This window comes from Pseudomonas sp. FSL R10-1350, from assembly GCF_009600525.1.
In the GTDB taxonomy this organism is placed as follows: Bacteria; Pseudomonadota; Gammaproteobacteria; order Pseudomonadales; family Pseudomonadaceae; genus Aquipseudomonas; species Aquipseudomonas helleri.
In genome coordinates this window covers 1-53,978 of record NZ_WIVR01000035.1, presented here as the reverse complement: position 1 = coordinate 53,978, position 53,978 = coordinate 1, and the positions used below count along the sequence as shown (strand labels likewise).

Annotated in this window: 49 protein-coding genes and 1 pseudogene; 34 read left to right on the top strand and 16 right to left on the bottom strand. The window is 58.3% G+C overall.

Going from position 1 to position 53,978, the window contains the following annotated elements; genetic code table 11:
- Window positions 1-237: 237 nt before the first annotated feature.
- Genes GHO25_RS16075 through GHO25_RS16060 form a run of 4 tightly spaced genes read left to right on the top strand, consistent with a single transcriptional unit; the run spans window position 238 to window position 2,999 of the window.
- A complete protein-coding gene (locus GHO25_RS16075) occupies window positions 238-897 on the top strand; it encodes a FadR/GntR family transcriptional regulator (protein ID WP_153391230.1) in 660 nt (219 codons plus the stop codon).
- Window positions 887-2,206 carry a CynX/NimT family MFS transporter gene (locus GHO25_RS16070; RefSeq protein WP_153391228.1) on the top strand — a complete coding sequence of 440 codons (1,320 nt, stop codon included), beginning with the start codon at window positions 887-889 and terminating at the stop codon, window positions 2,204-2,206. The genes GHO25_RS16075 and GHO25_RS16070 overlap by 11 nt, the downstream gene beginning before the upstream one ends.
- Window positions 2,207-2,262: 56 nt before the next feature.
- Window positions 2,263-2,733 (top strand): nuclear transport factor 2 family protein, encoded by a 471-nt coding sequence (locus tag GHO25_RS16065; RefSeq protein WP_153328803.1) that lies wholly within the window; start codon window positions 2,263-2,265, stop codon window positions 2,731-2,733.
- A gap of 2 nt (window positions 2,734-2,735) precedes the next feature.
- Window positions 2,736-2,999, top strand: a complete 264-nt coding sequence (locus GHO25_RS16060) for a GIY-YIG nuclease family protein (RefSeq protein WP_048368214.1) — start codon at window positions 2,736-2,738, stop codon at window positions 2,997-2,999.
- Window positions 3,000-3,071: 72 nt separating this feature from the next.
- Here the strand turns inward: GHO25_RS16060 and GHO25_RS16055 are convergent, their stop codons facing one another.
- Together GHO25_RS16055 and yejK are read right to left on the bottom strand one after the other, a co-directional pair.
- Window positions 3,072-3,422, bottom strand: a complete 351-nt coding sequence (locus GHO25_RS16055; RefSeq protein ID WP_048389768.1) for a glutaredoxin family protein — start codon at window positions 3,420-3,422, stop codon at window positions 3,072-3,074.
- Complete coding sequence (gene yejK, locus GHO25_RS16050) at window positions 3,422-4,426, bottom strand: nucleoid-associated protein YejK (RefSeq protein ID WP_048368212.1); 1,005 nt, start codon at window positions 4,424-4,426, stop codon at window positions 3,422-3,424. The genes GHO25_RS16055 and yejK overlap by 1 nt, the downstream gene beginning before the upstream one ends.
- Window positions 4,427-4,822: 396 nt before the next feature.
- Here yejK and GHO25_RS16045 point away from each other — a divergent pair, with 396 nt between their 5' ends.
- Window positions 4,823-5,104, top strand: a complete 282-nt coding sequence (locus GHO25_RS16045; RefSeq protein ID WP_019412143.1) for an HU family DNA-binding protein — start codon at window positions 4,823-4,825, stop codon at window positions 5,102-5,104.
- Window positions 5,105-5,281: 177 nt separating this feature from the next.
- On the opposite strand, the gene rlmF is transcribed toward GHO25_RS16045, so the two are convergent.
- The 5 genes from rlmF to GHO25_RS16020 form a co-directional block, all read right to left on the bottom strand.
- Window positions 5,282-6,298, bottom strand: coding sequence for a 23S rRNA (adenine(1618)-N(6))-methyltransferase RlmF (gene rlmF / locus GHO25_RS16040; RefSeq protein ID WP_153328807.1), 1,017 nt, complete (start codon window positions 6,296-6,298; stop codon window positions 5,282-5,284).
- A 98-nt stretch (window positions 6,299-6,396) separates the two neighbouring features.
- Window positions 6,397-9,243, bottom strand: coding sequence for a valine--tRNA ligase (locus tag GHO25_RS16035; RefSeq protein ID WP_048389763.1), 2,847 nt, complete (start codon window positions 9,241-9,243; stop codon window positions 6,397-6,399).
- Between the two features lie 119 nt (window positions 9,244-9,362).
- A complete protein-coding gene (locus tag GHO25_RS16030; RefSeq protein WP_048368206.1) occupies window positions 9,363-9,770 on the bottom strand; it encodes a hypothetical protein in 408 nt (135 codons plus the stop codon).
- A gap of 7 nt (window positions 9,771-9,777) precedes the next feature.
- Entirely contained in the window at window positions 9,778-10,206 is a 429-nt protein-coding gene (locus GHO25_RS16025; protein ID WP_048368468.1) for a DNA polymerase III subunit chi, read from the bottom strand.
- An 83-nt stretch (window positions 10,207-10,289) separates the two neighbouring features.
- The gene (locus tag GHO25_RS16020) at window positions 10,290-11,780 is read right to left on the bottom strand and encodes a leucyl aminopeptidase (RefSeq protein ID WP_048368204.1); all 1,491 of its coding nucleotides are present in this window, start codon (window positions 11,778-11,780) and stop codon (window positions 10,290-10,292) included.
- Window positions 11,781-12,099: 319 nt separating this feature from the next.
- On the opposite strand from GHO25_RS16020, the gene lptF reads away from it, so the two are divergent.
- The 8 genes from lptF to pdxJ all read left to right on the top strand — a co-directional run bounded on the left by lptF (window position 12,100) and on the right by pdxJ (window position 20,553).
- A complete protein-coding gene (lptF, locus tag GHO25_RS16015; RefSeq protein WP_048368203.1) occupies window positions 12,100-13,218 on the top strand; it encodes an LPS export ABC transporter permease LptF in 1,119 nt (372 codons plus the stop codon).
- The gene (gene lptG / locus GHO25_RS16010) at window positions 13,211-14,272 is read left to right on the top strand and encodes an LPS export ABC transporter permease LptG (protein WP_123749679.1); all 1,062 of its coding nucleotides are present in this window, start codon (window positions 13,211-13,213) and stop codon (window positions 14,270-14,272) included. The genes lptF and lptG overlap by 8 nt, the downstream gene beginning before the upstream one ends.
- A 145-nt stretch (window positions 14,273-14,417) precedes the next feature.
- A complete protein-coding gene (lepA, locus tag GHO25_RS16005) occupies window positions 14,418-16,217 on the top strand; it encodes a translation elongation factor 4 (RefSeq protein ID WP_048368201.1) in 1,800 nt (599 codons plus the stop codon).
- Window positions 16,218-16,222: 5 nt separating this feature from the next.
- Window positions 16,223-17,077: a signal peptidase I gene (gene lepB, locus GHO25_RS16000; protein WP_048368199.1), complete on the top strand. Its 855-nt coding sequence runs from the start codon at window positions 16,223-16,225 to the stop codon at window positions 17,075-17,077.
- A 260-nt stretch (window positions 17,078-17,337) separates the two neighbouring features.
- Entirely contained in the window at window positions 17,338-18,027 is a 690-nt protein-coding gene (rnc, locus tag GHO25_RS15995) for a ribonuclease III (RefSeq protein WP_048368198.1), read from the top strand.
- The gene (gene era, locus GHO25_RS15990) at window positions 18,020-18,922 is read left to right on the top strand and encodes a GTPase Era (RefSeq protein ID WP_123749681.1); all 903 of its coding nucleotides are present in this window, start codon (window positions 18,020-18,022) and stop codon (window positions 18,920-18,922) included. The genes rnc and era overlap by 8 nt, the downstream gene beginning before the upstream one ends.
- A 147-nt stretch (window positions 18,923-19,069) precedes the next feature.
- The gene (gene recO / locus GHO25_RS15985) at window positions 19,070-19,759 is read left to right on the top strand and encodes a DNA repair protein RecO (protein WP_153391226.1); all 690 of its coding nucleotides are present in this window, start codon (window positions 19,070-19,072) and stop codon (window positions 19,757-19,759) included.
- A 50-nt stretch (window positions 19,760-19,809) separates the two neighbouring features.
- Window positions 19,810-20,553: a pyridoxine 5'-phosphate synthase gene (pdxJ, locus tag GHO25_RS15980; RefSeq protein ID WP_178110108.1), complete on the top strand. Its 744-nt coding sequence runs from the start codon at window positions 19,810-19,812 to the stop codon at window positions 20,551-20,553.
- 113 nt (window positions 20,554-20,666) lie between these two features.
- On the opposite strand, the gene mltF is transcribed toward pdxJ, so the two are convergent.
- A complete protein-coding gene (mltF, locus tag GHO25_RS15975; RefSeq protein ID WP_048368192.1) occupies window positions 20,667-22,124 on the bottom strand; it encodes a membrane-bound lytic murein transglycosylase MltF in 1,458 nt (485 codons plus the stop codon).
- Between the two features lie 285 nt (window positions 22,125-22,409).
- Here mltF and purL point away from each other — a divergent pair, with 285 nt between their 5' ends.
- Together purL and GHO25_RS15965 are read left to right on the top strand one after the other, a co-directional pair.
- The gene (gene purL / locus GHO25_RS15970) at window positions 22,410-26,306 is read left to right on the top strand and encodes a phosphoribosylformylglycinamidine synthase (RefSeq protein ID WP_048368191.1); all 3,897 of its coding nucleotides are present in this window, start codon (window positions 22,410-22,412) and stop codon (window positions 26,304-26,306) included.
- A gap of 158 nt (window positions 26,307-26,464) precedes the next feature.
- A complete protein-coding gene (locus tag GHO25_RS15965; RefSeq protein WP_153391222.1) occupies window positions 26,465-26,776 on the top strand; it encodes a YqfO family protein in 312 nt (103 codons plus the stop codon).
- A gap of 74 nt (window positions 26,777-26,850) precedes the next feature.
- Here the strand turns inward: GHO25_RS15965 and GHO25_RS15960 are convergent, their stop codons facing one another.
- Both GHO25_RS15960 and GHO25_RS15955 read right to left on the bottom strand, forming a co-directional pair.
- Window positions 26,851-27,417: a murein L,D-transpeptidase family protein gene (locus GHO25_RS15960; protein ID WP_153328816.1), complete on the bottom strand. Its 567-nt coding sequence runs from the start codon at window positions 27,415-27,417 to the stop codon at window positions 26,851-26,853.
- Between the two features lie 35 nt (window positions 27,418-27,452).
- The gene (locus GHO25_RS15955) at window positions 27,453-28,010 is read right to left on the bottom strand and encodes an NUDIX hydrolase (protein WP_048368188.1); all 558 of its coding nucleotides are present in this window, start codon (window positions 28,008-28,010) and stop codon (window positions 27,453-27,455) included.
- A gap of 145 nt (window positions 28,011-28,155) precedes the next feature.
- Here GHO25_RS15955 and GHO25_RS15950 point away from each other — a divergent pair, with 145 nt between their 5' ends.
- From GHO25_RS15950 to purT, 5 genes are all read left to right on the top strand, one after another.
- Complete coding sequence (locus GHO25_RS15950; protein WP_048368187.1) at window positions 28,156-28,758, top strand: CoA pyrophosphatase; 603 nt, start codon at window positions 28,156-28,158, stop codon at window positions 28,756-28,758.
- Between the two features lie 41 nt (window positions 28,759-28,799).
- Entirely contained in the window at window positions 28,800-29,327 is a 528-nt protein-coding gene (locus GHO25_RS15945) for a gamma carbonic anhydrase family protein (RefSeq protein WP_048389723.1), read from the top strand.
- The gene (locus GHO25_RS15940) at window positions 29,320-29,526 is read left to right on the top strand and encodes a DUF1289 domain-containing protein (RefSeq protein ID WP_153391220.1); all 207 of its coding nucleotides are present in this window, start codon (window positions 29,320-29,322) and stop codon (window positions 29,524-29,526) included. Before GHO25_RS15945 ends, GHO25_RS15940 begins: the two co-directional genes overlap by 8 nt.
- Before the next feature lie 157 nt (window positions 29,527-29,683).
- On the top strand, window positions 29,684-30,154 hold the full coding sequence (locus GHO25_RS15935) for a VUT family protein (protein WP_048368183.1): 471 nt from the start codon (window positions 29,684-29,686) through the stop codon (window positions 30,152-30,154).
- 91 nt (window positions 30,155-30,245) lie between these two features.
- Complete coding sequence (gene purT, locus GHO25_RS15930; RefSeq protein WP_153391218.1) at window positions 30,246-31,427, top strand: formate-dependent phosphoribosylglycinamide formyltransferase; 1,182 nt, start codon at window positions 30,246-30,248, stop codon at window positions 31,425-31,427.
- A 78-nt stretch (window positions 31,428-31,505) separates the two neighbouring features.
- Here the strand turns inward: purT and GHO25_RS15925 are convergent, their stop codons facing one another.
- The 3 genes and pseudogenes from GHO25_RS15925 to GHO25_RS15915 form a co-directional block, all read right to left on the bottom strand.
- Window positions 31,506-32,822, bottom strand: a complete 1,317-nt coding sequence (locus tag GHO25_RS15925; RefSeq protein WP_048368467.1) for an MFS transporter — start codon at window positions 32,820-32,822, stop codon at window positions 31,506-31,508.
- A gap of 253 nt (window positions 32,823-33,075) precedes the next feature.
- Window positions 33,076-33,780: pseudogene (locus GHO25_RS15920) on the bottom strand (transporter associated domain-containing protein); the annotation flags it as partial.
- Between the two features lie 185 nt (window positions 33,781-33,965).
- Entirely contained in the window at window positions 33,966-34,778 is an 813-nt protein-coding gene (locus tag GHO25_RS15915) for an inner membrane protein YpjD (protein WP_048368180.1), read from the bottom strand.
- A gap of 207 nt (window positions 34,779-34,985) precedes the next feature.
- On the opposite strand from GHO25_RS15915, the gene ffh reads away from it, so the two are divergent.
- From ffh to GHO25_RS15885, 6 genes are all read left to right on the top strand, one after another.
- Window positions 34,986-36,362 carry a signal recognition particle protein gene (gene ffh / locus GHO25_RS15910; RefSeq protein WP_048368178.1) on the top strand — a complete coding sequence of 459 codons (1,377 nt, stop codon included), beginning with the start codon at window positions 34,986-34,988 and terminating at the stop codon, window positions 36,360-36,362.
- A 249-nt stretch (window positions 36,363-36,611) separates the two neighbouring features.
- On the top strand, window positions 36,612-36,863 hold the full coding sequence (gene rpsP / locus GHO25_RS15905) for a 30S ribosomal protein S16 (protein ID WP_048368177.1): 252 nt from the start codon (window positions 36,612-36,614) through the stop codon (window positions 36,861-36,863).
- Window positions 36,864-36,868: 5 nt separating this feature from the next.
- Window positions 36,869-37,408: a ribosome maturation factor RimM gene (gene rimM / locus GHO25_RS15900; protein ID WP_153391216.1), complete on the top strand. Its 540-nt coding sequence runs from the start codon at window positions 36,869-36,871 to the stop codon at window positions 37,406-37,408.
- A gap of 2 nt (window positions 37,409-37,410) precedes the next feature.
- Window positions 37,411-38,163: a tRNA (guanosine(37)-N1)-methyltransferase TrmD gene (gene trmD / locus GHO25_RS15895; protein ID WP_048368174.1), complete on the top strand. Its 753-nt coding sequence runs from the start codon at window positions 37,411-37,413 to the stop codon at window positions 38,161-38,163.
- Window positions 38,164-38,209: 46 nt separating this feature from the next.
- Window positions 38,210-38,560 (top strand): 50S ribosomal protein L19, encoded by a 351-nt coding sequence (gene rplS, locus GHO25_RS15890; protein ID WP_003175895.1) that lies wholly within the window; start codon window positions 38,210-38,212, stop codon window positions 38,558-38,560.
- Window positions 38,561-38,656: 96 nt separating this feature from the next.
- Entirely contained in the window at window positions 38,657-39,064 is a 408-nt protein-coding gene (locus GHO25_RS15885) for an acyl-CoA thioesterase (protein ID WP_048368173.1), read from the top strand.
- A 258-nt stretch (window positions 39,065-39,322) separates the two neighbouring features.
- Here the strand turns inward: GHO25_RS15885 and GHO25_RS15880 are convergent, their stop codons facing one another.
- Window positions 39,323-41,122 (bottom strand): sodium:proton antiporter, encoded by a 1,800-nt coding sequence (locus GHO25_RS15880; RefSeq protein WP_153391214.1) that lies wholly within the window; start codon window positions 41,120-41,122, stop codon window positions 39,323-39,325.
- Between the two features lie 119 nt (window positions 41,123-41,241).
- Between GHO25_RS15880 and xerD the strand changes: the two genes are divergently transcribed.
- The 6 genes from xerD to GHO25_RS15850 all read left to right on the top strand — a co-directional run bounded on the left by xerD (window position 41,242) and on the right by GHO25_RS15850 (window position 48,918).
- Complete coding sequence (gene xerD, locus GHO25_RS15875; RefSeq protein WP_153391212.1) at window positions 41,242-42,138, top strand: site-specific tyrosine recombinase XerD; 897 nt, start codon at window positions 41,242-41,244, stop codon at window positions 42,136-42,138.
- A gap of 132 nt (window positions 42,139-42,270) precedes the next feature.
- Window positions 42,271-43,002, top strand: a complete 732-nt coding sequence (locus GHO25_RS15870) for a thioredoxin fold domain-containing protein (protein WP_048368169.1) — start codon at window positions 42,271-42,273, stop codon at window positions 43,000-43,002.
- Between the two features lie 136 nt (window positions 43,003-43,138).
- On the top strand, window positions 43,139-44,443 hold the full coding sequence (locus tag GHO25_RS15865) for a homoserine dehydrogenase (protein WP_048390998.1): 1,305 nt from the start codon (window positions 43,139-43,141) through the stop codon (window positions 44,441-44,443).
- Window positions 44,444-44,551: 108 nt separating this feature from the next.
- Entirely contained in the window at window positions 44,552-45,961 is a 1,410-nt protein-coding gene (gene thrC / locus GHO25_RS15860; protein ID WP_153326133.1) for a threonine synthase, read from the top strand.
- A 119-nt stretch (window positions 45,962-46,080) separates the two neighbouring features.
- Entirely contained in the window at window positions 46,081-48,177 is a 2,097-nt protein-coding gene (locus tag GHO25_RS15855) for a transporter substrate-binding domain-containing protein (RefSeq protein WP_153391209.1), read from the top strand.
- Window positions 48,178-48,522: 345 nt separating this feature from the next.
- Window positions 48,523-48,918: a response regulator gene (locus GHO25_RS15850; protein ID WP_048368166.1), complete on the top strand. Its 396-nt coding sequence runs from the start codon at window positions 48,523-48,525 to the stop codon at window positions 48,916-48,918.
- A 176-nt stretch (window positions 48,919-49,094) separates the two neighbouring features.
- Here GHO25_RS15850 and GHO25_RS15845 read toward each other — a convergent pair whose 3' ends face one another.
- Entirely contained in the window at window positions 49,095-49,979 is an 885-nt protein-coding gene (locus tag GHO25_RS15845) for a TIGR02285 family protein (RefSeq protein ID WP_153391208.1), read from the bottom strand.
- 40 nt (window positions 49,980-50,019) lie between these two features.
- Window positions 50,020-51,219: a CaiB/BaiF CoA-transferase family protein gene (locus GHO25_RS15840; RefSeq protein ID WP_153326135.1), complete on the bottom strand. Its 1,200-nt coding sequence runs from the start codon at window positions 51,217-51,219 to the stop codon at window positions 50,020-50,022.
- A gap of 205 nt (window positions 51,220-51,424) precedes the next feature.
- Here GHO25_RS15840 and GHO25_RS15835 point away from each other — a divergent pair, with 205 nt between their 5' ends.
- Together GHO25_RS15835 and recJ are read left to right on the top strand one after the other, a co-directional pair.
- Window positions 51,425-51,967, top strand: coding sequence for a YaeQ family protein (locus GHO25_RS15835; protein ID WP_153326136.1), 543 nt, complete (start codon window positions 51,425-51,427; stop codon window positions 51,965-51,967).
- A gap of 40 nt (window positions 51,968-52,007) precedes the next feature.
- Entirely contained in the window at window positions 52,008-53,717 is a 1,710-nt protein-coding gene (gene recJ / locus GHO25_RS15830; protein ID WP_153391207.1) for a single-stranded-DNA-specific exonuclease RecJ, read from the top strand.
- The last annotated feature ends 261 nt before the right edge of the window (window positions 53,718-53,978 follow it).

Here is a 53,978-nt window from a genome sequence, read left to right as displayed (position 1 = left end):
CAAGATCAAAAGATCGCGAGCAAGCTCGCTCCTACAAAGCCTTTAAAATCAATCACTTATTTTATGTTTGATAGGAGAGTGCCTCGATGCGCTCAAAACTACCCTTTAAGGGTTTTTAGTTCAACGATTAATTTTCAAATTAAGCGGCCCTTTAATCTGTAGTTGATTGCTCTAAGGGAAGGCGCTGACTAGCATGTGGGAATATTCATCCTATGATTGGATGAAAGGACGGATTCCATGACAGACGCTTCTCCATTGATAAAACGCTCCTTGGTCGATCAGGCCCTTGAACAACTGCGCACGCGAATTAACAACGGCGCTTGGGAGGTCGGCCAGCGTTTGCCGACGGAGCCGGAATTGGCGGCGGAGTTGGGCATAAGCCGCAATACGGTGCGCGAAGCCATGCGCGTGCTGGCCTTTGCCGGGCTGATTGAGATCCGTCAGGGCGACGGCAGTTACTTGCGCGGGCGGGTCGATCCCATGGACACCTTGCGCACGTTGTCGACCTGTTCGATGGACCAGGTGCGCGAGATGCGCCACATCCTTGAAGTTGAGGCCGTTGGCCTGGCGGCCTTGCGCCGTACTGATGAGGACTTGCGCCTGATGCAGCAAGCACTCGATCTCAGTGGCCAGCACTATCACGGCGAACTCGACACCTACATTTGCTGTGACTTGCAGTTCCATCAGCATTTGATCGATGCCGCGCATAACCCGGCGCTGACGGAGTTGTACCGCTACACCTCAAGCATTGTTTCCAGTCAGTTGCGCAAGACGCTGGATATTTACCCGCGCCGCCAATCGGTGTTCGACCTGCATGTCGAACTCTTGGAGGCCGTCAAACAACAAGACCCACAACGGGCTATGGCGCTTTGCCGGACGTTGATCAATGAACCCTGAACCGGAGAAGGCCATGAACCATCCCTCGTCAGCCAGCAGCGAAGCCGTTCGTCATCTGGATGAACTGGAAGAATTACTGATCGACGCCGAAGTTGATGACGAACAACTGCAACAGACGCCGCCGGTGGTGCTGCGCCCGTGGTTGTTGCTGATGGGGCTGGTGCTGGTGGCGCTGAATTTGCGTCCGGCGCTGTCGAGCGTGGCGCCCTTGCTGGGTATTGTGTCGGACAGCCTGGGCTTGTCGGCCGCGCAGGCCGGTTTACTGACCACCTTGCCCGTGCTGTGTCTGGGCGTGTTTGCGCCCTTGGCGCCGATTTTGGCGCGGCGTTTCGGCACTGAACGGGTGGTGCTCGGGATTCTTCTGACGTTGGGCGGCGGGATCGTGCTGCGCAGTTGCCTGGGTGAGGTCGGGCTGTTTGCCGGGAGCATTCTGGCAGGCGCCAGTATCGGTGTGATCGGCGTATTGCTGCCGGGGATTATCAAACGCGATTTTGCCGGGCATGCCGGGACCATGACCGGCGTCTACACCATGGCGTTGTGCCTCGGCGCAGCACTGGCGGCCGGGGCGACGGTGCCGCTGAGCCATTACCTGGGCGACAGTTGGGCAATGGGCCTGGGCTTTTGGGCCTTGCCGGCCTTGTTGGCGGCCATTTTCTGGTTGCCGCAGGTGGGTAAGCGTCAAGGCGCGCACAACGTGGCTTACCGCGTGCAGGGGCTTTTACGCGATCCGCTGGCATGGCAAGTGACGCTCTACATGGGCCTGCAATCGTCGTTGTCCTACATCGTGTTTGGTTGGTTGCCATCGATTCTGATCGGCCGTGGGCTGACCCCGACCGATGCCGGCCTGGTGATGTCAGGTTCAGTGATCGTGCAGTTGGCCACGGCACTGACAGCGCCCTGGCTGGCGACGCGGGGCAAGGATCAGCGTCTGGCGATCGTGCTGGTCATGGGCCTGACCCTGGCCGGGCTGTTTGGCTGTCTGTATGCGCCGATGGACAGCTTGTGGAGTTGGGCTGTTGTGCTGGGCCTGGGGCAGGGCGGGACGTTCAGCCTGGCGTTGACCCTGATTGTGCTGCGCTCTCGCGACTCGCACGTCGCCGCCAACCTCTCGGGCATGGCCCAGGGCGTGGGTTACACCCTGGCGTCACTGGGCCCTCTGGCGGTGGGCGTGGTGCACGAAGTCACCGGTGGTTGGGATGCACTGGGCTGGATTTTTGCCGTGATTGGCCTGTGTGCCATCGTCGCGGGGCTGGGGGCCGGGCGCGCGTTGTACGTCAACGTGCAGAGCGAGAAAATTCAAAGCCCGTAGTGTTTCGGCTCATTGCAGATTATCGTGCACAGATTCCTACCCGCACGGACCCTGCCATGAGCCAAGACCATCAAGCGTTAATCACGCGTTTTTACCAAGCGTTTGCACAGCTTGATGCGCAAGCGATGGGCGAGTGCTACACCGACGACGTAGTGTTCAGCGACCCGGTCTTTGGCGAACTGCGCGGTCACAACGCCACCGACATGTGGCGCATGCTGACCACGCGGGCCAAGGATTTCAGCCTGACCTTCGATCAGGTTCAGGCCGATGCGCAACGCGGCAGTGCACATTGGGTGGCGACGTATCTGTTCAGCCAGACCGGCAATACGGTGGTTAACGATATTCAGGCCCGGTTTGTTTTTCGCGACGGCAAAATCTGCGAGCACCATGACCACTTTGACCTGTGGCGCTGGTCGCGGCAGGCGCTGGGGGCCAAGGGCGTTTTGCTGGGCTGGACACCGCTGGTGAAAAACGCCATTCGCGCTCAAGCGCAAAAAGGCCTCAAAGCGTATCAAACCGGACGTTAAATGTGAGTTCCAAACCTTGGTTTGTGTATTTGGTGCGTGCGGCCAATGGTTCGTTGTACTGCGGCATCAGCGATGATCCGGCGCGCCGCTTCGTGCAGCATCAGACCGGTAAAGGCGCGCGCTTTTTTGCCTCAAGCCCTGCGGTGGCCCTGGTCTATGTCGAATCGTGGCCAGACAAAGGCGAAGCCTTGCGTCAGGAGCGGCTGATTAAAAAGCTCAAGAAAAGCGCCAAAGAGTGCCTGGTGCAAAGCCAGTTGGCACTGTAAGAGCGAGCTTGTCTCGCGATCTTTTAAACGATCAAAAGATCGCGAGGCAAGCTCGCTCCTACAGATTTTTGGTTATTTCAACGCCGCGAGGATCGCATCCGGGTTGAAGTCCCTGAGCAAGGTGCCATTGACGTCCAGAATCGGAATCCCGCGCCCGCCCAATGCTTCGTAGGTCTGGCGGGCGGCGGCATCCTTGTCGATATCAAACTCTGTGTACGGGATGCCTTTCTGGTCCAGAAAGCGTCGCGTGGCCTTGCAGTAGCCGCACCACTCGGTGGCGTACAGCACCACCCGGGCGCTGGCCCGGGTGTGTTCCGGGACAACACCGGAGGGGTTTAGCACCCGCTCGATCTTGCCCCAGTTCTGAAAGACCACGACCACCACCAGCACAAACAGGACTTTCTTGAGGATGCCGTTCAACATCACTTGTTGCGCTTGAGCTGGTCGAGCAGTTGGGTCGGCAGGCCCTTGATGACGAGTGTGCCGGCTTCTTCATCGAATTCGACCTTGGAGCCCAGCAGGTGGGCTTCAAAGCTGATAGACAAGCCCTCAGCGCGCCCGGTGAAGCGACGGAACTGGTTCAGGGTGCGTTTGTCTGCCGGAATTTCCGGCGACAGGCCGTAGTCCTTGTTGCGGATGTGGTCGTAAAACGCCTTTGGGCGCTCTTCGTCGATCAACTCCGACAACTCTTCGAGGCCCATCGGTTCACCGATTTTGGCCTGGCTGCTGGCGTAGTCCACCAGGGTCTTGGTTTTTTCACGGGCGGACTCTTCGGGCAGGTCTTCGCTTTCAACGAAATCACTGAACGCCTTGAGCAGCGTGCGGGTTTCGCCGGGGCCGTCGACGCCTTCCTGGCAACCGATAAAGTCGCGGAAATACTCAGAGACCTTTTTGCCGTTTTTGCCTTTGATAAAAGAAATGTACTGCTTGGACTGTTTGTTGTTCTGCCACTCGGAAATATTGATCCGCGCCGCCAGGTGCAACTGGCCCAGGTCCAGGTGACGTGACGGGGTCACGTCCAGTTCCGAGTTCACCGCCACGCCGTCGCTGTGGTGCAACAGGGCAATGGCCAGGTAGTCGGTCATGCCTTGCTGGTAATGGGCAAACAGCACGTGGCCGCCCACCGACAGGTTGGATTCTTCCATCAGCTTTTGCAGGTGCTCGACGGCCACACGGCTGAACGCGGTGAAGTCCTGGCCGCCCTCCATGTACTCCTTTAGCCAGCCGCTGAACGGATGCGCCCCGGATTCAGCATGGAAAAAGCCCCAGGCTTTGCCTTGCTTGGCGTTATAGCTTTCGTTGAGGTCTGCGAGCATGTTCTCGATGGCCTGGGACTCGGCCAATTCAGAGTCGCGGGCGTGGAGAACAGCGGGCGTACCGTCGGGTTTTTTCTCAATCAAATGAACGATGCAATGACGGATCGGCATGGGCTTCTCGGCGAATAATGAGCGGGGAGGGCATGCGCCCGGAAAGGCGCTAAGTGTACCGCACCTGAGCCACTGGGAGCCTTCGTACCGCCTTTTGGGAGGGGATGGACGGTGTAGAGCGGTTTTTTTACGCTTATAAGGCGATAAAGCTGACCAAATGGCGAGGTAGAGGCGGATATTTAACCGTCTCTGTGCTAGTTTTGCCCGGTCTTGCGCTGTGTAACGGCGCAAAGCATGCATTCAGCCTGTGTCAGGTCGAACCAAACTCCGTTTTAGCACTCTACATCCGCGATTCGTCGTGAAAGCAAACGGGCGTGCCAGACCCTCGATTTCTGGCTCGATAGCTGACCTTGCACTTTGCAAACCAAATGAATTTGATAGGGAAGGAACATCTCAATGGCTATTACTAAAGACCAACTGATCGCTGATCTGGCTGAAGCTGTAGACGCACCGAAAACTACCGTGCGTGCTCTGCTGGACCAACTGGGTCAAATCGTTGCTGATCAGCTGGAAAATGGCGGCGAAATCACTCTGCCAGGTATTGGCAAACTGAAAGTGACCGAGCGTCCTGCCCGTACTGGCCGTAACCCTTCGACTGGCGCTGCCATCGAAATCGCTGCCAAGAAAGTTATCAAGCTCGTTGTGGCTAAAGGCCTGACTGACGCTGTTAACAAGTAAGAACGCATTAAAAAACCGCGCTTGGGAGTGATCCGAAGCGCGGTTTTTTTATGGGCGAAAATCTTGTAGTCGCTGTCGAGGCACGAGGCTGCGATGGGCCGCGTAGCGGACCCGACATTTTGAAGGTCCTTCGGCCCTTATCGCAGCCTGCGGCAGCGACTACAGATTTATACAGCGTTACTTCCAGTTTTTCTCGCGCCACACTTGCTGCTGGTCTTTGTCGTGGAAGGTCCAGGCTACAAAGCGGCTTTGCTTGTTGCCTTGAGACATTTCCACCACCTGGCTTTCACGCGCACCGGCTTTTTTCAGCGCGGTTTGAACCGCTGGCAGGTTTGAAGCCTTGGACACCAGCACGCTGAACCACAGCACCTGACGGCCCACGTGCACGCTTTCGCGGATCAGTTGGGTTACAAAGCGTTGCTCGCCACCTTCGCACCACAATTCGGCGGCCTGGCCACCAAAGTTCAGCACTGGCAGTTTGCGCTTGGGGTCTGCCTTGCCCAGTGCTCGCCATTTACGCTCGCTGCCGCGTGTGGCTTCGTCCAGCGAGGCGTGGAACGGCGGGTTGCACATGGTCAGGTCGAAACGCTCGTTGCTGTCCAGGATGTCCAGCAGGATCTTCTGCGGATCTGGCTGCAGGCGCAGGCTGATGGCTTTGTTCAGGCTGTTGGACTGCACAATCGCCTTGGCGGTCTTGACCGCCGTGGCATCAACGTCGGTGCCGAGGAACTGCCAGCGGTATTCGCAGTGGCCGATCAGCGGGTAGACGCAGTTGGCGCCGGTGCCGACGTCCAGCACGCGCACATTGGCGCCCTGCGGGATCTGGCCATCGTTGACGCTGGCCAGCAAGTCCGCGAGAAAGTGCACGTAATCGGCGCGGCCCGGCACCGGAGGGCACAGGTAGTCAGCCGGAATGTCCCAGTGGGCAATGCCGTAGAACGACTTGAGCAGCGCACGGTTGAACACCCGCACTGCGCTCGGGTTGGCGAAGTCGATGCTCTCTTTGCCGTACGGGTTGATGATCACAAACGCGCCCAGCTCCGGGCAGATCTTGATCAGTTGCGCAAAGTCGTAGTGGCCCTGATGGCGGTTACGCGGGTGCAGGCTGGGCTTTACGCGAGGTGCAGCCGGTTTGCTTTCACCCGTAGCCTTGGGCTTGTGGCGTGTGGCTTTGGAGGTGCGTGGGGTGGTCATGTTCAATGGGTTCCACAAAAGCAATCGCGGGCAAGGCCGCCCCGGCAGGGGTTAACCCTGCGGGAGCGTCCTTGCCCGCGATCAGGTGCGCAGCGCTGTTACAGGCTGGAAATCCGCGCGTGCTGGTCCGCCAACTTGCTCAAGGCTTGTTCAGCCTCGGCCAATTTGGCGCGTTCCTTGTCAATGACTTCGGCCGGAGCCTTGTCAACGAAGGCCGCATTCGACAGTTTTCCGCCAACGCGGGCCACTTCGCCGTGCAAGCGCTGGATTTCTTTGTCCAGGCGCGCCAGCTCGGCATCTTTGTCGATCAGGCCGGCCATCGGCACCAGCACTTCCATCTCGCCCACCAACGCGGTGGCAGACAGAGGCGCTTCGGCACCGTCTTGCAGTACGGTGATCGACTCGAGTTTAGCCAGCTTTTTCAGCAAGGCGTCGTTCTCGGTCAGACGGCGCTGGTCTTCACTGCTGACGTTTTTCAGGTACAGCTGCAGCGGTTTGCCCGGGCCGATGTTCATTTCGCCACGGATGTTACGCGTGCCGAGCATCAAGCCCTTGAGCCATTCGATGTCGTCTTCGGCAGCCTGGTCTATGCGAGCTTCGTTGGCCACTGGCCAAGGTTGCAGCATGATGGTTTTGCCTTGCGCGCCTGCCAACGGCGCGATGCGCTGCCAGATTTCTTCGGTGATGAACGGCATGAACGGGTGCGCCAGACGCAAAGCCACTTCCAGAACCCGAACCAGCGTACGGCGAGTGCCGCGCTGACGTTCAACCGGGGCGTTTTCGTCCCACAGCACAGGCTTGGAGAGTTCAAGGTACCAGTCGCAGTACTGGTTCCAGATGAACTCGTACAAGGCTTGTGCGGCCAGGTCGAAACGGAATTGGTCGAGGTGACGGGTCACTTCGGCTTCGGTGCGCTGCAACTGCGAGATTATCCAGCGGTCAGCCAGCGACAGTTCGTAGGCTTCGCCGTTCTGGCCGCAGTCTTCGCCCTTGTCCAGCACGTAACGTGCGGCGTTCCAGATCTTGTTGCAGAAGTTGCGATAGCCTTCAACGCGGCCCATGTCGAACTTGATGTCGCGGCCGGTAGAGGCCAGCGAGCAGAACGTGAAGCGCAGGGCGTCGGTGCCGTAGCTGGCGATGCCGTCAGCGAACTCGTCACGGGTCTGCTTCTCGATCTTCTTCAGCAGTTTTGGCTGCATCAGGCCGGTGGTGCGCTTGGCTACCAGATCTTCGAGAGCGATACCGTCGATGATGTCCAGCGGGTCCAGGACGTTGCCTTTGGACTTGGACATCTTCTGGCCCTGACCGTCACGGACCAGGCCGTGTACATACACGGTCTTGAACGGAACCTGCGGGGTGCCGTCTTCGTTCTTCACCAAATGCATGGTGAGCATTATCATCCGGGCAACCCAGAAGAAAATGATGTCGAAGCCGGTGACCAGCACGTCAGTCGGGTGGAAGGTTTTCAGGAAATCGGTCTGCTCAGGCCAGCCCAGGGTGGAGAACGTCCACAGGCCCGAACTGAACCAGGTGTCGAGTACGTCGTTGTCCTGTTGCAGCGCAACGTCCGGGCCGAGGTTGTGCTTGGCACGCACTTCGGCTTCGTCGCGGCCTACGTAGACTTTGCCCGATTCGTCGTACCAGGCCGGGATCCGGTGGCCCCACCACAGCTGACGGCTGATGCACCAGTCCTGGATGTCACGCATCCACGAGAAGTACATGTTTTCGTACTGTTTAGGCACGAACGCGATGCGCCCGTCTTCAACAGCGGCGATGGCAGGTTCTGCCAATGGCTTGGTCGATACGTACCACTGGTCGGTCAGCCACGGTTCGATCACGGTGCCCGAACGGTCGCCTTTCGGCACTTTCAGGGCGTGGTCGTCGACGCTGACCAGCAGGCCGGCTTCGTCGAAGTCGGCAACGATTTGCTTGCGCGCCTCGAAACGGTCCAGGCCAACGTATTTGGCTGGCAGGGTGCCGTCGATGGAGTCGTTCAGCGTGCCGTCGAGGTTGAACACTTGAACGGCAGGCAGAACGGCTGCGTTTTTGTCGAAGATGTTCAGCAGCGGCAGGTTGTGGCGCTTGCCGACTTCATAGTCGTTGAAGTCGTGGGCCGGGGTGATTTTCACGCAGCCGGTGCCGAACTCTGGATCACAGTAGTCGTCGGCGATGATCGGGATGCGGCGCCCAACCAGGGGCAGCTCAACGAATTTACCGATCAGGGCTTTATAGCGTTCGTCTTCCGGGTTTACCGCAACCGCCGAGTCGCCGAGCATGGTTTCCGGGCGGGTAGTGGCGACGACCAGGTAGTCCAGGCCTTCTGCGGTCTTGGCGCCGTCAGCCAGCGGGTAGCGCAGGTTCCACAGGAAACCCTTCTCGTCGTGGTTTTCCACTTCAAGGTCGGAGATCGCCGTGTGCAGCTTGGTGTCCCAGTTAACCAGGCGCTTGCCGCGATAGATCAGGCCGTCTTCGTGCAGGCGTACAAAGGCTTCTTTCACCGCTTCTGACAGGCCGTCGTCCATGGTGAAACGCTCGCGGCTCCAGTCTACGGACGAGCCCAGGCGACGGATCTGACGGCTGATGTTGCCACCAGACTGATCTTTCCATTCCCAGACTTTTTCCAGGAACTTCTCGCGGCCCAGGTCGTGGCGGTTCAGACCTTGTGCTTCGATCTGACGCTCAACCAGCATCTGGGTTGCGATACCCGCGTGGTCGGTGCCCGGCTGCCACAAGGTGTTGCGACCTTGCATACGGCGGAAACGGATCAGGGCGTCCATGATCGCGTTATTAAAACCGTGACCCATGTGCAGGCTGCCGGTGACGTTCGGCGGCGGGATCATGATGGTGTACGGGTCGCCCGCGCCTTGCGGGGCAAAATAATTTTCTTCTTCCCAGGTTTTGTACCAGGAAGTTTCAATGGCGTGCGGCTGGTAGGTCTTATCCATGCGCGGCGGGACCCTATTGGCATTAATTCAGGAAAGCCGGCAAGTATAGCGGGGCGGGACGCTGAGGGCGAGGTGTGCGCTGCATGAGGGAGAAACTCCTACGGGATTTACGTGTGCCGTCAGTTCTGATGCTGCGCCAGCAAGCGCTCCATGTGCGCATCGAGGCGGCGTTTGATTTCGGTTTCGATGTGCGGGGCGAAGTCGTTGATGACGTCGTGCATGATCGCCTGCGCCGCCGTGCGCAGTTCTTTGTCCAGGTGCACGAGCAATGCGTCCGGGGCTTTTTCGGCCTTGGGGGCCTCAGCGATGCCGACCAACGGTATTTGCGCCGATTCAGGCTCCGGGTCTGGCTCGGGGGCGACCGTGTCGTCGATGACATCCGACAGCAACGGAATTTGCTCGCCGCCATGGCCGACCATTTCCGTCAGCAGCGGCGGTTGCAAACCGTCATCGCCCAGCAACTGGCGAATGGATTCAAGATCGTCGAGCAGGTGTGCAGCTTTTTTCGGCGAATTGGAGGTGTCCATCGTGTGCTCAGAGTCGTTGTAGCTTGTGGTCTTGCAGAGGATAGCCGTGTTCACGGTAGAAGCGAAAACTCTCCCGTGCAGCCAGGCGAACTGCGGGGTCTTCGACCACGACTTCAGCGACGCGGGCGAAACGTTTAAAGAATTCAGGGACTTTGAGGTCCAGGTTAATCAATAAATCCTGATGGCTGGCGGGGGCTTCGCTGAGGCCCATGACAATCGTGCCGTCAGGTTGGTCTTCGGTGGTGCTGTGGGGTACGAAGCTTTCGCCCTTGAAGCGCCACAGACGCTCGTCCAGGTCCTGGCGTTGAGCGCCATCGCTGCAATGCAGGTACACCCGGTGGCCGAGGCGCCAGGCTTTTTCAGTGAGTTTGCAGGCAAAATCCAGCCGCGCTGAAGGTTCGGCGCTGGGCAGGATATAAAAGTCGACCTTGGTCAGCTCTGTATCGGGTTCTGAGGTCATTGCGGTTCCTGAATCGGGATTGCGCCGCCATCAGGCGGCGCAACCGTCGATTGTCAGCTTCAAGCGTTGGCGCGATCCAGCAGGTATTGCGTCAGCAAAGGCACAGGGCGGCCGCTGGCGCCTTTGTCCTTGCCGCCGCTGACCCATGCGGTGCCAGCGATGTCCAGGTGAGCCCAGTGGTAGGCCTTGGCAAAGCGCGACAGGAAGCAGCCCGCGGTGATGGCGCCGCCTTTAGGACCGCCAATGTTGGCCATGTCGGCAAACGGGCTGTCCAGTTGCTCTTGGTATTCGTCGAACAGCGGCAGTTGCCAGGCGCGGTCGTCGGCTTGTTTGCCGGCTTCCAGCAATTGGCCGATCAGTTCGTCGTTGTTGCCCATCAGGCCCGAGGTGTGAGCACCCAAGGCCACCATGCACGCGCCGGTCAGGGTGGCGATATCGATCACCGCTTGCGGCTTGAAGCGTTCGGCGTAGGTCAGGGCGTCGCACAGCACCAGGCGGCCTTCGGCGTCGGTGTTGAGGATTTCAACGGTCTGGCCGCTCATGGTCGTCACGATGTCGCCCGGACGCGCCGCGCCACCGCTTGGCATGTTCTCGGCGCAGGCCAGGATGCACACCAGGTTGATCGGCAGTTTCAGCTCAAGCACGGCCCGCAGGGTGCCGAACACGCTGGCAGCGCCGCCCATGTCGTACTTCATTTCGTCCATGCCCGCACCCGGCTTGAGGCTGATGCCGCCGGTGTCGAACGTGATGCCTTTGCCGACCAGCACAAAAGGCTTCTCGGATTTTTTGCCGCCTGCGTAGTTCATCACGATCAGGCGTGGCGGCTGGTCGCTGCCCTGGCCGACCGCATAGAACGCGCCCATGCCCAGATCCTTGATTTTCTTCTCGTCAAGGATCTCGACTTTCAGGCCCTTGAATTCTTTGCCCAGGTCCTTGGCTTGTTCGGCCAGGAAAACCGGATGGCAAATGTTCGGTGGCAGGTTGCCCAGGTCGCGGGTGAACGACATGCCGCTGGCAATGGCCTGCGCATGGGTCACTGCGCGCTGCACTTCAGCCTGTGCGGCCTTGATGGTCAGCAGGGTGATTTTTTTCAGGGCGCGGGGTTCGGCTTTCTGGCTTTTGAAACGGTCGAAGGTGTATTCGCCGTCGAGCAGGGTTTCGGCCAGCAGGCGGGTTTTGCTGTAGCTATCACGGCCCTTGACCACCAGTTCGTCGAGTGCGAACACCGCGTCGCTGCCGCCCAGGCCTTTAAGGACGCTCAGCGCGCCGCTGATGATTTTGCGAAAAGGGCGGTCGCCCAGTGCTTCGTCTTTACCTGTGCCCAGCAGCAATACGCGCTCGGCCTTGAGGTTTGGCAGGCTGTGAAGCAACAGGCTCTGGCCGGCTTTGCCGGCGATGTCGCCACGCTTTACCACGGCGCTGATGGCGCCACCGGTGAGTTCGTCGATGGCTTTAGCGGTAGGGCCGAGCTTGCGGCCTTCGCTGATGGCGACCACGAGAGTGGCCGTTTTCAACGTTTCTGGGCTGACGCTTTTTACAACCAGTTCCATGTCCGGGTCCCTGAATCAAATGGTCAACGTGCGCACAAACGGTGCGGTTCGCGTGCTTGAAAGATACAGCGCTTCACCTGTGCTTCAGGCGGGCGTCAAGGCAGGCAGTTTGAACCTCGTCGGCCGCGCCTGACAACCCTCGAATGCTGCCAAATCAGCGCTTTAAAGCCTTGGCTGAGCATGCGCAGTGACAGGCGCGGCCATTCACAGGATAATGCGCCATCTTTTTAAACGACTAGGCTCATCTACATGAGCTAGTGTCGATTCGCTATGCCGCTTGTTTGGCCGCCTTAGCCTGACGACCCCTGGAGTGTCTGGTTTGATCGTCTTCCGTTATCTATCCCGCGAAGTCCTGCTTACATTGAGCGCTGTCAGCGCTGTGCTGCTGGTCATCATCATGAGCGGTCGCTTCATTAAATATCTGGCCCAGGCTGCCTCGGGCGCCATGGACCCCAGTTCGCTGTTCTTGATCATGGGCGTTCGCTTGCCCGGCTTCTTGCAACTGATCTTGCCGCTGGGCCTGTTTCTGGGCTTTCTTCTGGCTTACGGGCGCATGTACCTCGAAAGCGAGATGACGGTCCTGTCGGCCACCGGCATGAGCCAGCAGCGCCTGTTGGCCATCAGCATGGTGCCGGCCACTATCGTGGCGCTGATCGTTGCCTGGTTGAGCTTGAGCCTGGCGCCTCAGGGGGCTACGCAGTTTCAATTGCTGCTCAACAAGCAAGATGCCCTGACCGAGTTCGATACCCTGGAACCGGGCCGCTTTCAGACCCTGAACGATGGCTCCCGGGTGACCTACACCGAACAATTGACCAATGACCGGACGAATCTGGGGGGCGTGTTTATCACCCAGAAAAACCTCGGTCAGGACGCCAAGGATCGCAGCATTTCCATTTTGGTCGCGCAAAAGGGCCGCCAGGAAGTGCGCCCGGACGGCAGCCGCTGGTTGATTCTGGATGACGGCTATCGTTATGACGGCAACCCTGGCTTGGCGGATTACCGCGCCATCAAATACGACACCTATGGCGTATTGCTTCCCAAACCTGATGTCAGCAATGAAGTCACCGACCGCGATGCGATGCCTACCAGCAGCCTTATCGGCAACCCTGACGTAAAGGCCATTGCTGAGCTGCAGTGGCGTATTTCCATGCCGCTGCTGGTCTTTATCGTGACCCTGATTGCCGTTCCGCTGTCGCGAGTCAACCCGCGCCAGGGCCGCTTCCTCAAGCTGTTACCAGCCATCCTTCTCTATATGGGCTACGTGACCGCCTTGATTCTGGTCCGTGGCGCCCTCGAAAAAGGCAACATTTCACCCACGCTGGGCTTGTGGTGGGTGCACGGTCTGTTCTTGATCATTGGTCTGTTGTTGTTCTATTGGGAGCCGTTGCGCTTGAAATTGGCGACTCGTCGCAGCGCGAAGGAGCTGGCTCATGGTTAAGCTCGATCGCTACATTGGTAAAAGCGTGTTGCTGGCGATCCTCGCGGTGTCGGGGATCATCGTCGGCCTGGCGTCGCTGTTCGCCTTCATTGATGAGGTCAAGAACCTCTCCAGCTCTTACACCATGGCGGATGTGTTCAGCTTTGTGATGCTGACAGCGCCCCGTCGTCTTTACGACATGCTGCCGGTGGCGGCCCTGATCGGCTGCCTGATTGGTCTGGGTAGCCTGGCGAGCAACAGCGAGCTGACCATCATGCGGGCGGCGGGTGTGTCCACCGGTCGTATTGTCTGGGCGGTCATGAAGCCGATGCTGGTGTTGATGCTGGCCGGTATTCTGATTGGCGAGTACCTGGCACCCGCGACCGAGTCGGTGGCCCAGGCCAACCGAGCTCTGGCCCAGGGCAGCGGTGATGCACAAAGCTCCAAGCATGGTATGTGGCACCGCGAGGGGGATGAGTTCATCCACATCAACGCGGTTCAGCCCGATGGCATGCTGCTGGGGGTGACACGTTATCGTTTCGATAAAGAACACCACCTGCTGTCTGCCAGTTTCGCCAAAAAAGCCAACTTCACGCAGGACCACTGGGAACTGAGTGATGTGGCGACTACGGTCTTCCACGAGCGCAACACTGAAGTCGTTAACACGCCTGAAGAGCGCTGGGACGTTTCGCTGAGCCCCGAGCTGCTTAATACCGTGGTCATGGCCCCGGATGCGCTGTCGATTTCCGGGCTGTGGGGCTATATCCACTATTTGAAAGACCAGGGTCTGAACAACGGCCGTTACTGGCTGGCGTTTTGGGTCAAGGTATTGCAGCCATTTGTCACGGCTGCGCTGGTATTGATGGCCATTTCTTTCATCTTCGGCCCGCTGCGTTCTGTTACTTTGGGGCAGCGCGTGTTCACCGGTGTATTGATCGGCTTTGCGTTCAAGATTGCGCAAGACCTGTTGGGGCCAGCCAGCTTGGTGTTTGGCTTCTCGCCGCTGTTCGCGGTGCTGTTGCCAGCCGGCATCTGTGCGCTGGCCGGTTTCTGGTTGTTGCGCAGGGCCGGTTGATCAATACCCCTTGGGTTGATCAAAAAGCCTCTATCACTTGATAGGGGCTTTTTTGTGAACGTGACGCTTGGCTCAGGGATCAGGTACAATTCCCGGCTATTTTTCGGCGGGCAGTCTGCCTGCGACTTTTTTTGAGTGTTGACCCGTGAGTGATTTGAGTCATATCCGCAATTTCTCCATCATCGCCCACATTGACCATGGCAAGTCGACGCTGGCCGATCGTTTCATTCAGATGTGCGGTGGTCTGACTGCCCGCGAAATGGAAGCCCAGGTACTGGACTCCATGGACCTGGAGCGTGAGCGTGGGATTACCATCAAGGCCCACAGCGTTACCCTGTACTACACGGCCAAAGACGGCATTACCTATCAGCTGAACTTCATTGACACCCCGGGCCACGTTGACTTCACCTACGAAGTCAGCCGGTCTCTGGCGGCCTGTGAAGGTGCGCTGCTGGTTGTCGACGCGGGTCAGGGCGTAGAAGCCCAGTCCGTTGCCAACTGCTACACCGCTATCGAGCAGGGTCTTGAGGTGATGCCGGTCTTGAACAAGATCGACCTGCCGCAGGCCGATCCTGACCGTGTGAAAGAAGAAATCGAAAAAATCATCGGCATCGATGCCACTGACGCCGTGACCTGCAGTGCCAAAACCGGCCTGGGCGTCGACGAAGTGCTTGAGCGCCTGGTGCACACCATTCCTGCGCCTACCGGCAATATCGAAGATCCGCTGCAAGCGTTGATCATCGACTCCTGGTTCGACAACTACCTGGGTGTTGTGTCCCTGGTACGCGTGCGCCACGGCCGCGTGAAGAAGGGTGACAAAATCCTGGTTAAATCCACCGGCAAGGTCCACCTGGTGGACAGCGTCGGTGTGTTCAACCCGAAACACACTGCCACTGCCGACCTCAAGGCCGGTGAAGTGGGCTTCATCATCGCCGGTATCAAGGACATTCACGGTGCGCCGGTAGGTGACACCCTGACCCTGAGCACAACCCCTGATGTTGAAGTGCTGCCAGGTTTCAAACGCATTCAGCCGCAGGTGTACGCGGGCCTGTTCCCGGTCAGCTCCGATGACTTCGAAGACTTCCGTGATGCGTTGCAGAAGCTGACGCTCAACGACTCGTCGCTGCAATACACGCCAGAAAGCTCTGACGCACTGGGCTTCGGCTTCCGTTGCGGCTTCCTGGGCATGCTGCACATGGAAATCATTCAGGAGCGCCTGGAGCGCGAATACGACCTGGACCTGATTACCACGGCGCCGACGGTGATTTTCGAGCTGCTGCTCAAGAACGGTGAAACGATTTACGTCGATAACCCGTCCAAGCTGCCAGACTTGTCTGCCATCGAGGACATGCGCGAGCCGATCGTGCGTGCCAACATTCTTGTGCCTCAAGAGCACCTGGGCAACGTCATAACCCTGTGTATCGAAAAACGTGGCGTTCAACACGACATGTTGTTCCTGGGTACTCAGGTACAAGTGACCTACGATTTGCCGATGAACGAAGTGGTTCTGGACTTCTTCGACCGTCTCAAATCCACCAGTCGCGGCTATGCTTCGCTCGATTACCATTTCGACCGCTACCAGTCGGCTAATCTGGTGAAGCTGGATGTATTGATCAACGGCGAAAAAGTCGATGCCCTGGCATTGATCGTTCACCGTGACAACGCCCACTACAAAGGGCGTGCGCTAACCGAAAAAATGAAAGAACTGATTCCGCGTCAGATGTTCGATGTTGCAATCCAGGCCGCCATTGGCGGGCAGATTGTGGCGCGAACCACTGTCAAGGCTCTCAGAAAGAACGTACTGGCCAAATGCTACGGTGGTGACGTTAGCCGTAAGCGCAAGCTGTTGGAAAAGCAAAAGGCCGGTAAAAAACGCATGAAGCAAGTGGGTAACGTGGAAATTCCACAAGAAGCCTTCCTTGCGGTGCTCAGGTTGGATAGCTAGGTCCTATGTCACTAAATTTCCCGCTGTTGCTGGTTATTGCTGTCGCCGTCTGCGGTTTGCTGGCGCTGCTCGATCTGGTCTTCCTGGCACCTCGCCGGCGCAAGGCCATTGCCAACTATCAGGCCACTGTTCAGCCGGCTGATATGCAGGTCATCGAGAAGCTCAACAAGGAACCGTTGCTGGTCGAGTACGGCAAGTCGTTCTTCCCGGTGTTGTTCATCGTTCTGGTGCTGCGTTCGTTTCTGGTTGAGCCGTTCCAGATTCCGTCGGGCTCGATGAAGCCGACACTGGATGTGGGCGATTTCATTTTGGTGAACAAATTTTCTTACGGGATCCGCTTGCCGGTGATCGACAAGAAAATCATCGAAGTGGGTGATCCGCAGCGCGGGGATGTGATGGTGTTTCGCTACCCAAGCGATCCGTCGGTCAACTACATCAAGCGTGTAGTGGGCCTGCCGGGCGACACCGTTCGCTACACCAGCGACAAGCATTTGTACGTCAACGGCCAACTGGTTGCTGAGCAACTGGTAGGTGTTGAGCCGGGCACATTGGGCAGTGCCGAGTTGTACAAAGAGAAGCTGGGCGAAGTCGAGCACATGATCCGCAAGGAAATGAGCCGCTATCGCGCGCCACCTGATAACGAGTGGACGGTTCCGGCCGGGCACTACTTCATGATGGGCGACAACCGCGACAATTCGAACGACAGCCGTTACTGGGATGATCCGAACATTCCCAAAGATGAGCTGGGCATGGTTCCCGACCAGAACATTGTCGGCAAGGCCTTCGCTGTTTGGATGAGTTGGCCGGAACCCAAGATGAGCCATCTGCCGAACTTCTCGCGGGTGGGGCTGATCAAGTAGCCAAGACGGCGCTGTTAATAACAGCGCCGAATGCTTTTCAGGCGTCCTGATAAATCGGGCGCCTGACGGTTCTTACGACCGTCTGCCGTCTCTGGCAGGGCGGTCAACAGTATTCAGGATGTGGATTTGAACAAAGCGTTAAGTGTGACGGCGGCGAACAGCCAGTTCCCTGTCCATTTGCTATGCGATAAACGAGCATCACTGATCCCTAATATCGGTCCGGTGGTGACATTCGGCCACGAACTCAGCGTGGGTAAATCGTGAGTTTTTCTTTAAATCGTTTAGAGCGTCAGCTCGGCTACACCTTCAAAGACCAGGAGCTGATGATCCTGGCCCTGACACACCGCAGTTTCGCGGGGCGCAATAACGAGCGTCTTGAGTTCCTGGGCGATGCAATCCTCAACTTTGTCGCCGGTGAAGCGTTGTTTGATCGCTTCCCGCTGGCCCGTGAAGGGCAGCTGTCGCGCCTGCGTGCGCGTTTGGTCAAAGGCGAAACCCTGGCCGTACTGGCGCGCGGTTTTGAGTTGGGCGAGTATCTGCGCCTGGGTTCGGGCGAACTGAAAAGCGGCGGTTTTCGTCGCGAGTCGATTTTGGCAGATGCCCTTGAAGCGCTGATTGGCGCCATCTACCTCGACGCGGGCATGGAAACTGCCCGTGATCGCGTATTGGCCTGGCTGGCTGGCGAGTTCGAGACCCTGACCCTGGTCGACACCAATAAAGATCCCAAAACACGCCTGCAAGAGTACTTGCAGTCGCGCGCCTGTGAACTGCCACGCTACGAAGTGGTGGATATTCAAGGTGAACCGCATTGCCGCACTTTCTTTGTTGAGTGCGAAATTGCCCTATTGAATGAAAAAAGCCGAGGTCAGGGTGTGAGCCGTCGCATTGCCGAACAGGTAGCGGCCGCAGCAGCACTGATTGCCCTTGGCGTGGAGAATGGCCATGACTGATTCAACTGCAACTCGCTGTGGCTATGTCGCCATCGTTGGTCGACCAAACGTGGGTAAATCCACACTGCTGAACCACATCCTCGGTCAAAAGCTGGCGATCACCTCGCGCAAGCCACAGACCACCCGTCACAACATGCTGGGCATCAAGACCGAAGGCGATATTCAAGCCATCTACGTTGACACGCCGGGCATGCACAAGGGCGGCGAAAAGGCCCTGAACCGCTACATGAACAAAACTGCGTCGGCTGCGTTGAAAGACGTCGACGTGGTGATCTTCGTGGTGGATCGCACCAAGTGGACTGAAGAAGACCAAATGGTTCTTGAGCGCGTCCAGTACGTGACCGGCCCGTTGATTGTGGCGTTGAACAAGACTGACCGCATCGAAGACAAAACGGAATTGATGCCGCACCTGACCTGGCTTCAGGAGCAATTGCCGAATGCCCAGATCGTGCCGATTTCGGCTCAAAACGGCCACAACCTCGATGCCCTTGAACGTGTGATTGCTGATCATCTGCCGGAAAACGACCACTTCTTCCCGGAAGACCAGATCACCGACCGCAGCAGCCGCTTCCTTGCCGCTGAACTGGTCCGTGAAAAGATCATGCGCCAGCTGGGTGCGGAGCTGCCGTACCAGATCACCGTTGAGATCGAAGAATTCAAGCAGCAAGGCAAGACCCTGCACATTCATGCCTTGATTCTGGTTGAGCGTGACGGGCAGAAAAAAATCATCATTGGCGACAAGGGCGAGCGCATCAAGCGCATCGGCACTGAAGCGCGTAAAGACATGGAGCTGCTGTTCGACTCCAAAGTCATGCTCAACTTGTGGGTCAAGGTTAAAGGCGGCTGGTCCGACGACGAACGCGCCCTGCGTTCGCTGGGCTATGGTGACCAGTAACAGGTTGTAATACCTCGCTGCCTTGCAAGATCCTGTGGGAGCGGGCTTGCTCGCGATAGCATCAAACCGGTCTGCCTGCCTTGCCGAGTTGATGCTATCGCGAGCAAGCCCGCTCCCACATTAGACTTCTGATAAAGCTGATCGCCCATGTCCAGCAAATCCATCGTCCCTCAACTCGCTTACGTCCTGCACAGTCGTCCTTACCGTGAAACCAGTGCGCTGGTGGATTTCATCACGCCGCAAGGTCGTCTGCGTGCCGTGCTGCGTAATGCGCGGGGCAAGGCGGGCACGCTGGCCCGGCCGTTTGTGCCGCTGGAGATCGAGTTCCATGGTCGCGGCGAGCTGAAGAATGTCGGACGTATGGAAAGCGCTGGCGTTTCGACCTGGCTCAATGGCGAAGCCCTGTTCAGCGGGCTCTATCTCAATGAACTGCTGGTGCGTCTGCTCCCTGCCGAAGACCCGCACCCCGCAGTGTTCGATCACTACGCTGCTACCTTGCTGGCCTTGGCCGAAGGGCGGCCGTTGGAGCCTTTGCTGCGGGCGTTCGAATGGCGGCTGCTGGATGACCTGGGTTACAGCTTTTCGTTGACCGAAGACATCCACGGCGGTGCAATCGAGGCCGATGGCCTGTATCGCCTGCAAGTGGACGCCGGGCTTGAGCGTGTCTGGTTGTTGCAGCCGGGGTTGTTCAACGGCGTTGAGTTGCTGGCCATTGCGCAAGCCGACTGGACTGCAACGGGCGCCTTGTCGGCGGCCAAGCGCCTGATGCGTCAGGCGTTGGCCGTTCATTTGGCCGGTAAGCCCCTGGCCAGTCGCGAGTTGTTTCGCAAGCCCTGAATAGACCGGTATGCTGTGCGCCGAATCTTCAACTCTTCAGGAGAGCCCTCGTGACCACAAGCAATCGCATTCTTCTTGGCGTGAACATCGACCACGTAGCTACGCTGCGTCAGGCGCGAGGCACGCGTTACCCGGACCCGGTCAAAGCGGCTCTGGACGCGGAAGAGGCGGGTGCCGACGGCATCACCGTGCATCTGCGTGAAGACCGTCGCCACATTCAAGAGCGCGATGTCTTGCTGCTCAAGGATGTGCTGCAAACGCGCATGAACTTCGAAATGGGCGTGACCGAAGAGATGATGGCGTTTGCCGAGCGCATTCGTCCGGCGCATATCTGCCTCGTCCCTGAAACCCGTCAAGAACTGACCACCGAAGGCGGTCTGGACGTTGCCGGGCAAGAAGCGCGGATCAAGGCTGCGGTTGAGCGCCTGAGCAAAATTGGCAGTGAAGTTTCGCTGTTCATTGATGCAGACGAGCGCCAGATCGAAGCGTCGCGCCGTGTGGGCGCTCCTGCCATTGAGCTGCATACCGGTCGTTATGCAGATGCCCTGACGCCGACTGACGTGGCTGAAGAACTGCAGCGCGTGGCTGATGGTGTGGCCTTTGGCCTGGGGCAGGGGCTGATCGTCAACGCCGGCCATGGTCTGCACTACCACAACGTTGAAGCCGTGGCCGCGATCAAGGGCATCAACGAACTGAACATTGGCCATGCATTGGTTGCCCATGCACTGTTTGTCGGCTTCAAATCGGCCGTTTCCGAGATGAAAGCCTTGATTCTCGCGGCCTCAAAAGCCTAAGACATATTCAAAACCTGTAGGAGCGAGCTTGTCTCGCGATCTTTTCAAAGATCAAAAGATCGCGAGACAAGCTCGCTCCTACAGTGTGATCTGCCCCTAAGCGGTAGTGTGCGTTACAGCTGCGGTTCTTCTTTGGGCTTGGTCTTGTCGATGCCGGGGATGTGCAGTTTGCCGTCGGCCACTTGGTCGCCTTCAAGCTGTGGCTGTGTGGCCCAGGTGAGGATGTCGTAGTAACGACGGATGTTGGCCACGAAGTGCACAGGCTCGCCGCCACGGGCGTAGCCATATTTGGTTTTGCTGTACCACTGCTTCTGCGCAAGGCGAGGCAGGATTTTCTTCACGTCCAGCCACTTGTTCGGGTTCAGGCCTTCTTTGGCCGCCAGTTTGCGTGCGTCATCCAGATGCCCGGTGCCCACGTTGTAGGCGGCCAGTGCAAACCAGGTGCGGTCTGGCTCGGCGATATCACTGTCCAGTTGGTCCTTGATGTAAGCCAGGTACTTGGCGCCCCCCATAATGCTTTGCTTGGGGTCCAGCCGGTTGGATACGCCCATGGCCTGCGCAGTGTTCTGGGTCAGCATCATCAGCCCGCGAACCCCGGTTTTAGAGGTTACGGCGGCTTGCCACAAGGATTCCTGATAGCCCATGGCTGCCAGCAGGCGCCAGTCAATCTGCTCTTTTTTCGCGGCATCCTTGAAGAACACTTCGTACTTGGGCAAGCGCTGTTGCAAGTGCTGGGCAAAGGTGTAGGCGCCCACATAGCCCAATACATCAACGTGGCCGTAGTAGCGGTCTTTAAGGCGCTGCAGGGTGCCGTTTTTCTCGACCTTGTCCAGGTAGGTGTTGATCTCGTTGAGCAGGCTGTTGTCTTCGCCTGCGACCACGGCCCAGCGCTGACTGCGGGCATCACCCAAATCAAAGGCCACGCGCACGTTGGGGAAGTACACCTGGTTCATGGCCATTTCGTTGGAATCGACCAGGGTCAGGTCGATCTGCCCTTCATCGACCATGCGCAGCAAGTCGACGACTTCAACGGCGTCGGACTCGTCATATTCGATACCGGGATATTGCTTTTTAAGTTCGGCGAGCTGTTCGGCGTGGGAACTGCCCTTGAGTACGGTAATGCGCTTGCCGACCAGATCGGCCGCCGTGGTAGGGCGTGATTGCCCGTTGCGGTAAATGATCTGCGGCGTGACTTCGAGGTACGGGTGAGAAAACTTGGCTTGTGCGAGGCGGTTATCGCTGCTGACCAGACCGGCAGCAGCTAAAACCGGGCCGTCAGGTTGGCCCAGCTTGTTGAAAAGGTCGTCGAGGTTGTCAGCCGTTTCGATTTCCAGCTTGACGCCCAGGTCGTCGGCAAAGCGTTTGACCAACTCGTATTCAAAGCCGGTTTCGCCGTTGCGATCTTCAAAATAGGTGGCCGGGCTGTTACGGGTGATCACCCGCAGTACCCCATCCTCCTTTACGCGCTCAAGGGTGCTGGGTTTTTCAACGCAGGCACCGAGCATCAGGAAGAGTCCGGTTACGAGCAGCCACTTGGCCCCACGCTGGCGGAATGCAGTTAGAGAAAACATGCGCGCAGTATACGCAAAGCAGCACGGGTGCCATATCTCGACAATCTGTGGGCATTCTGATAACAGCCGCCCAAAACGCTGTAACCCCTGTGGAATGGGGGTTGGAACGAGGTCTAAAGATCATTACCGACCATCTGTTTACGCGCTGATAGCCATAAAGAATAAGGATTTGGTCGATTAACGACGTTTGGCGTACGTCTAGTGTGCCGTTTCGGGTGCCGTGACCGAAGGTTTAGGCTAGAATGCCGGGCCTCAAAGCACACCCCTCCCGAGGCTGTCCCGAAGATGTTGATCCTGCGCGGCGCTCCTGCCCTTTCTGCCTTTCGCCACAGCAAACTCCTTGCACAACTGAGCCTCAAGGTTCCGGCTGTCAGTGGTTTGTATGCTGAGTTCGCCCACTTTGCCGATGTCACCGGTGATCTGACCAGCGATGAACAGCAGGTACTGGCTCGTCTCCTGAAGTACGGCCCAAGCGTGCCGGTCCAAGAGCCAAATGGCCGACTGTTTTTGGTGTTGCCGCGGTTTGGCACCATTTCTCCCTGGTCGAGCAAGGCCAGCGATATTGCCCGTAACTGTGGCCTGGCGAAAATCCAGCGCCTGGAACGCGGCATTGCTTTTTATGTGGCTGGCCAGTTCAGCGACGCCGATGCCGAACTGATTGCATCGGTTCTGCATGACCGCATGACCCAAATCGTACTGGGCGACCTGGAGCAGGCTGCCGGTCTGTTCAGCCATGCCGAGCCAAAGCCGCTGACCGCCATTGATGTGCTGGGTGGCGGTCGCGCCGCGCTGGAAAAAGCCAACGTTGAGTTGGGCCTGGCGCTGGCTGAAGACGAAATCGACTACCTGGTCAATGCGTTCAATGGTCTGGGCCGCAACCCGCACGACATCGAATTGATGATGTTTGCCCAGGCGAACTCCGAGCATTGCCGCCACAAGATCTTCAACGCCAGTTGGGACATCGACGGCCAAAGCCAGGAAAAAAGCCTGTTTGGCATGATCAAAAACACCTACGTGATGCACAGCGAAGGCGTTCTGTCGGCTTATAAAGACAACGCATCGGTGATCGTCGGTAGCGTTGGCGGGCGTTTCTTTCCGAACCCTGAAACCCGCCAGTACGGCGCGGTGCAGGAGCCTGTGCACATCCTGATGAAGGTTGAAACGCACAACCACCCAACCGCCATTGCCCCGTTCCCGGGTGCAGCGACCGGTTCCGGTGGCGAAATTCGTGACGAAGGTGCAACCGGCCGTGGCGCCAAGCCAAAGGCAGGCCTGACCGGCTTTACCGTTTCCAACCTGCAAATCCCGGGCTTTACCCAGCCGTGGGAAGTGCCGTACGGCAAGCCAGAGCGCATCGTGACGGCGCTGGACATCATGATTGAAGGCCCGCTGGGTGGCGCGGCGTTCAACAACGAATTCGGTCGTCCGGCCCTGACCGGTTACTTCCGTACCTTCGAGCAGTCCATCACCACCCCGCACGGTGATGAAGTGCGCGGTTACCACAAGCCCATCATGTTGGCGGGCGGCATGGGCAACATCCGCGCCGAACACGTACAAAAAGCCGAAATTACCGTTGGCGCCAAGCTGATCGTGCTGGGTGGCCCGGCCATGTTGATCGGCCTGGGCGGCGGTGCTGCCTCGTCCATGGCCACTGGCGCAAGCTCGGCCGATCTGGACTTCGCTTCGGTACAGCGCGAAAACCCGGAAATGGAACGCCGCTGCCAGGAAGTAATCGACCGTTGCTGGCAACTGGGTGACAAAAACCCGATCAGCTTCATCCACGACGTGGGTGCGGGCGGTCTGTCCAACGCCTTCCCTGAGCTGGTCAACGACGGCGACCGTGGTGGCCGTTTCGAACTGCGCAACATTCCAAACGACGAGCCGGGCATGGCCCCGCACGAGATCTGGAGTAACGAATCCCAAGAACGTTACGTTCTGGCAGTCAGCGCTGAAGACTTCGAGCGCTTCCAGGCGATCTGCGAGCGTGAGCGTTGCCCGTTTGCCGTGGTGGGCGAGGCTACTGCCGAGCCACAACTGACCGTCACCGACAGCCATTTCGGCAACAGCCCGGTGGACATGCCACTGGAAGTGTTGCTGGGCAAGGCGCCACGCATGCACCGTTCGGTGGTGCGTGAGGCCGAGCTGGGCGATGACTTCGATCCGGCAGCGCTTAACGTGGGCGAGTGTATCGAGCGCGTTCTGCACCACCCGGCAGTCGCCAGCAAGAGCTTCCTGATCACCATCGGCGACCGTACCATCACCGGCCTGGTTGCCCGTGATCAAATGGTCGGCCCGTGGCAGGTGCCGGTGGCAGACGTTGCCGTTACCGCGACCAGCTTTGACGTGTACACCGGTGAAGCCATGGCCATGGGCGAGCGGACGCCGCTGGCACTGCTGGATGCTCCGGCATCGGGCCGCATGGCCATCGGTGAAACCCTGACCAACATCGCGGCCTCGCGAATTGGCAAAATCTCTGACATCAAACTGTCGGCCAACTGGATGTCGGCGGCTGGCCACCCAGGTGAAGACGCGCGTCTGTACGACACCGTAAAAGCGGTCGGCATGGAGCTGTGCCCTGAGCTGGGCATCACCATTCCGGTGGGCAAAGACTCGATGTCGATGCAAACCCGCTGGAACGATGAAGGCACCGACAAGAGCGTGACCTCGCCGCTGTCGCTGATCGTCACCGGTTTCGCACCGGTGCTCGATGTTCGCCGCACCCTGACCCCAGAACTGCGCATGGACAAAGGCCTGACCGATCTGATCCTGATCGACCTGGGCCGTGGCCAAAACCGTATGGGCGCCTCGATCCTGGCCCAGACCTACGGCAAGCTTGGTAAACAAGCCCCGGACGTTGACGACGCAGAAGACCTCAAGGCCTTCTTCGCGGTCATTCAAGGTCTGAACGCTGATGGCCACCTGCTGGCTTACCACGACCGTTCCGACGGTGGTTTGCTGACCACCGTGATGGAAATGGCCTTTGCCGGTCACTGCGGTCTGAACCTGATCCTAGATTGCCTGGCCGACAGCGTTGGTCAATTGCCGGCCGTGCTGTTCAACGAAGAGCTGGGTGCCGTGATCCAGGTTCGCCAGGACGCTACCGCTGACGTGCTCGCACAGTTCAGCGCGGCGGGTCTGGGTGAATGCGTGGACGTGATTGGTCAGCCGCTGAACAACAGCGAAGTCACCATCAGCTTCCACGGTGACAAAGTGTTTGTTGGTCAGCGCGGTGAGTTGCAGCGCCAGTGGGCTGAAACCAGCTTCCAGATCCAGCGTATGCGTGACAACGCAGACTGCGCACAGCAAGAATTCGACGTGCTGCTGGAAGAAGACAATCCGGGCCTGACCGCTCAGTTGAGCTTTGACGTCAACGCCAACATCAGCGCGCCGTACATCAAAAAAGGCATTCGCCCACAAGTTGCCGTTCTGCGTGAGCAGGGCGTTAACGGTCAGGTTGAAATGGCAGCGGCATTTGACCGTGCCGGTTTCAACGCGATCGACGTGCACATGAGCGACATTCTGGCCGGCCGTGTCGACCTGAACGAGTTCAAGGGGCTGGTAGCGTGCGGTGGTTTCTCTTACGGCGACGTACTGGGTGCCGGTGAAGGCTGGGCCAAGTCGGCCTTGTTCAACGCCCGCGCACGTGATGCGTTCCAGGGCTTCTTCGAGCGTACCGACAGCTTCAGCCTGGGTGTGTGCAACGGTTGCCAGATGATGTCCAACCTCAGCGAGCTGATTCCGGGCAGCGAGTTGTGGCCGCACTTTGTGCGTAACCGCTCTGAGCAGTTCGAAGCCCGTGTTGCCATGGTTCAAGTGCAAGAGTCGAACTCGATCTTCCTGCAGGGCATGGCCGGTTCGCGCATGCCAATCGCCATCGCTCACGGTGAAGGCCACGCAGAGTTCGCCAGCCCTGAAGCGCTGCTGCAAGCCGATCTGTCGGGCACCGTTGCCCTGCGTTTCGTCGACAACCACGGCAAGGTCACCGAGAACTACCCGGCCAACCCGAACGGCTCGCCGCGCGGCATTACCGGCCTCACCAGCCGTGATGGCCGTGTGACGATCATGATGCCGCACCCTGAGCGTGTGTTCCGCGCCGTGCAGAACTCGTGGCGTCCTGAAGAGTGGAACGAAGATGCGCCATGGTTGCGCATGTTCCGTAACGCTCGCGTCTGGGTCGACTAAGGCATTTTGAAGTTCAATGCCCGTTAGACGCATATCCCTTGTGGGAGCGGGCTTGCTCGCGATGGCATCGACGCGGTTTAACAGAAATTGTGTTGACTGCATCGCTGGCAAGCCAGGCTCCCACAGGTTTCCAGGCATGTTCAACAGAGTGTTCGCTTATGTACAAGCTCAGCTTTTTTGTTCCGCCAAGCCATGTTGATGGGGTCAAGGATGCCGTATTCGCCGCTGGTGGCGGTCGCATCGGCAGCTATGACCACTGCGCCTGGCAGACCATGGGGCAGGGCCAGTTTCGTGCGCTGGACGGCAGTCAGCCGTTTATCGGGCAAACCGGTCAGGTCGAGTATGTCGGCGAATGGAAAGTTGAGCTGGTCGTGGCAGATGAGTTGATTCATTCCGTGGTGGCTGCGCTCAAACACAGCCACCCGTATGAAACGCCTGCATACGAGGTGTGGCGTCTGGCTGATATCTAATCCGGCGCTGCATAAAAAAGCCCGCTGGCCCTTATGGGGGCAGCGGGCTTTTTAGTGCGCGGCGTTTTTGCAGGTTAAGGGCGTATCTCAACCATCGTGCCGTCTTTGACCATGCTCCAGACTTCACGCATTTCGTAGTTTTTCATGGCGATGCAGCCATCGGTCCAGTCCAGCGTGTGAAACAGCTCTTCGGGGTTTTCTTCAGAGTCTGGCGTGCCATGAATCATGATCATCGATCCCGGATTCACCCCTTCACGCCGAGCCTTGGCGGCATCGCTGATGTTGGGGTAATTGATGTGCATGGCCAGGTTGAATTTGTCGCTGCGCTTGCGCCAATCCACCCAGTACAGCCCTTCGGGGGTGCGCTTGTCGCCTTCCTGTAATTTTGGCCCTTTAGGCTGTTTGCCCAATGAGATGCGATAGCTTCTGATCACTTTTCCATCGCTGATCAGCTCGAGCCTGCGCGCTGACTTGATCACCAGGATCTTGTCGACCGATTTGCTGGCACTGGCCCGTTGTGACGCTTGGGGTGGTTTAAGCACCTGTTCTTTGTCGACGGGCTTACCGTTGATAGTCATGACTACAGCGGCTTGGCAAGTAACGGCAAACGACAGGCAAAGTGCAGCAAGCAACCAGCGCATTAGGGAGGTATTCCTGAGGTACAAGGCGAACATCATTATTGTGGGGGTGTTATCAACTCTGGCAGCGGCGGTACCGCCTCGCTGCGCACAGGGTAAGCCTGTGTCGGGCGATCAGAAAAAAAGCATTCTAGGGTACGGCTCACAGTGCGAAAAGCTAACTCGGACCAAGGGATATCGGCCTCATCAAACAACCGAACTTCGAGGCTTTCTTCACCGGCGGCAAAGTCGGGGCTTTGCAATTGGGCGCGGTAGAAAATATGCACCTGATTAATGTGGGGTACATCAATCAGCGTGTAGATCGCCAACTGCTGAACCTGGGCGCACGCTTCTTCTAGGGTTTCCCGGCGGGCCGCCTGTTCGACTGTTTCACCGTTTTCCATAAAGCCTGCGGGCAGTGTCCAGAAGCCTTTGCGCGGTTCGATGGCGCGACGGCACAGCAGCACTTGCGTGCCCCAGGTGGGCAGGCAGCCGGCGACAATATTCGGGTTCTGGTAGTGAATCGTGTGGCAGTGGTCGCAGACATAACGCAGGCGCGAATCGCCCTGCGGGATATGTTGGCTGACAGAGTTGCCGCACTGACTGCAAAATTTCATGCTGTGCTCTCGCGCTGTGGCGCCTATCTTGGGGCTGAGACGAATTTACGGCAAGCCCCACTTTGTGCCCTGCGACAGTCTGGGGCTTGGGTGCCTTGGGCAATTTGGTGCATGATGCCCGATAAGTGACGGATCGAGATGACCTATGCTGGATGAGCTACTTAGCCGTATGAGTCGCTACACCCCACGGACGCTGGAAACAGACCGCAGCTTTCCGGAGGCCGCGGTACTGTTGCCGGTGACGCGCAGTGACAAGCCTGAACTGATTTTGACCCTGCGTGCCAGCGGGTTGTCGACTCACGGCGGTGAAGTGGCTTTTCCGGGTGGGCGCCGCGACCCCGAAGACCCGGACCTGGTGTTTACTGCCCTGCGTGAAGCCGAAGAAGAAATCGGTTTGCCGCCGGGGCTGGTCGAGGTCGTCGGGCCTCTCAGCCCTTTGGTCTCACTGCACGGTATCCGTGTCACGCCTTATGTGGGGCTGGTCCCGGACTACGTCGAGTATCTGGCCAACGATGCCGAGATTGCGGCGGTGTTCAGCGTGCCGCTGGATTTTTTCCGCCAGGACCCGCGCGAGCACACCCACCGTATCGATTACCAGGGGCGCAGCTGGTATGTGCCCAGTTACCGTTTTGGTGTTTACAAGATCTGGGGCCTGTCGGCGATCATGATCGTTGAGCTGATGAACCTGCTGTACGACGACGTCAACATCAGCCTGCACACCCCGCCTGAACGTTTTATCAATGTATAGAGCTGTCTGCAGACAGCCACGCCTGCCTTGAGGACATCAGTATGAAATATCGCTTGGGCGATTCCTGCGTCGACACACATCCCGACAGTTGGGCGGCCCCCAATGCCACCCTGATCGGCAAGGTCCGTCTGGAAGAGGGCGCCAGTGTCTGGTTTAACGCTGTGTTGCGCGGCGATAACGAATTGATCCTGATCGGCAAGCACAGCAACGTGCAGGACGGCGCGGTGATGCACACTGACATGGGCTACCCGCTGACCTTGGGTACTGGCGTGACCATTGGCCATAACGCCATGTTGCACGGCTGCACCGTGGGCGATTACAGCCTGATCGGCATTAATGCGGTCATCCTCAACGGCGCCAAAATCGGCAAACATTGCATCATCGGCGCCAACTCGCTGATCGGCGAGGGCAAGGAGATCCCGGACGGTTCGCTGGTCATGGGCTCGCCGGGCAAAGTGGTGCGTGAGCTGACCGAAGAACAGAAAAAAATGCTCGAAGCCAGCGCGGCCAGCTATGTGAAAAACGGCCAGCGCTATGCCCGCGACCTGGCGGTGCAAGACGATGAGTGATGCCGAGCGCCCGGTCGCCTCGCCGTGCGTGAGCATTTGCGCACTGGACGACGATGACATCTGCACCGGCTGCCAGCGCACCGTGGCCGAAATCACCCGTTGGAGCCGCATGACCAACCCCGAGCGCCGCGAAGTGCTGGCCTTGTGTCATGAACGGGCCAAATCCAGCGGCGTGATGTGGGTGTTGGGCGGTCAGTAATTGCTTTGTAGTCGCTGCCGCAGGCTGCGATAAGGCCCGAAGGGGCTTCAAAATCCTGGGGCTGCTGCGCAACCCATCGCAGCCTGCGGCAGCGGCTACAAAAAAGGGCATGACTCAAGTACCCTGTGCGCCTTAATTTGAGGTGCCACCCGCAACCATGCTGTTTCTAATCGCTTACATCGCCAGCGTTGTGCTGATCAACTACGCGTTCTCTTCGGCGCCGCACCTGGACATCATCTGGTCAGCCTGGGGTGGGCTGGTCTTTGTGCTGCGCGACATGGTGCAGACCCGCTTCGGTCATGGCGCGTTGATAGCCATGCTGGTCGCGCTGGTGTTGTCCTATATCACCTCCGATCCCTCGATTGCCCTGGCCAGTGCTACCGCCTTTGCGGTGTCCGAATGCATTGACTGGCTGGTGTTCAGCATCACCAAGCGCCCGTTGCATGACCGTCTGTGGATCAGCTCGGCGCTGAGCATCCCGATTGATACCTTTATCTTCTTCGGCATGATCGACGCCTTTACCCCCGGCGTGATCATCACCGCGATGGCTTCAAAATTTGCCGGTGTGACCTGTGTCTGGCTGGCCATGGCCTGGCGGTTGCGCAAAGCCAACCAAGCTAAAGCCTGACACGCTGGATCATGTAAAATGCTGGCCTTTCTTCCCGGCAGGCGCGAGCGTTGCACGCGCCTTCGATGATTTGCTTCCTTGAGGACCTGAAATGACCCGTATCGGAACTCCACTGTCGCCGACCGCGACCCGCGTATTGCTGTGTGGCTGCGGCGAGCTGGGTAAAGAAGTCGTCATCGAATTGCAGCGCCTGGGCGTTGAAGTGATCGCCGTTGATCGCTATGCCAATGCCCCGGCCATGCAGGTTGCGCACCGCAGCCACGTGATCAACATGCTGGACGGCGCCGCGCTGCGTGCCGTCATCGAGCTGGAAAAGCCGCACTTCATCGTTCCGGAAATCGAAGCCATCGCCACCGCGACGCTGGTCGAGCTGGAAGCCGAAGGCTTCACCGTGATCCCGACCGCGCGTGCCACCTCGCTGACCATGAACCGCGAAGGCATTCGTCGCCTGGCCGCTGAAGAGCTGGACTTGCCGACCTCGCCCTACCACTTCGCTGATACCTTCGAGGACTACAGCAAAGCGGTCGAGGACCTGGGCTTCCCGTGCGTGGTCAAGCCGGTGATGAGTTCGTCGGGCAAGGGCCAAAGCCTGCTGCGTAGCGCTGACGACGTGCAAAAGGCCTGGGACTACGCGCAAGAAGGCGGTCGTGCGGGCAAAGGCCGGGTCATCATCGAAGGCTTCATCGACTTCGATTACGAAATCACCTTGCTCACCGTGCGCCACGTAGGTGGCACAACTTTCTGTGCGCCGGTCGGCCATCGTCAAGAGAAGGGCGATTATCAGGAATCCTGGCAGCCACAGGCCATGAGCCCGATTGCTCTGGCTGAGTCCGAGCGTGTTGCCAAGGCGGTGACTGAAGCGTTGGGCGGTCGTGGCCTGTTTGGCGTTGAGCTGTTTATCAAAGGCGATCAGGTGTGGTTCAGCGAAGTGTCGCCGCGCCCCCATGACACCGGTCTGGTGACCTTGATCTCGCAAGACTTGTCGCAGTTTGCACTGCACGCCCGTGCCATTCTGGGCTTGCCGATCCCGTTGATCCGTCAGTTCGGCCCATCGGCTTCGGCCGTGATTCTGGTAGAAGGCCAGTCGACCCAGACCGCATTCGCCAACCTCGGCGCAGCCCTGAGCGAGCCGGACACCGCGCTGCGCTTGTTTGGCAAGCCAGAAGTCAATGGTCAGCGCCGCATGGGTGTTGCCTTGGCCCGTGACGAGTCGATTGAAGCCGCCCGCGCCAAAGCCACCCGCGCCGCTCAAACGGTAGTCGTAGAGCTGTAACCCGACCTGTAGGAGCGAGCTCGTCTCGCGATCTTTTGAGCTTTAAAAGATCGCGAGGCAAGCTCGCTCCTACAGTCGTTATGCGACCTTGTTCAGGTCCGCTTCTCTGGTTTCCTTCAGGCACAGCACAGCGATCAAGCTGAGCACCGCTGCGCCCGAGACATACCCGCCCACCCAGCTTAAACCGCCCATCGCCACCAGCTTCTGGGCGAAGAAGGGTGCGGCCGATGCGCCGACTATCCCGCCCAAGTTATAGGCCGCAGACGCGCCGGTGTAACGCACACGGGTCGGAAACAATTCCGGCAGCAGAGCGCCCATGGGGGCGAAGGTCACGCCCATCAAAAACAGCTCAATGCACAAGAACAGCGCCACGCCCCAGGTGGTGCCGTGGGTGAGCAGCGGTTCCATCAAAAAGCCGGACAGAATCGCCAGCACGCCACCGACCACCAGCACCGGCTTGCGCCCGTAACGATCGCTGGCCCAGGCCGACAGCGGTGTTGCGGCGGCCATAAACAGCACGGCAAAGCACAGCAGACCCAGGAAGGTTTCGCGGGTGTAGCCCAGGGTTGCCACGCCATAACTCAGCGAAAACACCGTGGAGATGTAAAACAGCGCATAACACACCACCATCGAGGCGGCGCCCAGCAGCATCGGTGCCCAATATTGCGCAAAGAGTTCGACGATCGGCATTTTCACCCGTTCGTGTTGCGCCACGGCTTTGGCGAACACCGGGGTTTCTTCCAGCTTCAGGCGCACATACAGGCCGACCATCACCAGTGCGGCGCTCAACAGGAACGGAATGCGCCAGCCCCACGAGCGGAACTGTTCATCGCTGAGGGACATGGCCAGTATCAGGAACAGGCCGTTGGCAGCCAGAAAGCCAATCGACGGACCTAATTGCGGGAACATGCCGAACCAGGCGCGCTTGCCTTTCGGCGCGTTTTCGGTGGCCAGCAAGGCCGCGCCGCCCCATTCACCGCCTAGCCCCAGGCCTTGGCCGAAGCGCAGCACGCACAGCAGGATCGGGGCCCAGGCGCCAATGGTGGCGTAGCCCGGCAGCACGCCGATCAAAGTGGTACACACGCCCATTAGCAGCAGGGACGCCACCAGCGTGGATTTACGCCCGACCCGGTCACCAAAGTGGCCAAACAGGAATGAACCCAGCGGGCGTGCGAGAAAGGCGATACCAAAGGTCAGAAAGGCCGACAGCATTTGTGCGGTGCCGGATGTTTGCGGGAAAAATACCGGGCCAATGACCAATGCTGCCGCGGTGGCATAGACATAAAAGTCATAGAACTCGATGGCCGTGCCAATAAAGCTGGCCGTCGCGACGCGGGTCGCGGAATTGGCCGGTTTATCAGGCGAGGCTTCGCTGTAAGTGGTGCTGGAAGTCATGCGCATATCCCTGACAGTTATGAGCTCGTGGTCGTTATCCGCCTTGGTGGCTGGATGTGCCGGAGCAATTGTTATGGTCGTTGAGCCCTGAGGCTGGGTGTAAACGCGGTTCGGGATGGGAACAAGCGCTGATTGTACGTGCAGCCACCCGCTGACAGCGCTGGGTGCGGGTAGCACGCGTGTCGGCGGGGCTTGGATAAGCGCATTGATTATAGGGAGGCCAAATCGAATGTAACAAGGCCTTACATGGTGATCAGGCCGCGAGCTTGACGCTGTCGTGCCAGATCAGCACACGGCTGACGCGGTTGTCTTCGGTGGCGAGGATTTCGAGGCGGTAGTGGCCGATCTTCAGGCACACAGTGCTTTCGGGGATGGTCTCTAGCGCTTCGGTAACCAGCCCGTTGAGGGTTTTCGGGCCGTCGCTGGGCAGGTGCCAGCCCAGGCTTTTGTTCAGTTCGCGCAGGCTGGCGGCGCCATCGACCACATAGCGGCCATCGGGGAGCGGCTCAATATGCGGGTTGTCGAGGTCTTGCTCGTTTTCGAATTCGCCGACGATCTCTTCGAGAATATCTTCCAGCGTGACAATGCCGAGCACTTCGCCGTATTCATCGACCACCACGCCGATGCGGCGTTGCTGTTTATGAAAATTGAGCAGTTGCAGTTGTAGCGGGGTGCTTTCGGGAACGAAGTAGGGTTCGTGGCAGACCGCCAGCAAGGCTTCTTTGGTCAGGCTGGCATCGGGCAGCATGTGCTGGATGTGCCGGGTATTGAGGATGGCTTCGACCTGATTGATGTCGTTATGAAACACCGGCAGGCGCGTGCGTTTGGTCAGGCGAAGTTGCTCGATCAGGTCTTCGATCGGGTCATCGAGGTTCAGGCCTTCGACTTCGCTGCGCGGGATCAGGATGTCGTTGACGGTGATGTTGTCCAGCGCCTGAATGCCCGACAGCAGGCCGGGGCGGCTGCTGGAGGGCTCGGCATCACGGGTCGGGACTTCGCTGGGCGACTGCTGCGGCGCGTCGCGGTGCGCCTTGGCGCCAACCTTGCGCGACGTTTTGCCAATAAAGAAGCCTAAGCCGAGAAACAGCAGGGCCAACACTGCAAGCACTGGACCGTGGGGCAAGCTATCCATATTCATCGCCGTCAGATATGCAGAATGTATTCACGGACCAGTTTGCTGCCAAAGTAGGCCAGCATTAACAGGCAGAAACCGGCAAGCGTCCAGCGGATGGCTTTGTGCCCGCGCCAGCCGAGGCGGTTACGCCCCCACAGCAGCACGCTAAAGACAATCCAGGCCAGGCAAGCGAGCAGGGTCTTGTGCACCAGATGCTGGGCAAACAGGTTGCCCAGGAACACCCAGCCAGAAATCAGCGACAGTGACAGCAGCGACCAGCCCGCCCACAGGAAGCCAAACAGCAGGCTTTCCATGGTTTGCAGCGGCGGGAAGTTTTTGATCAGGCCCTTGGGGTGCTTGTGCTTGAGCTGGTAGTTCTGCAAGGACAGCAGCAAGGCCTGGAACACGGCAATCGTGAACATGCCGTACGCCAGAATCGACAGCAGGATGTGCAGCAGGATCCCCGGCTCTTCATCGACCACCTGAACGGTGCCGGCGGGGGCGAATTGCGACATCAGTACGGTGAATATCCCCAGCGGGTACAGCAATAGCAGCAGATTCTCGACCGGGATGCGGGCGCAGGCCACCAGCGTCACGATGATCACCGCCACGGCAATCAGGCTCGCGGCGCTGAAAAAGTCCAGCTCAAGGCCTGCCGGTGTCAGCAAATGGGTAAACAGGCTCGCGGCGTGGGCGATAACGGCAAGAATGCCGAGCGTTACCAACAGGCGTTTGTTGGCCTTGGCGCCCTGACGCAGGCATTTGCCTTGATAAAAGGTCGCAGCGGCATATAAGCAGGCGGCGGCGAGGCTGGGTAGCAAGCTGGGTGACAAGGGGAGCATAAATCCTGTTAGGCAAGCCCGAAAGGGCTGAGTTTGGCATACAACCGGCCGTACACGAAAGACCACATACGCGACGCCAAGGTGTGCGCGGCGGCCAGTCTTCGCTATAATCCGCGACCTGCCCACGCCGCAGGCTCGCCGAGCATCAGTTTTACACGGGCTGGGCCGCAATTACCCCGGTCTACTTTGGGCCTGAAAGGATCGCGCATGTTTGAAAATTTAACCGATCGTCTCTCGCAGACGCTGCGCCATGTCACCGGCAAGGCCAAGCTGACCGAAGACAATATTAAAGACACCCTGCGTGAAGTGCGCATGGCGTTGCTGGAAGCCGACGTGGCTTTGCCGGTGGTCAAAGACTTCGTCAACTCGGTCAAAGAGCGCGCGGTCGGCACCGAAGTGTCGCGCAGCCTGACGCCGGGTCAGGCGTTTGTAAAAATCGTCCAGGCCGAACTCGAAAGCCTGATGGGCGCTGCCAACGAGGACCTGCTCCTCAATGTTGCGCCGCCTGCCGTGGTTCTGATGGCCGGTTTGCAGGGTGCGGGTAAAACCACCACCGCCGGCAAGCTGGCGCGCTTCCTTAAAGAGCGCAAAAAGAAAACCGTGATGGTGGTGTCGGCCGACGTGTACCGTCCGGCGGCCATTAAACAGCTGGAAACCCTGGCGGGCGAAGTGGGCGTTACGTTCTTCCCGTCCGATATCAGCCAGAAGCCAGTGGCCATCGCGCAAGCGGCTATTAATGAAGCCAAGCTCAAATTCATCGATGTCGTGATCGTCGACACCGCCGGTCGTCTGCACATCGACGCCGAGATGATGGCCGAGATCCAGGAGTTGCACGCGGCGGTCAAGCCGGTCGAGACCCTGTTCGTGGTCGACGCCATGACCGGCCAGGATGCGGCCAACACCGCCAAGGCCTTTGGTGATGCGCTGCCGCTGACCGGTGTGATCCTGACCAAGGTCGACGGTGATGCCCGAGGCGGTGCGGCATTGTCCGTGCGCTCGATCACCGGCAAGCCGATCAAGTTCATCGGTATGGGCGAGAAGAGCGACGCGCTCGAGCCGTTCCACCCGGACCGTATTGCCTCGCGCATTCTGGGCATGGGCGACGTGCTCAGCCTGATCGAGCAAGCTGAACAGACGCTCGATAAAGACAAAGCCGACAAACTGGCTAAAAAGCTTAAAAAAGGTAAAGGCTTCGACCTCGAAGACTTCCGCGACCAACTGCAACAGATGAAGAACATGGGCGGCCTTGGCGGCCTCATGGACAAACTGCCGAACATGGGCGGTGTCAATCTGGCGCAAATGGGCAATGCCCAGGGCGCTGCTGAAAAGCAGTTCAAGCAAATGGAAGCCATCATCAACTCCATGACTCCGGCCGAGCGCCGTGACCCTGACCTGATCAGCGGTTCGCGCAAACGTCGTATTGCCATGGGCTCCGGCACTCAGGTGCAGGACATCGGGCGCTTGATCAAGCAGCACAAGCAGATGCAAAAGATGATGAAAAAATTCTCCGCCAAAGGCGGAATGGCCAAAATGATGCGCGGCATGGGCTCGATGTTGCCCGGCGGCGGCATGCCAAAAATGTAAATTACCCGCCCGCACGCGTGCGTGCGGGTAACTCGCAACCTTGCGAGACACCCGGCAAACCCGCGTTGTGCGGGAGCTGACCTGTCGCCATTCGTGGCGGCCTTATGGCAAATCTACATCGCAGGCCCATAGGCGCCTGAAAAAGACATTTGCAAAAGTCCGGATATTCCTTAGAATATGCGGCCTTTCGGGCACCTATGCCCGCTGTGCATTTAGATTTGCAGCACCGACTACAGGAACGATGTTCACATGCTAACAATCCGTCTTGCCCTTGGCGGCTCCAAAAAGCGCCCGTTTTACCACTTGACCGTTACCGACAGCCGTAACCCACGTGACGGTTCCCACAAGGAACAAATTGGCTTCTTCAACCCGGTTGCCCGTGGTCAGGAAGTTCGTTTCTCCGTTAAAGAAGACCGTCTCGCTTACTGGTTGGGCGTTGGTGCACAAATGTCTGAGCGCGTAGCTCAGCTTGTGAAGGTCAATGCTAAGGCTGCGGCCTGAGCAATATGAGCGTGACGCCTGAAACTGCTGATGATTTGATCGTTATCGGCAAGATTTTTTCGATTCATGGCGTACGCGGCGAAGTGAAGGTGTATTCCTTTACGGATCCAATTGACAACCTGCTCGATTACAAAAAAGTCACGCTTCGGCGTGGTGCTGATGTGCGGCAGGTAGAGCTGGTCAGTGGTCGTTCCCAGAACGGCAAGTTTCTGGTTGTGAAGATCAAAGGTCTCGATGACCGTGATGAAGCAGGTCTTCTTCGCGAATTCGAAATCTGCGTACCACGCAGCCTGTTCCCTGAACTGACCGACGGCGAGTACTACTGGTACGAGCTTGAAGGCCTCAAGGTCATCGATACAGAAGGGCAATTGCTCGGGAAAATCGATCACCTGCTAGAGACTGGCTCTAACGATGTGATGTACGTCAAACCTTGCCCAGGTAGCCTGGATGACCGTGATCGCTTGTTGCCCTACACAGAGCAATGCGTGCTGAGCGTCGACCTGGTAGCCGGCGAGATGAAGGTGGATTGGGATGCGGACTTCTAAGCGTGGCTAAATTACGCGTAGAAGTGATCAGTTTGTTTCCCGAAATGTTTTCCGCCATCAGCGACTATGGCATCACCAGTCGCGCGGTGAAACAAGGGCTCTTGCAGCTCACCTGTTGGAATCCGCGGGACTACACAACGGACCGGCATCACACTGTGGACGATCGCCCATTTGGCGGTGGTCCGGGCATGGTGATGAAGATCAAGCCTCTGGAAGATGCGCTGGTTCAGGCCAGAGAAGCAGCCGGAGAGGCGGCGAAGGTAATTTACCTGTCGCCCCAAGGCCGCCAGCTTAATCAGTCGGCGGTACGCGAACTGGCGAATGAGGAAGCATTAATCCTCATTGCAGGTCGTTATGAAGGCATTGACGAGCGTTTTATAGACGCTTATGTCGATGAAGAGTGGTCGATTGGTGACTATGTACTTTCCGGTGGCGAGCTGCCGGCGATGGTTCTGATTGATGCGGTTACACGACTGCTGCCCGGAGCTTTAGGGCATGTGGACTCCGCGGAGGAAGATTCCTTCACGGACGGTCTGCTGGATTGCCCGCACTACACCCGACCGGAGGTGTATGCGGATCAGCGTGTTCCCGACGTATTGCTAAGTGGCAATCATGCACACATCCGGCGTTGGCGTTTACAGCAGTCCCTTGGGCGGACCTTTGAACGACGCGCCGATCTTCTGGAAAGCCGCTCGCTTTCTGGAGAAGAGAAGAAGCTGCTTGAGGAATATATCCGCGAGCGGGACGATAGTTAACAACGTATCGATGGTAGATCCAGACGATCTACCTTAGGAGCACAGCATGACTAACAAAATCATCCTTGCACTCGAAGCAGAGCAGATGACCAAAGAGATCCCTACCTTTGCCCCGGGCGACACCATTGTCGTTCAGGTGAAAGTGAAGGAAGGCGACCGTTCGCGTCTGCAAGCTTTCGAAGGTGTAGTGATTGCCAAGCGTAACCGTGGCGTGAACAGTGCTTTCACTGTTCGTAAAATCTCCAACGGTGTTGGCGTAGAGCGTACTTTCCAGACCTACAGCCCGCAAATCGACAGCATGGCTGTGAAGCGTCGCGGTGACGTTCGTAAAGCCAAGCTGTACTACCTGCGTGACCTGTCCGGTAAAGCAGCTCGCATCAAGGAAAAACTGGCTTAAGTCCAGCTTCCCGATGCAGAAAAAAGCAGCCTTCGGGCTGCTTTTTTGTTGCCTGAAATTTGTCAGACCTTTGTCCAGTTGTGGGTAGTAAAAAGCATGACTTCGCGCGAGCAAGAGATCCAACGTCGTACAGATTTATCCGTCACCAGCATTACCAAAGCGGTATTCCCTTCGACCACCAATCACCACAACACCTTGTTTGGCGGCACAGCGCTGGCCTGGATGGACGAAGTCTCGTTCATCGCCGCGACTCGTTTCTGCCGTTTACCGTTGGTGACCGTTTCGACTGACCGTATCGACTTCAACCACCCGATCGCGGCGGGTTCGATTGTTGAATTGATTGGTCGTGTCGTGAAAGTGGGCAACACCAGCCTCAAGGTTGAAGTTGAAGTGTATGTCGAGAGCATGAGCAGTGATGGTCGTGAACTGGCGATCCAGGGCTTGTTCAGTTTTGTCGCCATCGACGATGCCAAACGCCCGGTGCCGGTGTTGCCGGGGTATTAGGTCCGCGACGTCAAAGCCAGATCAAAAGATCGCGAGACAAGCTCGCTCCTACAGATGTGTCCACGGGTGTACTCCGTCCGTAGCAGTTGACGAGCCTTGCGAGGCTACGTCCGGCTGCGTAGCAGCCGTAAAACCATTTGCAGATCAAAAGATCGCGAGCAAGCTCGCTCCTACAGATGTGTCCACGGGTGTACTCCGTCCGTAGCAGTTGTCGAGCTTTGCGAGGCGACGTCCGGCTGCGCAGCAGCCGTAATCCATTCAGGCGTCCTGCCTGATCAACGCCAGCAACGTCCACCCTGCGCCCGGTTTCAATTCGCTTTCGGGCGTCACCACATGCACCCAGCCCGTGCTGTCACGGGCGAACAGCAGGGTGGCGCGTTTGCCGTGCAACGTCTGGTAATCCTCCCAGGTGAAGTTGTCGGTCAGGGTGGTGCTGTACATCTCGGCGCCCTGGCTCAGTTCGCTGGCCAATTGCCCGTAGGTCAACGCCGGATTGCCCAGCGCAAGCCCACGGTATTCATGGCTGGCGCGATGCTTGTCAGAGCGGCGGTGTTCCTGGCCGTTGGCCAGTGCAAACACCCGGCGCGGGCCAAACTCATGGGCGAAGCGCACCGCGGCCAAGGTGTTCAGTTCGCCAGACGCCGACAAGGCAAGTAAATGCCCAAGCCCGACCAGATCCAGATGTGTCTCGGCATGCTGTGAGGCCGGATTACCAAAGTAAGTGGGCAAGTTGTCCATGCGCGCAGCGCGGATGTTCTCCCAGTTGGAGTCGGTGAGTACCACGCGGCTGCCTTGCTGTTGCAGGGCCTTGCCAATGACCCGGGCCGGACCGTTGGCGCCGACGATCAAAAAACCGCTGGGGGGCGGTTCTGCAACTTTGAGCAGGCGCGCCAGCGGCCGTGCTGTTGCACTTTGCAGCACCACAGTGCCGATGATCACCGCGAAGGTCAGCGGCACCAGTAACAGCGCGCCTTCATGGCCCGCCTCGTTGAGCCGGATCGCGAAAATCGCCGACACGGCCGCCGCGACAATCCCGCGCGGCGCGATCCAGGCCAGCAAGGCGCGCTCGCGCCAACTGAGCTTTGACCCTGCCGTGGACAGCAGCACATTCAAAGGGCGGGCAACCAGCTGAATGATCAACAGCAAAACCAGCACCACAGGCCCGAGGCCGATCATGGCGTGCAAGTCCAGACGTGCCGCCAGCAGAATAAACAGGCCTGAAATCAGAAACACACTGAGGTTTTCTTTGAAGTGCAGGATGTTGCGCACATCGACGCCCTTCATGTTGGCCATCCACATGCCCATGAGCGTGACCGCCAGCAGCCCGGACTCGTGCATCACTTGGTTGGCCGCAATAAATACCCCCAGCACCCCGGCCAGCGTCGCCAGGCTTTGCAGGTATTCCGGCAGCCATTGCTTGCGCACGATCTGGCCCATGATCCAGCCGCCGATAATGCCAAACAGGCTGCCGCAGACGATGACCCCGGCAAACGTCAACAAGCTTTGGCTCAGGCCGTTGTCGCTGGCGCGGGCGATGATAAAGCTATAAACCACCACGGCGAGCAGGGCGCCAATCGGGTCAATAACGATGCCTTCCCAGCGCAGGATGTTGGCAATCGACGCTTTGGGCCGTACCACCCGCAGCATCGGTACAATCACGGTCGGCCCGGTGACCAGGGTCAGGGTGCCGAACAACAGGGCCAGCAGCCAGTCAAAGCCCAGCAGCCAATGGGTAGCCAGGGTGATCACAGCCCAGGTGGAGAGGGCGCCGATGGTCACCAAACGGTGCACCACGCTGCCGATCTCACGCCATTCGGACAGGTGCAAGGTCAGGCTGCCCTCAAACAGAATCAACGCCACTGCCAGCGAAACCAGCGGCATCAGCAGCGGGCCGAACAGCGCTTGCGGGTCGAGCCAGCCCAGCACGGGGCCTACCAAAATACCGGTCAGCAGCAAAAACAGGATGGCCGGCAGCTTGAGCCGCCAGGCCAGCCACTGGGACGCCAGTGCGGCAAGGCCGATACCGCCGAAAGACAGCAAAATCTGTTGTTCGGTCATACGTAGTCCCGTAAAAACTGATGGTTTATCGCGCAGGCTGCCTATGAAAGACTAGCGGCCGCTTTTTCAATTCACATTTTATTTGTGCGCGGCTCTCTGGCCGTGCTGTACGAGTGCCAATGCCTGCCATCGACAACCCGCTTATCGACCGCTTTCTGGATGCCTTATGGCTGGAAAAAGGCCTGTCGGACAACACCCGCGATGCATATCGCAGCGACCTGGCGCTGTTCAATGGCTGGTTGCAGGAACGCGGTATCGAGTTGATCGATGCCGGGCGCGAGTTGATCCTTGATCATCTGGCCTGGCGCCTCGACCAAGCGTACAAGCCGCGCTCGACTGCACGCTTTTTGTCCGGTGCACGGGGTTTTTATCGCTATCTCTTGCGTGAAAAGCTTATAACCGTTGACCCGACCTTGCAGGTCGATATGCCGCAGTTAGGCCGGCCTTTGCCCAAGTCACTGTCAGAAGCAGACGTAGAAGCCTTGCTCGCCGCGCCAGACCTGAGTGAAGCCATCGGCCAGCGTGACCGCGCCATGCTTGAAGTCCTGTATGCCTGCGGGTTGCGGGTGACCGAGCTGGTCAGCCTGACTCTGGAGCAAGTGAATCTGCGTCAGGGCGTGCTGCGGGTGATGGGCAAGGGCAGCAAGGAGCGGCTGGTGCCGATGGGCGAGGAGGCGATTGTCTGGGTTGAGCGCTACCTGCGCGACGGCCGTGCCGAGTTGCTGAATGGTCGTCCCAGCGATGTGCTGTTCCCCAGCCTGCGCGGTGAGCAAATGACCCGCCAGACCTTCTGGCACCGCATCAAGCATCAGGCCATGGTGGCCGGGATCGAAAAATCGCTGTCTCCGCACACGTTGCGGCACGCGTTTGCCACCCATTTGCTCAACCATGGCGCCGATTTGCGCGTGGTGCAGATGCTGTTGGGGCACAGCGACCTGTCCACCACGCAGATTTACACCCACGTAGCTCGCGCCCGCTTGCAAGATCTGCACGCTCAGCACCATCCGCGAGGCTAGCTGGACGTCAGTTGATCGTCGGCCCGGCAAGCCATCTGTGGTAGGCTTTGCCGGTTTCGAAAGCGAGCCGCCAAAACCCGTTTATACACCGTGGTATCAGGCTTGGCCGTTTGTCCGCCTTCAGGAGTTCCCATGCGCGTGACCCAGATTTTTGCCGCCGCAGCCATTGCGTTGGTCAGTACGTTTTCTTTCGCCGATACCGGCGCCGAACAAGCCATTCGCAAAAGCCTTGATACGCTGCAACTGGATGTTCCGATCGAGAGCATCAGCGCAAGCCCGATGGCGGGCCTGTATGAAGTCAAACTCAAGGGCAGCCGCGTGCTGTATGCCAGCGCTGATGGCCAGTTCATCGTGCAGGGCTACATGTTCCAGCTCAAGGACGGCAAGCCGGTCAACCTCACCGAAAAGGCTGAGCGTGATGGCGTTGCCAAACTGATCAATGGTATTCCGGTGGCCGAAACCGTCGTTTACCCTGCGGTCGGTGAAACCAAGTCGCATATCACCGTCTTCACCGACACCACCTGCCCGTATTGCCATAAATTGCACGCCGAAATCCCCGAACTGAACAAAATGGGGATCGAAGTGCGCTATGTTGCGTTCCCGCGCCAGGGCTTGGGCTCGCCGGGTGATCAACAGCTGCAGGCGGTCTGGTGTTCCACGGACAAGAAAAGCGCCATGGACAAGATGACCGACGGCAAAACCGTCAACGCGCCGAAATGCGCCAACCCGGTTGCCAAGCAATTTGCCTTGGGGCAGTCCATCGGGGTCAACGGCACACCGGCCATCGTACTTGCCGATGGCCAGGTAATTCCGGGTTATCAGCCTGCTGCGCAGGTTGGCAAGCTGGCACTCAGTGTTAAATAATCCTGCGTCGTTACGCTAAGCCGGTAACGATCATGGCCGGGCACTTCAACTGCCCGGCTATTAATAGAGAACCGTGGCAGTCCACGGTTGTTTTCCACGGCCGACCTTGAGTCGGCCGTTTTATGGGGAGTTCAGCGTGAATCCGGTCAAAGTAGGTATCTGTGGGCTCGGGACCGTCGGTGGCGGTACCTTTAACGTACTAAAGCGTAACGCCGAGGAGATTGCCCGCCGTGCCGGGCGTGGCATCCAGGTTGCGCAAATTGCTCTGCGTACGCCAAACCCTCAGTGCGACATTACCGGTACCCCCATTACCAACGATGTTTTCGCTGTTGCCACCAACCCTGAAATTGACATCGTTATCGAGCTGATTGGTGGTTACACCATCGCCCGTGAACTGGTGCTCAAAGCCATCGAAAACGGCAAGCACGTGGTCACCGCCAACAAGGCGCTGATTGCCGTGCACGGTAACGAGATCTTCGCCAAGGCTCAGGAAAAGGGCGTGATCGTCGCGTTCGAAGCAGCGGTTGCCGGTGGTATTCCGGTGATCAAGGCGATTCGTGAAGGCTTGTCGGCCAACCGCATCAACTGGGTGGCGGGCATCATCAACGGTACCGGTAACTTCATCCTCACCGAAATGCGCGAAAAGGGCCGTACGTTTGAAGACGTACTGGCCGAAGCGCAAGCGTTGGGCTATGCCGAAGCAGACCCGACGTTCGACGTTGAAGGCATTGATGCGGCGCACAAACTGACGATTCTGGCGTCGATTGCCTTCGGCATTCCGCTGCAATTCGACAAAGCCTACACCGAGGGCATCACCAAGCTGACCACGGCTGACGTGAACTACGCAGAAGCCCTGGGCTATCGCATCAAGCACCTGGGCGTTGCGCGCAGCACGGCCAGCGGCATCGAGCTGCGGGTTCACCCGACCCTGATCCCGGCTGATCGCCTGATCGCCAACGTCAATGGCGTGATGAACGCGGTAATGGTCAATGGTGACGCGGCAGGTTCGACCCTGTTCTACGGCGCTGGCGCCGGCATGGAACCGACCGCCTCCTCGGTGGTGGCTGACCTGGTTGACGTGGTGCGCGCCATGACCTCCGACCCGGAGAACCGCGTGCCGCACCTGGCCTTCCAGCCGGACGCGCTGTCTGCTCACCCGATCCTGCCGATCGAAGCGTGCGAAAGTGCTTACTACCTGCGCATCCAGGCCAAAGACCATCCGGGCGTCCTGGCTCAAGTGGCCAGCATCTTGTCGGAGCGCGGTATCAACATCGAATCGATCATGCAGAAAGAAGCCGAAGAGCATGACGGTCTGGTGCCAATGATTTTGCTGACTCACCGTGTTATCGAGCAGCACATCAATGACGCCATCACTGCGCTTGAAGCGTTGCAAGGTGTTGTAGGTCCGGTCGTTCGCATCCGCGTAGAAAGTCTCAATTAATGAAGCAGCGGTAAGCGGTAAGCTGCAAGCCGCAAGTTAAAGGCCACGCTGGCTTTACTTGTCGCTTGCTGCTGAACTGCTTGCCGCTCAAACCGAAGGTTTGAACCAATGCGCTATATCAGCACCCGTGGCCAGGCACCGGCCCTGAATTTTGAAGATGTTCTGTTGGCCGGTCTGGCCAGCGATGGCGGTCTGTACGTGCCGGAAAACCTGCCGCGCTTTACTCAGGAAGAAATCGCTTCCTGGGCAGGCCTGCCGTATCACGAGTTGGCATTCCGGGTGATGCGCCCGTTTGTCACCGGCAGCATTCCTGATGCCGATTTCAAAAAAATCCTCCAAGAAACCTACGGCGCCTTTGCTCACAGCGCGGTTGCACCGCTGCGTCAGCTCAATGGCAACGAGTGGGTACTTGAGCTGTTCCACGGCCCTACGCTGGCGTTCAAGGACTTTGCCCTGCAATTGCTGGGGCGTTTGCTGGATTACGTGTTGGCCAAGCGTGGCGAGCGCGTGGTCATTGTTGGCGCAACGTCGGGCGATACCGGCTCGGCGGCCATCGAGGGCTGCAAGCACTGCGAGAACGTGGATATTTTCATCCTGCACCCGAACAACCGGGTGTCGGAAGTACAGCGTCGTCAAATGACCACTCTGTTTGGCGACAACATCCACAACCTCGCCATCGAAGGCAACTTCGATGACTGCCAGGAAATGGTCAAGGCCAGCTTTGCTGATCAGGGCTTCCTCAAGGGCACGCGCCTGGTCGCCGTGAACTCGATCAACTGGGCACGCATCATGGCCCAGATCGTTTACTACTTCCACGCAGCCCTGCAACTGGGCGGCCCGCACCGTTCAGTGTCGTTCTCGGTGCCGACCGGTAACTTTGGCGATATTTTCGCCGGCTACCTGGCGCGCAATATGGGCTTGCCGATCAATCAGTTGATCGTTGCCACCAACCGCAACGACATCCTGCACCGCTTCATGAGCGGCAACCAGTACGCCAAAGAGACCCTGCACGCGACCCTGTCGCCGTCCATGGACATCATGGTGTCGTCGAACTTCGAACGCCTGCTGTTCGACCTGCATGGCCGCAATGGCGCCGCGGTTGCGGGCCTGATGGACGCGTTCAAGCAAACCGGCACCTTCAGCGTGGAAGACGATCGCTGGACTGAAGCTCGCCGTCTGTTCGACTCGTTGGCGGTCAACGACGAGCAAACCTGCGACACCATCGCCCAGGTGTTCGCTGAAACCGGCGAAGTACTCGATCCGCACACTGCCATCGGCGTGAAGGCGGCCCGTGAGTGCCGTCGCAGCCTGGATATCCCGATGGTTATTCTGGGGACAGCGCATCCGGTCAAGTTCCCCGAGGCTGTTGAGAAAGCGGGTGTAGGAAAAGCACTGGAGCTTCCTGCTCACCTTTCCGACTTGTTTGAGCGAGAAGAGCGTTACACCGTTTTGGCCAATGACCTTAAAGCCGTTCAGGCCTTTGTCAGCCAGCATGGCAACCGTGGGAAAGCCCTCTAAGGGTCTTTTTCTTACGTACTTTTAAGCCCGTCATCTGACGGGCTTTTTTGTGGGTGCGTGGCAAACTTGCTCGGTTTTCGCCTCCGTATGCTGGCGAGTAGCCGGTCAAGGAGGCTGTCATGTCACGTTTTGCCCACGTGCTGAAATCATGGATGTTGCGGGTACTCTGCATCGCGCTGGTGAGCGTCACTACCAGCACCCAGGCAGCCCAAGGCTTGCCGTTCCGGCTGCCGAAAAGCTTTATCGACCTCAAGCCGCTGGTGCTTGATTACGAGCAACAGCACTGGCTGGAGGAGCGCGGTCGGCTACGCGTGGGCATATCCATTGGCGATTACGCCCCCATGGACATCGCCAACGAGCGCAACCGTTATCAGGGCATCAGTGCCGATTACCTCAGCCTGGTGCGGGACAAGCTGGGGGTCACGGTTGAAGTGTTGGGGTTCAGCAAGCGTGACCAGGCAGTGGCAGCGCTGCTCTCGGGCAAAATCGACATTCTGACCAGCGCCACCGGCTACGAGCGCGGTATTGAAGGCCTGCTGTTCTCAAATGAATACATGACCGATCGCTCAGTGATGGTGGGCAAAGAAGCAGCAGCGCCCGACGGGAACTGGGCAGGCAAAAAAATCGGCTTTCTCGACGGCGAGGTCGATGCACACGTTGCCGATGCGTTCTACCCCGACAGCGAGATCATCCTCACCCCCACCTTGCACAGTGCGCTAGAAGCGCTCAATGAAGGCGACATTGATGCGCTGGTTGCACATGAAATCATTGTCCGGGGCTTCAAGACGCTGCGGTCTTACTCCAGCTTGCGTGTTTTGGGGCAGAGCGCTTTGCCTGAGTCAGGTTTTGCCTTTGCCGTGCGCCGCGGTGATTCGCAGTTGCAGGCCTTGATTGATCGCGCATTGAACAGCCTGGATGACGAAATGGGCCATGTGATCCTTTCGCGCTGGCACGCAGGGCATCTGGGCGCTATTGGCCAGCAGCACATACAGCTGCTGCCTCGCGAGCACGCCTGGATCAAGCAAAATCCGGTGGTCATGGTTGCCTCTCAGCAATACCCGCCGTATGTCTTTAAAAACGGTGAGCAGCGCTGGGAGGGCTTGAACGCAGATATTCTGGCGCGTATTTCCCATATGACCGGGTTGCAGTTTGTCCATCAAGAAAGCGCCTCAACAGCGCAAACCCTGGAAATGCTCAAAAGCGGCAAGGCGCAGATGAATACCACCCTGGCCAAGAATGCCGAGCGTCAGGCGTATCTTAATTTCACCTATTCTTATGGCGGCGCTCCTTGGGTCTTCGTCGTGCGTAACAATGACTTTCGCCTGAGTTCTCTGGATCAACTCGCGGGCAAGGTCTTGGCGCTGCCGGCCCGGCACGCGCTGGAATCAATGATTCGGCGCAACTACCCAGACATCATCCTGCGCAGTGTCGAGAACTATGCGCAGGCACGTGATCTGGTTGAGCAAGGCGAAGCGCTGGCCACGATCCAGAATGAAACACAGGCGTATCTGCACCCGGCCAGACACTTGAAAGTAGGCCGAAGTGTCGATGGTCGCTGGGCCTCCGATAACTTTTCGGTTGCGGATCAGTTCCCGGAACTGCTCGACATACTGAACAAGGGTTTAGAGGCCATCCCCATGACTGATATGCAGGCACTGCGGCACAAGTGGTTGCATGACCTCAAGAAAATGCCGGTCGAACCGCAGGTGTCGATTTTGCCGTTGTTGTACGGGGGGCTGGCGGGCGCTATTGGCCTGGGGGGCGTTCTGGTGATGTGGAATCGACGCCTGGTAAACCAGTTGCGCATTGCACGCTTGGCCGAGAGCGCTTTAAGCGCCCGCCTGGAGTTTGGGCAACGCTTCTTTGATGCGATCCCCTGTCCGATTTTTGTGAAGGGGCTTGAAGGACAAGTCATCACCTGTAACCGCACTTACGAAGAGTTTTTTTCGACCCGGCTAGAACTGATTCACGGGCGGCGCATGACGGAAGTGCCTTTTTTATCCGTTGAAATCGCAGAGCAGTTTCATGCTGAGTTGATGTCGGTGCTTCGTAACCGCAAGCCTTTTTATCAAAAGCGCAGCCAGGCCTTCAAAACGGCCGGTGGTGAGGTGTGTTGCTGGGTTGTGCCTTTTTACTCGGGCTCAGGTCATTTGGAAGGGGTTGTGGGAGGCTGGTTTGACCTGTCCAAGACGCCAAAAATGGGGATGAACGGTTAGCCACCGCAGAAGCGATCTTGTCTAGCGGTCTTTTGGCCTGTGTTGCACCGCTGGTCAATAATTCGCTGTTCTCATGCCTTCGCAGCACCCTTACGGTGCATTTCGCTTATTAAGTCGGGGTTTCAATAAGGCTCAAACAGTTGCTCGCGCAGGGTATGCAGCTGATTGTTAGCGCGCGTTGTTGGCCCTTGATGACTAGGTTTCAGGGTTAAAGGCGGTATCAATTAGTTTTGTTTTTATGAATTTGCCTACATCGATTTAGGATTTGTCTTATGTCGATTCTTAGGCAATCGCACTAAAGTCGGTCCCCTTGCCAATAGTGCGTGAACTCTTCCAAGGCCCTTTATGCGCTCAATGAAAGTTCTGATTCTTGAAGACAATCCATTTCAACTCATGGTGCTACACCAAATGTTGAACGCCTTTCGCATTTTTGACGTGCTGGCTGCCGAGAGTGTCGAGTCTGCCCGTTGCTCATTGGCCAAATGCGAGGGCATTGACCTGGCTATTTGTGATTTGCATCTGGAAGGGTTGTCCGGGATTGAGTTGATTCGTGAGTTGGCGACCAAGCGCGAAGCCCAGGCGCTGATTATTCTCAGTTGCGCCGCGCCACACGTAGTTGAAAGCGCAGTACGTACGGCCCGCGAGGAAGGTTTGGAGGTGTTGGGGTATTTGCCCAAACCCGTGACCGTTAACGGCCTCGGACGCTTGCTGGATGCTTATGGCGCACGGGCTGGCGCATGAAGTGAAAATTGATCCTGCGTATCGGGAACCTTTGTAGCGTTAGCTGTGTCAGATTTTTCATCAGCAAGATCAAGTCTTTTGCTCCGAGACTTGTAGCTTGCTGAGCAGGTCATCATGACCTTGTTAAACCCCGAGTTGTCTCCCCACTGCTCGGGGTTTTTTTTGTGCTTTTTTTGTCAGGGCACCGTCGGTTCTTGCACCGGGAGCGGGGCAGAGGCACGGCCATCATCGGCTTGGTCGGCCTGTATCCAAAAGGTCTGCGCAGACGCAATTGAATCCCGGGGCAGATGTCCCAGTACCGTATTGATGTCGGCAATGGCTTTTTGCCCTTGCGGAGTTTTTGTGCACCCTGCGTAGATGGTTTGGTAGGCCGGGGCACCCTGGATCGGGTAAAAAGCCAGCGCCTTGGATGAAAGGCCATATTGCTTGGCCTTTGACTGAATCTCTGGCCAATAGCCCAGCAGCGTCGGCAGGCGTCCGACGTGTTGCATTTGCAACAGGCTGCCTATCGCATCGTTGCCGTAATGGATAAAAAGTGGATCCCTCGGGCTTTTTGACAATTGATCGTCAATCCAGACCCCGTAACTGCGTTTGGCCACCAGACCGAGCTTGACAGACTGAGCGCTCAGCAGGGCAGGCAAGTCGACGGCCTGGTCATGCACAAACGGCGCGATAAGTTGTTCATCCGTACGGCGAATGGCCAGCCCGTTACTGCGTAAACCGAAGATCGGGCTTGAATAGACAATGTGCAGGGCACGGCTCTGATTCCACACCAGCATTGGATCGCAGGCCAGCTCTTGCCCTTCTAGCATTTGCAGGGAACGGGCCCGATTGACCCGCTGGATGACATGCTCATACTGCGGCATGTTGGCGATTAGCACCGGCAGCAAGCGATCGATGATGCCTTGGTCCTTGTTCGGGCCATCGTGCACTGCCATTGGTGGGAGGTCGCGCACCAGCCAAATGAGTTTTTCGGCCGCCAGCGCGCCGGGCGTGCAAAAAAACATCGCTGAGGTTATCAACCCCGCGCAGATGCCTCGCCATTTCCAGCGCTTGGTCATTGGGCCTGTCTCCTTGGCGGTCCTTAAAACGGCTTAACGGTTAAATCGCGCCTGCCTGTTTCAATTTAACGATGGCGCTGGCGTCGTAGCCCAAATCAGCCAAGACCTCCTGATTATGAGCGCCCAGCTCCGGTCCTACCCACTCGGCTGACCCTGGCGTGTCTGAAAGCCGAGGCACGATGCCTGGCATTTTGAACGCTTTGCCGTCAGGAAGTTTGGCCTGCAAGAACATTTCGCGGGCCAAAAATTGCGGGTCAGTGAACATGTCTTCGGCCGAGAAAATGCGGCTGGCGGGGACTTCTGCCGTGTTCAGGTGATCAAGCACGGTTTGCAGCGGCAGCGAGGCAACCCAGCGGTCAATCACGCCGTACAGCTCGTCACGGCGGGCATCCCGGCCATCGTTGCTGGCCAGTTGCGGATCGTTCGCCAGGTCTTCGCGGCCAATAATCAGCATGAAGCGTTTGAAAATGGCGTCGCCATTGGCGCCAATCTGTACGTGCTTGCCGTCCTTGCTGGTGTGAATCGAGGAGGGCGTGATGCCCGGCATGATATTGCCGGTGCGCTCGCGAATAAAGCCGAACACATCGAACTCCGGCACCATGCTTTCCATCATGGCGAAAATGGCTTCGTACAGCGCCACATCCACCACTTGGCCCAGGCCGCCATTCACTTCGCGATGACGCAATGCCATCAAGGCGCCAATGACGCCCCACAGCGCGGCAATCGAGTCGCCAATCGAAATGCCGGTGCGCACGGGCGGGCGATCTTCAAAACCGGTGATGTAGCGCAACCCGCCCATGGACTCACCCACCGCGCCAAAACCGGGCTGGTCTTTCATCGGCCCGGTCTGGCCAAAGCCCGACAAACGCACCATCACCAGTTTGGGGTTCAAGGCGTGCAGCACGTCCCAGCCCAAACCCAGTTTTTCCAGGACGCCGGGGCGGAAGTTCTCGATCAGGATGTCGGCCTCGGCCAACAGCTCCTTGAGGATGTTCAGGCCATCGGGGTGCTTGAGGTTCAGCGTCAGGGATTTTTTGTTGCGCGCCTGGACGAACCACCACAGCGACGTACCTTCATACAGCTTGCGCCATTTACGCAGGGGATCGCCGCCATCGGGTGATTCCACCTTGATCACATCGGCGCCAAATTCGGCACAAATTCGCGAGGCAAAAGGACCGGCGATCAGGGTACCCAGTTCGATAACCTTGAGGCCCGAAAGGGGTTTGGTGGCGAGCGACATGCGGAGTCCTTATGCAGAGCGAACGAGAACAGCGTTTTAACATAGGTCGTGGCACCACGTCCTGTGGGAGCGGGCTTGCCCGCGATAACATCACCGCGCTGATTCTGATAGACGGCGTTGTTTGCATCGCGAGCAAGCCCGCTCCCACAGAACATGGGCGGATCGGTTAGACTTGCCGTCTTTCTCCGTATCAAGAAGCCCGTTCATGGCCCAGCCGTCCACGACCTACAAGTTCGAACTCAACCTCACCGATCTCGATCGTGGGGTCTATGAAACCGTCAAGCAGACCATTGCCCGCCACCCTTCGGAAACCGAAGAGCGCATGGCTGTGCGCCTTCTGGCTTACGCCCTTTGGTACAACGAGCATCTGTCGTTTGGCCGAGGCCTTTCAGATGTAGACGAGCCAGCGCTGTGGGAAAAAAGCCTGGATGACCGTGTTCTGCACTGGATCGAAGTCGGCCAGCCCGATGCCGATCGTCTGACCTGGTGCTCGCGCCGCACCGAGCGCACCAGTTTGCTGGCCTATGGCAGCTTGCGCGTCTGGGAAGGCAAGGTTATCCCGGCGATCAAAAACCTGAAAAACGTCAACATCGCTGCCGTTCCGCAAGAGGTTCTGGAAGTGCTGGCCAAAGACATGCCACGCGTTATCAAGTGGGACGTGATGATCAGTGAAGGCACCGTGTTCGTGACCGACGACCGTGGCCAGCACGAAGTTCAGTTGCAGTGGCTGCAAGGCGAACGCGGTTAATTCACTCGGTTCAACACTTTAAGAGAACGTCCCCCCGGTTATGCGCATCGAACCCCGTCCACTGCCCGAAACCCTGCCTTTTTTGGGCGAAATGCCGACCCTGCTCACGCGTTTGTACGCTGCGCGGGGGGTGCAATCACAAGCTGAACTGGACAAGAGCCTGGCGCGGTTGATCCCGTACCAGCAGCTCAAGGGCATCGACGCGGCGGTGGACTTGTTGGTGGTGGCGCTTGAACAGCGTCAGCGCATCTTGATCGTCGGTGACTTTGACGCCGACGGTGCCACGGCCAGTACCGTGGGCATGCTCGGTTTGCGCCTGCTGGGCGCCGCCCATGTCGACTACCTGGTGCCCAACCGGTTTGAGTACGGCTACGGTCTGACCCCCGAAATCGTTGAAGTGGCATTGACCCGTTCGCCGCAATTGCTGATCACCGTGGACAACGGGATCTCCAGCGTCGAAGGCGTGGCCGCGGCGAAAAAAGCCGGGCTGAGCGTGCTGGTCACCGACCACCACTTGCCGGGCAACGAACTGCCGGCGGCCGATGCCATCGTCAACCCTAACCAGCCGGGTTGCGAGTTCCCTAGCAAGGCGCTGGCCGGGGTAGGGGTGATCTTCTACGTACTGATTGCCTTGCGTGCACGCTTGAACAGCTTGGGTTGGTATCAAACGGTCAAAGCGCCCAACATTGCCGAATTGCTCGATTTGGTGGCATTGGGCAGCGTGGCCGACGTGGTGCCGCTGGATGCCAACAACCGCATTCTGGTGCATCAGGGGCTTGAGCGAATCCGCGCCGGGCGGGCGCGGCCAGGGCTTAAAGCAATCCTGGAAGTGGCCAAGCGCGATCATTCGAAGATTACCTCTACCGACTTGGGCTTTATTCTCGGTCCACGGCTGAACGCGGCCGGGCGGCTGGACGACATGAGCCTGGGCATCGAATGCCTGCTCACCGACGACCCCAACGCGGCGCGAGACATGGCCGCCCAGCTCGACGAGATGAACCAGGACCGTAAATCCATTGAGCAAGGCATGCAGCGTGAAGCGCTGGCCCAGCTCAAGGAATTGACGCTGGACAGCATGCCGTTTGGCTTGTGCCTGTTCGACCCGGAGTGGCACCAAGGGGTGATCGGGATTCTGGCCTCGCGCCTCAAAGAGCGCTATTTCCGCCCGACCTTTGCCTTTGCCGATGCCGGAGACGGCATGCTCAAGGGCTCGGGGCGTTCGGTACCGGGCTTTCATATTCGTGATGCGCTCAGCGTGGTCGCGGCGCAGCATCCGGAGTTGATCAGTAAATACGGCGGCCACGCCATGGCAGCGGGTCTGACATTGCCTGAAGCCAACTTCCCACTGTTTGCTCAAGCATTTGACGACGAAGTCCGACGTCAACTGCGTGAGGAAGACCTGACCGGTCGGCTGTTGTCTGACGGCAGTTTGGCGATTGAAGAATTCCACCTTGAACTGGCGCGCGCGTTGCGCCATGCCGGGCCGTGGGGGCAGCACTTCCCTGAACCACTGTTTCACGGGGTGTTTCAGTTGGTCGAGCAGCGTATTGTTGGCGAGCGGCACTTGAAAGTCGTGCTCAAGACCGAGTGCGGCAGCGTCAAACTGGACGGCATTGCCTTTGGAGTAGACCGCGAAGTGTGGCCCAACCCGACCATTCGCTGGGTCGAGCTGGCCTACAAACTCGACCTCAACGAGTTTCGCGGTAACGAAACCGTGCAACTGATGATCGCCCACATCGAACCGCGCTAACGCCTGCCCCCTTTTGGCTGACCAATAACGCTGTAGGAGCTGCCGCAGGCTGCGATCTTTTGCTTTTGAAGATCAAAAGATCGCAGCCTGCGGCAGCTCTAATCAAACACAAAATAAGTAATTGATTCTAAAGGCCTTGTAGGAGCGAGCTTGCTCGCGATCTTTTGATCTTGATCTAAGAGCTCCCCTCACCCTAGCCCTCTCCCTGTATGGACCGGGGACATAGCGAACACAATGTTCGGAGACATCGCGAACACTTTT

Coding starts and splice junctions, on each gene's coding strand:
- GHO25_RS15950 (WP_048368187.1), top strand. CDS start 28,156: ATGCTGGATGAGCTACTTAGCCGTATGAGTCGCTACACCCCACGGACG.
- GHO25_RS16075 (WP_153391230.1), top strand. CDS start 238: ATGACAGACGCTTCTCCATTGATAAAACGCTCCTTGGTCGATCAGGCC.
- GHO25_RS15925 (WP_048368467.1), bottom strand. CDS start 32,822: ATGACTTCCAGCACCACTTACAGCGAAGCCTCGCCTGATAAACCGGCC.
- era (WP_123749681.1), top strand. CDS start 18,020: ATGACTGATTCAACTGCAACTCGCTGTGGCTATGTCGCCATCGTTGGT.
- GHO25_RS16035 (WP_048389763.1), bottom strand. CDS start 9,243: ATGGATAAGACCTACCAGCCGCACGCCATTGAAACTTCCTGGTACAAA.
- GHO25_RS15935 (WP_048368183.1), top strand. CDS start 29,684: ATGCTGTTTCTAATCGCTTACATCGCCAGCGTTGTGCTGATCAACTAC.
- GHO25_RS15835 (WP_153326136.1), top strand. CDS start 51,425: ATGGCCCAGCCGTCCACGACCTACAAGTTCGAACTCAACCTCACCGAT.
- GHO25_RS15845 (WP_153391208.1), bottom strand. CDS start 49,979: ATGACCAAGCGCTGGAAATGGCGAGGCATCTGCGCGGGGTTGATAACC.
- GHO25_RS16070 (WP_153391228.1), top strand. CDS start 887: ATGAACCCTGAACCGGAGAAGGCCATGAACCATCCCTCGTCAGCCAGC.
- ffh (WP_048368178.1), top strand. CDS start 34,986: ATGTTTGAAAATTTAACCGATCGTCTCTCGCAGACGCTGCGCCATGTC.
- recJ (WP_153391207.1), top strand. CDS start 52,008: ATGCGCATCGAACCCCGTCCACTGCCCGAAACCCTGCCTTTTTTGGGC.
- thrC (WP_153326133.1), top strand. CDS start 44,552: ATGCGCTATATCAGCACCCGTGGCCAGGCACCGGCCCTGAATTTTGAA.
- GHO25_RS16045 (WP_019412143.1), top strand. CDS start 4,823: ATGGCTATTACTAAAGACCAACTGATCGCTGATCTGGCTGAAGCTGTA.
- mltF (WP_048368192.1), bottom strand. CDS start 22,124: ATGTTTTCTCTAACTGCATTCCGCCAGCGTGGGGCCAAGTGGCTGCTC.
- purT (WP_153391218.1), top strand. CDS start 30,246: ATGACCCGTATCGGAACTCCACTGTCGCCGACCGCGACCCGCGTATTG.
- rplS (WP_003175895.1), top strand. CDS start 38,210: ATGACTAACAAAATCATCCTTGCACTCGAAGCAGAGCAGATGACCAAA.
- xerD (WP_153391212.1), top strand. CDS start 41,242: ATGCCTGCCATCGACAACCCGCTTATCGACCGCTTTCTGGATGCCTTA.
- GHO25_RS15940 (WP_153391220.1), top strand. CDS start 29,320: ATGAGTGATGCCGAGCGCCCGGTCGCCTCGCCGTGCGTGAGCATTTGC.
- GHO25_RS16055 (WP_048389768.1), bottom strand. CDS start 3,422: ATGTTGAACGGCATCCTCAAGAAAGTCCTGTTTGTGCTGGTGGTGGTC.
- GHO25_RS15955 (WP_048368188.1), bottom strand. CDS start 28,010: ATGAAATTTTGCAGTCAGTGCGGCAACTCTGTCAGCCAACATATCCCG.
- GHO25_RS16020 (WP_048368204.1), bottom strand. CDS start 11,780: ATGGAACTGGTTGTAAAAAGCGTCAGCCCAGAAACGTTGAAAACGGCC.
- rimM (WP_153391216.1), top strand. CDS start 36,869: ATGAGCGTGACGCCTGAAACTGCTGATGATTTGATCGTTATCGGCAAG.
- GHO25_RS15880 (WP_153391214.1), bottom strand. CDS start 41,122: ATGACCGAACAACAGATTTTGCTGTCTTTCGGCGGTATCGGCCTTGCC.
- yejK (WP_048368212.1), bottom strand. CDS start 4,426: ATGCCGATCCGTCATTGCATCGTTCATTTGATTGAGAAAAAACCCGAC.
- GHO25_RS15945 (WP_048389723.1), top strand. CDS start 28,800: ATGAAATATCGCTTGGGCGATTCCTGCGTCGACACACATCCCGACAGT.
- GHO25_RS15850 (WP_048368166.1), top strand. CDS start 48,523: ATGCGCTCAATGAAAGTTCTGATTCTTGAAGACAATCCATTTCAACTC.
- lptG (WP_123749679.1), top strand. CDS start 13,211: ATGGTTAAGCTCGATCGCTACATTGGTAAAAGCGTGTTGCTGGCGATC.
- GHO25_RS15855 (WP_153391209.1), top strand. CDS start 46,081: ATGTCACGTTTTGCCCACGTGCTGAAATCATGGATGTTGCGGGTACTC.
- GHO25_RS15960 (WP_153328816.1), bottom strand. CDS start 27,417: ATGCGCTGGTTGCTTGCTGCACTTTGCCTGTCGTTTGCCGTTACTTGC.
- GHO25_RS16065 (WP_153328803.1), top strand. CDS start 2,263: ATGAGCCAAGACCATCAAGCGTTAATCACGCGTTTTTACCAAGCGTTT.
- lepB (WP_048368199.1), top strand. CDS start 16,223: ATGTCACTAAATTTCCCGCTGTTGCTGGTTATTGCTGTCGCCGTCTGC.
- recO (WP_153391226.1), top strand. CDS start 19,070: ATGTCCAGCAAATCCATCGTCCCTCAACTCGCTTACGTCCTGCACAGT.
- GHO25_RS15870 (WP_048368169.1), top strand. CDS start 42,271: ATGCGCGTGACCCAGATTTTTGCCGCCGCAGCCATTGCGTTGGTCAGT.
- GHO25_RS15965 (WP_153391222.1), top strand. CDS start 26,465: ATGTACAAGCTCAGCTTTTTTGTTCCGCCAAGCCATGTTGATGGGGTC.
- GHO25_RS15915 (WP_048368180.1), bottom strand. CDS start 34,778: ATGCTCCCCTTGTCACCCAGCTTGCTACCCAGCCTCGCCGCCGCCTGC.
- GHO25_RS16030 (WP_048368206.1), bottom strand. CDS start 9,770: ATGGACACCTCCAATTCGCCGAAAAAAGCTGCACACCTGCTCGACGAT.
- rlmF (WP_153328807.1), bottom strand. CDS start 6,298: ATGACCACCCCACGCACCTCCAAAGCCACACGCCACAAGCCCAAGGCT.
- GHO25_RS15885 (WP_048368173.1), top strand. CDS start 38,657: ATGACTTCGCGCGAGCAAGAGATCCAACGTCGTACAGATTTATCCGTC.
- GHO25_RS15840 (WP_153326135.1), bottom strand. CDS start 51,219: ATGTCGCTCGCCACCAAACCCCTTTCGGGCCTCAAGGTTATCGAACTG.
- rpsP (WP_048368177.1), top strand. CDS start 36,612: ATGCTAACAATCCGTCTTGCCCTTGGCGGCTCCAAAAAGCGCCCGTTT.
- purL (WP_048368191.1), top strand. CDS start 22,410: ATGTTGATCCTGCGCGGCGCTCCTGCCCTTTCTGCCTTTCGCCACAGC.